Below are 55,328 nucleotides of genomic sequence, written 5' to 3'. Positions count from 1 at the left end.
ACACAGGGATCGGTAGGCAGCTCTATCGCGGCAATGAGTGTATTAGGTGTGTGTGTTGCGCTATTTAATGGCGGCTGTGGCGCTGCAATGGTCGAACTGTTCCCGACGGCGATTCGCTATGGCGGCATCGCGATGTCCTACAACCTGACTGTGGCGGTGTTTGGCGGTGTTACACCCCTGGCATCCGCCAGTCTGATTACCTTAACGGGAGATCCACTATCACCCGCCTGGTACGTGATGATCACCGCGCTAATTTCATTCATTGCAGTGTGGTTTGCCAAAGAAACTGCCGGAAAAGTGTTGGATTAACGGAAACTGGAGCCTTTATGCACATAACGAAAGTGGAGTGTTTCCCACTCAAAATCACTCCGGAACATGCTTACCTTGGCGGTAAGTCGGACGGGACCGGCCCGGATTATTACTATCGTCCAGAATACCGCTGCGTCTACTCACGCAAGATGGAAACCTGCCTGGTGAAAATTACCAGTAGCGAAGGGCATGTCGGGTGGGGAGAAGCGCTGGCGCCGGTGGTGCCTCAGGTGATCGCGGAACTGATTAAGCAGCTGTTTGCGCCATTATTGATCGGGGAATCTCCATTCTCTGGAGGCGTGCTCAACTCAAGGATGTATGACTCGATGCGCGATCGTGGACATACCGGAGGTTATCATATCGACGCTATTGCTGGTGTGGATATCGCGTTGTGGGATCTCAAGGGAAAAATTCTGGGTCTTCCGGTCCATCAACTGCTTGGCGGCGCCTTCCGCGATGTGATTCCTTGCTATGTCTCGGGTTTGCCTGAGCCCGACATTGAAAGCCGCTGCCGCCTCGCCAGGCAATGGCAGGATAAAGGCTTTAATGCCGTTAAGTTAGCCCTGGGCTACGGCGTGCGGGAAGATGTTGAAAATATTCGCGCCATTCGTGCAGTGCTCGGCAATGAGGCGCAAGTCTTCATTGATGCGCACTGGAATTACAGCGTGGCAGAGGCTACCGATTTAGCAGCGCAACTGCATGCGCTGGGCGTCGGCTTTCTTGAAGCACCACTGCTGCCAGAAGATATCGCCGGCCATCGCGAATTACGTGCCAAAAGCGCGGTGAGCATTGCGTTAGGTGAAACCGAGCGTACGCGTTATCAATTCAAAGCGGTGATTGAACAGCGCGCTGCAGACATCCTGCAACCCGACGTCGGCAGAACCGGCATTAGCGAGCTGATGCATATCGTATCGCTGGCCGAGACATGGAATTTACGCGTGGCACCGCATTTAAGCGTAGGTTTAGGACCTTGCATCGCCGCGTCAATCCATGTTGCCGCCGCCATACCCAACCTGTTTATGCTCGAATATCAGCCGCCAGTATTTAATATCGCGAATCAACTGCTTAAGCAGCCACTTATTTGTGAACGCGGTGAGTATCATCTGCCGCAGGGTGCAGGGTTAGGCATTGAAATCGATGAAGATCGCGTGCGCGACGTAGTGATGGAGGCAGCATGTTAAAAGGTAATGTACCGATTCTTGCCACGGCATTTGATGAGCAGGGCCAGCTGGATTTGGCATCCATTGAACGATTGGTGAAATTTCTGCTGCAACAAGGCATTGATGGCCTGGCCTTATTTGGCAATGCTTCCGAAGGCTACGCCTTAACGCAGGAAGAAAAGCAGGATCTGTTCTTTTGCGTCAAAAGGCTGGTGGGAGATTTACCGCTGGTGGCTGCAGCTGGCGGTGCTTCATCCGCTGTTGCCATTGAAGAGATCAACAGGGTGCATCACTGGGGGGCTCAGGTGGCAATGGTCAATCCGCCTTCGGTCGTTAAGCCCGGTCCGGAAGAGATCTATCACTTCTGGCGAGACATATGCCAGGCCTGCGAAATCGAAATCATGATTCAGGACGCGCCTCTGATGACGGGCGTTAACATTCCCGTATCGATGCTGGCGCGTTTGTGTCAGGACTTTCCTACTATCAGGTATATCAAAGTGGAACAACCGCCGACGACGCTGAAAATAACTGCGTTAAAACAGGAGGTTGGAGATGGCGTAGGCCTGTTCGGAGGCTTGAACGCGGGTTTCCTGTTTGAAGAGTTATGCCGTGGTGTAACGGGCACCATGCCTGCTTGCGAATTCCCTGACGTGATTAATGCCATCCTGGCTGCATGGCAGCAAGATCGTCAGGAAGCGCAGGCGTTGTTTTATCGCTATCTACCTTTCCTGCGCTATGGAGTTCAGCCGGGAATCGGGGTAGCCATACATAAAACAGTGCTGAATCAGGCAGGGATCTTTGCCAGTGACTATGTCCGTGAGCCGGCTAAAAGTCTGGATGATGACACGCGTCGGGAATTGAAAGAGATCACGGATTTCCTGCCTCTCGCCGTGTTGGGAGGACGTCCATGAACTATATAGCGGTGGATTGGGGTACCAGCAACTTTCGCGCACTTAGCGTGCGTGATGGCGTAGTGATCAAATCGGTACAAGACAGTTGCGGCGTCGGCAAGTGCCAGCGCTCAGCGTTGCCTGAGATTTTAAAGCAGCAGTTGCATCGGCTGGAAGATGCTTACGATGAACAAATACCCGTGCTGCTCTGCGGCATGATTGGCAGCAATATCGGTATTGCTGACGCCGGCTATCTCGATATGCCCCTTAGTTTTTCGCAACTACTAGGTAAAGGCATGGAATTGCCGGGTATCTTGCTAAATCCGCTGACCTTACGGCCCGGCATTTGCGATAAACGAGTCAATGAGATCTGCCGGGGTGAAGAGATGCAGCTGGCGGGTGCGCTTACGCTTTCTGATGCCGCCACATTCGCCGCCGTCGGCACCCACAGTAAATGGCTGAAGGTTGAGCGCTCGCAGCAGCAGGTCACAGGGATGCAGACCTTGATGACCGGCGAGCTTTATCATTTGTTACTCAATCACTCCGTGGTGGGTAAAGGCTTGCCGGAGCAGGTTGACTCACCTGCCGCTTTTCAGGCGGGGGTCGAAACGGCGCTATCAGTGGTGCATGAAAAAGTTGAACTCGTGACGGAACTATTTCGCTGCCGGGGCCGTTACATTCTTGGTGCTCTGTCACAGGAAGCGGCCGCTTCCTGGCTTTCCGGAATGCTCATTGGATACGAAGTTGCATGCGGGCATCCCGGTGGCGATAAAACGGTGTGCATTATTGGTAATGAAATCCTTTTGCCACGTTACCAGCTGGCATGTGAGATTTTGCATCGTCGTTATGAGCTTTTAGCTGCCGAAGACGCAATAATAGCCGGATTAAATGGGGTGTTTAGTTATGGCGGATAATCACCCAATCATCGCTATCCTCCGCGGGATTACGCCAGAAGACGCAGTGCCACAAATTGCCTGTTTAGTTGAGCATGGCATTAAACGTATAGAAATCACGACCAACTCACCCAGCTGGGAAAACAGTCTGCAACAAGTTCGCCAGCGCTTTGGGAATGATATCCAGCTTGGCGTGGGAATGGTCACTACAGCAGATCAGGTTCAGCGCAGTTTTGCCGCCGCTGCGGATTTTATTTTGACTCCTAATCTGAACCCGGCTGTGATTGCGCAGGCTAAACTGCATAGACTTGTAGTGTACGCGGGGGTGTTTTCGCCGAGTGAAATATTTACTGCAATCGATCTGGGAGTGGATGTGATGAAGGTTTTTCCGGCCTGTGCGCTGCCGGCAAATTACCCTCAACTGGTGAAAGGTCCACTCTCTCAGCCCGTCAGCTCTTCAGCCGTGGGTGGGGTAGGTGTGGAGAATTCAGCTGAATTCCTGCATTATTACGACAGTGTGGGGCTCGGTTCCGCGCTGTATAGAACTGGCCAGCGCGTGGACGTAACCGCAGAACGTTGCAAGTTACTGCTGCAGCATCGGCACTGATTCTCCGCTGATTTTTTTCGCTGCCGACGTCAGGTACAAACGTAAGCTTTCAATATCCATTTTTTCACTGCTGATATTCGACAGTGCGATCGCTGCCTGCATGCCGGGAATATTACATGCCAGGCGGTAATCGCCCGCACCAAAATCTTTGGCAAACACCTGATGCCGGCGTGACTCGTTAATATCATTTCTCAGCAGTAGATAATCGTGGATACCAATCTGGCTGATAATCTCTTCGTCGCTCATCGCTGATAGAAGCTTAATGCCGATCACCGAATCGTGGACCGGGTAGGACTCATAATTGCCCAAAGCCCGCGCAATACTTTTTCCGCCACGGGTATGAATCAAATAGACCACTTTATTTCCACTTAGCACTCCGATTACGAGGGAGATGGCGTGATTTCCGCTCTCTTCCAGTAAATCCATTACCGCATTGTAAAAGGCCGAATTGTGAATTGCGTGAGCCGATAAGCGGTGGATACCGATACCTAAACTGTATTTGCGGTTGGCATCACGCTGTACCATATCCAGCGTCAACAAGGTCTGTATCAATCGAGTAACCTTAGCTGAATCCAGCCCAAGCTCCCGTCCCATTTCACGAATTCCATGCGGACGAGTCGCAGTCGCAAGTAAGTTCAGGCAGCGGAAAGCATCGTATACTGTGCTGTTCATGGATGGCCTTATTGATGACTGTGGTTAGAAAAATAATAAATCCTATTGTTTTTGCGTGATATGAATTTAGAAAGAGATTGTGATGCACGTAAGAAGAACGCATCAAGAGGTATATCCAGGTTATCAACGCTGGTTCATCAACATTATATTCGGAATAACATCTGTTATTACTTCTCTCCGCCATGGCACACAGCGGACTTAAGAATTCCAGTATGAAAAAATGAGCCTCCCGCCCTATTCTTTTCATCATAAAATAGAAAAAAAGTAATTAGTGGTCAAAACTGGCAGAAGGAACCACCAACGCACAAGGGCGCATTTCAGAGCTTTATCCTACTGGTCAGGCAACTCAGAGGGGGATTTATCGTGTCATTTCAAAACCGGCGACTATTACAAAAAAAGCGGTGAGCCAACATTCTTCCCGGAAATTCCGGTGATATTCACCCTGGATAAAGCCGATCAGCACTATCATATTCCACTGCTGCTTAGCCAGTTTGGCTACTCAACTTATCGCGGTACTTAAGCACAACTCCCACCGTTTTTTGACGGAGTAATACTGCTGTCGACAATATTATTCCGTGAAGAAAGTTTTTCTGGCTGGTTAGGTTGCCGCCCTCCTCTGGCACCAAACACAGGCAGGTCTTAAGCCATCGCTGCCAATGCTCAGATTTTTTAGTGCGAAGATCAGCCGCGCATTCCTGTGTGCCCCTTTTGCCAGCGAACCTGACTGTATAGCTTTTTTCAAAGCCCATTATTTAGCGTCTCCCCGGGACATCATCCTTCCGAAGCCGGAGTACCCGTGAAAAATCAGAACAGCTAAAAAGTATTTATTAAGAAAACCAGTGAAGTACCAGAGATACTTGCGGGAAAATCGGTTTTTGGATGATTGCCATAATGATCCTCACGCTTCTATCGCGAAGGCGTAAACGTACACATGTGCTGTAAACAAGAGATGTCCATGTTCCTGGGCAACTCGTGCATTGTCTTTCTTAACGGCTGCAGCTGCAGATTCAGAGTTATACCAGTCTGACTTCTAAAACCATATCTTACTGAATTTAATCCCTAAATAAAGCTGTGAGCTGCGGCCGTCTGCCCCGCACACCTTTTGTTAAAGAAATATGACAAAAAGAAAACAGAGCTCCCAAAAACGGAAGTTAAGGCTGTTCTATGCTGCGGAAAATACAGGGCCAGAAACCTGACCTGGGAGAGGATTTTTCCGGACGATAAAAAAGGATGGCTGTATGAACAAAGAACAATTTGAACACGTTTTGAGCCAGTGGCCACATCTCCGCTTTTCTGAAATCACCACCGTAAAATACTTCGCTTCTCACGAACTTTATGCAATCGACAGGGTTAAATACTCCTGTCGCCTTTTTCTTTGCCGCGAATATGATGAGCGGAGCGCTCAGAAAACCGAAGAACAGCTGAGGCAGTGGCTGAAAGAGTTCAATTATAAGCAGGATGTGCGGCGAATCACCGGGGAAGAAAAGTCTAATCCTGGCTGACGATGAAAGATTGCTGCAATTTAAAAGTCTTCTTCGGCAGCGGAGACGCAATCACTCCACGCTAAGTCTGGGCAGCCCGCCTAAGGGCTGCTTTCGTCACCGGCGGTGATATGTCTGGCCATAAATCTGCTTCCGCGCAGGAGACCTGCCTGTTAGTCGATAAAAAACCGTGCATTATCCGATCGCTTAAAAGGCCGCAGGCGTAACGTAATTTCTCCGCTCGCGTAGGGTATCAAATCCATTCACCCAGCCTATGACTATAGTTTTGTGTTCATCACTGCAGCGATAAAACAGGCGAAACGGTTCCAGAAACTTTGCACGGAACCAGTGCTTGTAGGTATCGCCAGGTGTATCACCCTGCCGGAACTGTACATGTAGCGGATCTGCCGCGATACGTTCCTCAATAACGCGTTCAATAGCCCGCAGGAGCTTTGTCTCTTTTTTACGCTGGTATTCCTGAGGCTTGGCCGTTTTCAGATCCGCTACGGCTTGCGCAATTGAACCCATCTGCTCTAAAAAGCAGGAATGAAAATAGATCTTCCAGCCATTCAGCACTAAAACTTCCATGCTATCTCTCTTGCTGTTTAGTCATCAGTAAGCGGTTCGTCTAAGTCGACTTCCACTCCGGCAGTGAGAGCATTGATACCCGCCCAGAATGCTACTGGCACCTGGTGAATATTCTGCGGGTTGTTCTTCATGTCGTTTTCCAGAAAAGTCAGAAACTGCGATACGATTGGATCGTCCTGTTCTTCTTGCTTTCGTGACATGATGACTTTACCGCCTGAAAGCAGGGTGTATTCGATGTACTCCCCTGGCTTCAGATGCAAAGCATCGCGAATTGCTGCCGGAATCGTTGTCTGACTGCGTTCTGTGAGCCGAGACTCAGCACGCAGAGACACATCCGCTAAGTTAATTTGAGTCGCCATTGCATTACCTCTTTTTCTCCACTTCCCCTCTCAGGGGGGCGATTGGTCAGTTCGCCGGGAACGTTTCATAATTACCCAGAACTCCAGGGCTACAGAGTTGCCGGCTCGCCAGGCCGCTGGGGTTTTGCCTCATCAGGTTAAATCACATCGATGCTGTCAATGCGCTTGCTCGAGTGAGTAACAGGATTGTAATGCACCTGCATTGTGCAATGCAAATGCATTATAAATGAACTATATTCTACTGATTTAAAGGCCCGCATTTCAGCACGGCATGTACTGCCATCTCTGTTATCGGCAAAAGCCCGGGCGATCACAATCGTCTGGGAATTGCCCTGCAGATAGGGTGCGTGCGTTTTCTGGGCACCTTTCTCACCGGTATGAATCATATTCCTTCCGGCGTCCGGTATTTTATCGCCAGACAGCTCGCCATCCATGATATCACCGTGCTGCCAGAATACGGCAAGAGAGAAAATACCCGTCGTGAGCATGCCGCGCTGATACGTTATCCTTACAGCAGGAGGTGCCTATGTGCGGACGATTTGCGCAGTACAGCAGCCGTGATGAATATTTCGAATCGCTGGGCCTGAAACCTGACGAACTTACATTTGATCCTGACCCCATCGGCAGGTTTAACGTTGCGCCCGGCACGAAGGTGCTGTTGCTCAGCGAACGTGAGCATGCGCTGCATTTCGACCCGGTTTACTGGGGCTATGGCCCGGAATGGTGGGACAAACAGCCCCTCATAAACGCACGGGGCGAAACGGCCGCGAGCGGGCGCATGTTTAAGCCGCTGTGGAACCATGGTCGCGCCATCGTGCCAGCCAACGGCTGGTTCGAATGGAAGAAAGAAGACGGAAAAAAACAGCCGTTTTATATCTACCATCGTAAAGAGCAGCCACTCTTCTTTGCGGCGATTGGCAGACAACCTTTCGGACAGGATCACGGTAAAGAAGGGTTCGTTACCGTGACCTCATCGAGCAACAAGGGGATGGTCGATATTCACGATCGCCGGCCGTTGGTGATCACTGCGGACGCCGTTCGTGAATGGCTGAGTAATGACACTTCGCCGCAGCGGGCGGAAGAAATTGCACATGATGCAGCTGTCCCGGAGCAGGAATTTACATGGCATCCCGTAAGTAAGAAGGTTGGGAACATACATAACCAGGGCAAAGAGCTGGTTGAGCCCGATAAGTAGTAGGATTAATTTAGCTTTGCCTTGCGCACGTCAGAGGTACGGACTCACTCCATAAGCGGTTAAATTCTGCCTGGTATAGGCCGGCCGTTTCCGGCTCGCCCGTGATAACTAGCGCGTTTTCTGCATTTCTTTTTTCAGCAGAAAACGTGTAATTAAAGGATCCCGTTTCTACCGCGTTGCCATCCGCCACTATGAACTTATTGTGCATGATGCTGTACGTGCTATTGATGCGAACCTGAACACCCGAGCATGCCAGCTCGCTGACGAGCGACCAGCGGTCGCGGCTTTTCTTTTCATCCGCAACCAGCCTCACTGTTACCCCACGCGCCACGGCCGCCGACAGCTCCTGTGCCACCGGTCGGCTGGTGAAGTCATAGGCCGCCACGTCAGCACTGATACGCGCGGTGCGGGTGAACTGCAGAATAAGGCTCAGCGCCGTGCCGCCCGGCGAAAATCCGGCTATTACCGCCGCAGATGCATAAGGCATATAGCAGCACGTTAATAATGTCATCGCTACCAAAGTATATTTGAACAAAGTAAAATAGCCCTGTGGAATAATTCTGGATATTTTATCACCCGCTGATTGTTCAGTTAAACGGTTTCGTCTTTTTCTGCCGTATTAATGCTGAATAAAGCCTAAACTTTCATCTATTACGTCCGATAATAATACTGTATCAGGGAGGGTCTAATATGAATGAATTCCATGAAATTAATTTAATGACGTCTCGTGGCGATATTAACGGCGCATTTTCTCTCATCCGCAACTGGAGTGAAAACGCCGCCCGTAAAATCATGAAAAAGGCTGGCTATAGCGTGACGCCGCACACCGGTCGCGCATTCTGGACGTGGGTTCAGGAGACACTTACCCGTTCAGCCAGGGAGCGTTGCTGCGGATACAGGGTGCGAGCTGAACGTCAGGCACCGGTCCGCCGCTGGCGGCAGCAGGCTTCTGAAGATTATGCAGCCTATGCGCAGATGATGTCTCAGTCCTCTGATAACGAATACTCAGCGTCTTGCCTGCCAGGCAAAGTTGTGCAGACAATTTATTTAGATAAGCCCTCATCATGAACTGACCCCGGAATGTTGGACACTGGATCATCGGAGTGGGGTGCCCTCTCGCCCAACTTGGTATAGATTGGTCGGGGGGCTTTAACAGAACCTTATTGCTTTGAGCAGCCAAAATGCTTTACAGAGAATTATTCAAAATGGTTTTATTCAACCTTACTTCAAGGTCAGTATTTCTCTGGAGGCTGCAACATCGATTTTTACATTAAAGCTGGTTAACTCTGGTAGCGTGGCGTTTTCATGCAATATTATGGCCTCAGCGCTGGCATGGGGCTTGCTGTGAGTTGTATGGGCATCACTGATAAGCGTGATGTCATAACCCAAAGCAGCCGCAGCACGTATAGTGGTATCGATACAAAATTCTGAAGCATAACCACAAACCAGTAAATGATTCACTTTTAGGTCGTTAAGGCTAGCGTTTAGTTTTGTTTGTAGAAAAGCGTTAGCGGTGGTTTTACTGATAAAAATTGCCTTATCTGGGACGGAAAGTTCATCAAGAATTTTCCATCCTTCTTCGCCAACAGGAATAAACGATGCTTCATGTTGTACAAAAATAACCGGATAGTTACGTTCTATCGCGTGGCAAAGCAGCTCATTGATATTACTAATAATCTGCTGAATATTAAATGGCAAAGGTTCCTGATTACATAACGCTTTCTGCAAATCAATGATGATTAACGCCTGCATGATATAAAACCCTTTATCCCTAAAATTATATCATTACGTATCCAGTTTAATCATTCAATCAAAATCCCCATATTGACCACTGCTGTCCCACAGATCTCATCGTGATCAACAACTGAATGCGGCGACGCCCACTCCTCGCTCAGGCTGTGTGAAAACTGATGCGGGGAGAAACCGTTCATATGACATACGCTCCCTAGTCATGCTGCTTTCAGATGCAGTAACCTGAATTCAACAGGGCTGAGGCCGTTCAGCCGCAGGCTGATTCGCTCATGGTTGTAGTAGTGGATATAGGCGTCAATGGCCTCTCTCAGCGCAGGAATGCTGTTAAATTCTTCCAGATAGAAGCATTCGGATTTGAGCGTGCCGAAAAAACTTTCAGCCATTGCGTTATCAAGGCAGTTGCCCTTTCTCGACATGCTCTGTACCACGCCTGCTGCCCGGAGCCTGTCCTGATAGGCCGTCATCTGGTACTGCCAGCCCTGGTCAGTGTGCAGCACGGGTGCATCCCCCGGCGTCAGCCGCGTAAATGCTTTATCCAGCATCGTATCAACCAGCGCCATCACGGGCCTTTCAGACAGGCTGTATGCGATAACCTCGCTGTTGAAGGCGTCAATCACCGGGGAGAGGTATAGCTTTTCGCCGTTAACCGCGAACTCCGTCACTCACCCATTTTTTGTTGGCGCTGCTGGCCGTGAAGTCGCGTTGCAGGCGGTTAGGGGCGATTTTCCCCACCTGACCTTTCCATGAGCGGTATTTTCTGACGCGGATAACGGCGCGGAGCGACAGCTCGCCCATCAGGCGCTGAACCGTCTTGTGATTAATGGGGCAACCACCGCGCCGGAGCGCCAGCGTAATACGGCGATAACCGTACCGACCCTTATGGTGGTGATAAATATCAAAGATTCGTTCTTTCAGCGTCTGGTGCTTATCAGCTTTCCTGAGTGCGCTGAGATTATGGTAGAACGTGCTTCTCGCCATGCCAACCGCCCTCAGCAGGTCATTCAGCCCGTGCTCCCTGCGCAGTTCCTGAATAATAAGGACTTTCCGGCGCTGAAATTTACCGCCATCAAGCCCTTCGGCTCTTTTAAGCCAGGCGACTTCAGCGCGAAGGTAGCGCAGTTCGGCCTTAGCATCAGGAGAATTATCGCGCGGTGCTGACGGGGAGTTGATGTCCTTATGCATGGGTTCCGGCTTTTTCGGTCTTCCGCTTTTTATACCGGAGAGCGCCCCGGCCCCGGACGCCTGAAAGCGCTTAACCCACTGGTAAACGGTACTCTCACCGGAAAGGTTAAATTTAGCGGTGGCATCGCGGAGCGAAAGTTTATCATCGATGACGGCGCGGACAACCTTCAGCCGGAATTCTGGCGTGTAATCAGCAGTTTTCCAGGTCAGCCCGTCAATACCGTGCTGCTGCCATGCGGAAATCCAGCGGCGAACCGCTGTGCGACCTACGCCAAAACGGGTGGCTGTCTCACGATAGCCATCGCTGCTGTTGAGATAATGCGTGACGACGGCGAGCCGTAATTCGAGGGAAAACTTTGGATTGCTCACTGAGCTGCACCTTAATCAGTCGGGTGTCCAACTTTTGGGGTGCAGTTCAATCATGCATTGAGACTAATACTGAAATGAAAAAAGAGCAGCCTATACCAGGTAAGATGATAACAAGCAGCGAAGCCATTGTTTCGAAGCGTCTCAGCGCAGAGGGACTGGAAAGGATAAGTAAAGCAACTCTCAGACGTAACGTTAAGATTATGTGGTCTGTATTTCTCAGCCTTATATTGATGGTCAGCTTATCATCTGTTTCTTATCGGTCCATTGCCGCATTAATTGTCCCGGCTGTAACTCCTCCTGGTGTGTTCCTCCTTTGCTTAACGGGTTTCCGGACATGCAGATTAATAAATAAGTGGACTGATAAACCGTTTACTACGGATCCTGCAGATTCTGTACTGTACTGGCTATTCTGTCGTGCCGCCTACCGGCCCGGCCGGTACGTGGGTATAAAGCTTACTGTTGATATCAATAGCAGGCCAATGCACAAGTGGGTTGGCAAAATGGCTGAGTTTGTTTTAGATAAGCCCTGCACGCTGTCCCGACCGCTGATTTTACGCTCGCACCTGCTCTCAAACAGTCGGTTTCGGGAGCCGCTGACTGAACAGCTCACGGCTGCCGGCATGTGCTGCACTGTGCGGCGCGATCTGCCATTGCTGTTTCCCTGGCTGTTAACATGGCTGACGCCTGCCGTTATGGTGCTTGGGGGTAGGCTTCCGTCCATGTATACGCGCGAGTGGGAAATTATTGTCACCCCAGAATACCGGTTATCTGACAGCGCTGTTTCAGTAGTGAGCTGAGACAATTTGTTAGTCTGGCCGCGCCGTACCGGAACCTGAGCCGGCGCGGAGGTGCACTGTAGCCTGTAACGTCCGTGACCATTGCTGTTCGGACCTCATGCTGCCCGGAATCCGTCCGCGAGGAGGAGGTGCAGATGTTCATCCGCACTTCTGGCCACTTCCCGGCGCCAGCCCGATCGCTGCAGCAGTTTATCGAGCGCGGGCAGCTCGCCGGTGATGCGCGCGGGCAGGGGGATGCGCTGGCGGCCGTGCTCGTCAAAGCCGACGTCGAGCGCGTGGCGGTTCAGGTAAATCCCAGATACAGTAGGGCTCAGGCGCAGCTGCCGGCGGCCGCTCCATTCGCTCGCTGCCAGCACCATATAAATCCACCCGGTCAGCTTCACCGCGTGCAGGGCGTGCTGCAGCCGGAACAGGTCATTCTGCCCCTGCAGGTTGCCGTTGCCGGCGCGCCACAGGTAGTCGAGCTTGCCGGGCAGGTCGGCGCGCAGTCCCTTTTCCCGCCCTTCTTTCAGCAGCCAGCTGATATCGCTGGCAAGCTCCCGGGGAAAGCGGCGCTGCTTTTCAGCGTTGGCCAGCCAGCGGGTCAGAAACAGGTTATCCTGCGCGGGGGAGGTCGCGATCCCGTCGCGGCGGGCAGTGTGCAGCGCAATCAGCCCGCACCACGCCAGGTGACTGACGTTCAGATTGTCGTTATCCATAAGCGGTGTCCTTCATGCAGAACCAGGTAAAAAGTGGCCCTTAAATCCGGCATTTTATGACATCCGCCGCCCTCACAGAACCCTTAATCGCCGTCGCGATGCCCCTCCACGATGTCCTGTTCAGGATAGACTACCAGCGTCCCGATCGCGCCCTGCATGAGCGTTTTCATCTCCGGCGACCATACGTCCACTCTGGCCAGCTCTTTGCGGATGAATCCGGCAATACGCAGCCGCGTGGTTTCAAGATCGTCGCTGGCCATCGCCATGACCACGGCGCCGATCATGGTGTATACCTTCTCCGGGTCCCGGTGGTTCAGTTCAGTCTTCTGCACAGCACATACCTCTCAGACACAGCCGGACGGGCGAGCAGTGCGCAGCCTGTCCTGTGAATGCCGCGTGAGCGGCATGGAGGCGCCAGAAACCGTTCAGGACGGCCCTGATGCCAGCTGGCGCCGTCAACCCGGCGGAGCCGGTTACAGGGCCGATGATGGCAAAAGCCCAACCCTTCCCTGTCAGACGCCGTTTAAGCAGCGGCCTGTCACCAGCTAATCAGTCTGATGGTCGCAGACGAAAGAACGAAACAGCAGGGCTCTGAACCTGACGCGACTGAACTGTTTTAGTTACAGCATCCAATTATCAGCCACTGCAGTTCCGGCCCTTCGGGCCGGGCGGCGGCGGCTGGTCAGTGGGGGCAACCGGGTTTCAGATCCGGCGCAGGTCTGGCCTGGAGGGGCGCAGGTTATCAGGACTGCACGGTTTCTGATTATTGAAGGACTATGATTGTTGTAACTAATCTGACTTTCCGGGGCCCGCTTTAGCGGGAGCTACTTTAAAATTCTCAAGCGAAGGCCTTATTTATCCCCGCAGAATGCCGGCATGAACACCTTATTTATCTTTCTGAATATTTCTTTCTGACGTAAGTCAGGAATGTTTTGCGGGTAATTGAAGGGGCGTTTGCGGGTATATTCAACTTTCTGATTGCGGGTAAGTGTGGATAAAAAAATCTGCGATCACAGAACGGTGCGCACGGGGAAAATTTTCTGGGAAATGTGACGTGATGTCAGACAGATAAGCCGGCCTTTACGCGCAGCACAAACGCCTTTACCGCCAGTCAAGGCGGTTAAAGTCAGGGGGGAACGTCAGTGAACGACGTCGGGAGGGGCGGGCTCGTAGCCGAGACCGAGCTCCAGCTGGTTCAGGCACTGCCACACCAGGCGGTCAAAGCCCTCAGCGTCGGTATTCATCAGCTCATGATTAGGCAGGGTCCGGATAAGCCAGCTGGCCATGGCACCGCGGCGCTCATCGAGCGGAAGCTTGCCCAGCTTTTTACGGCGCTTCTCTCTGACCGCTTTTTCGCGTCGCTTCAGTAAGGTGGCCATACGCATGTTCTCATACCAGCGCTGGCGCGCGGCGCGCACCGAATCGTGAGTGCCCGGTTCAATGATGCCTTCCGCTTCCGCCTCAAGACGCTGATTACGCTGCACGTAAAGCTTGTCCATGTTGACGCCGCACAGTTGCCAGAAGCGATCGGTCAGTACGATATGACGCGGCATCCAGTACTCTTCTACCGGGTCCCACTCCAGGTCGGGGAGCTCAATCAGCCCGAAGCGCTCCAGTTCCGGCAGCAGTCGCGACAGCCGGCTCGGTTCAACCCGGGTGGCTGGAATGACGTCACCATTCCCGTCTTTCGGACTGAGTTCGGCGGCCAGACAGCCAACGTTCATCGTAACCACCCAGGTGGCCATGTCGGCGCGCTGGATCAGCAGCGGTATAAGAGCGTCGATAAGCGCGCGTCGCTCCGGCCGGAAGTCGCGATCGCGTCCGGCTGCATGACGCAGCCTGACAAAATAGGGATTGCGCGACAGGCGCTGGCGCAGGCGAAGCTGCCCGGTGGCCTTGTCCTTCAGTACAAGTCTGCGCATGGCATGACCGAACTCTCCCGGCAACGGGCGATAGCTCTGGGGTGCAAACCATTCCGGATTTGAGCACTTACAGGCGACGGAGTGATCGCCGCGATGGCGTCCATCGTTTTTGAGAGTCGGGCCGTTTAACCCGATTAAAATCTGGTCATTCACCCTGTCCCGAACTTATGGCGGACAGGGGTTGTCTTATGAACTGCATGCGTTATAATCCTTGACAGGCTAGCGCCTGCTTTTGGACCCCCTGACCTCTGCCGCCTTCCGCCAAGTTGATGACAGATTTCGGGGGGTTTTTGCATTCAGAGACCGGTGAAAGCCGAGCTCCGTACCCTGGACGTTTTTACGGATACGTCCCATCCGGTTTGTTCTTCCCCGCGCCGCGCATGTCCGGCCACAGGTTTTTCGCATATCCTCATCGTCGACCACCACAGTACTCGGATAAGGATCAAAAAAAGATCGCCGCCCGGCGAATTCTGAAAAGAATACTCATCTCAACCGCTTAAATCCAGCACAGATTGCGCGTGGCACGAATCGTATGGATAAAAAAAGTTCACCGATACCTTTTCCCGTGATCTCATTCACCTTTTCGGCTGACTTAATCCAAATCCGGCGTCTGGCGGGACACTCAAGCAGGTTTGAAGGGAAGACTGGCGGACAAAACGTTATTGCCGGTAGTGATGTTCGTTAATGGTCACTCTGTATAGCGACGGGCAGACCGGGCAGGCTGAGGCGTACCGCAGCAGCGCGAGGAACGAACAGCCTGAGCGTCATGGGCGTCAGAGGGGTAAAGGTTCTGGCGGGTTAGCCGATACCCGTGTTACTGCTGGCGACTCGCTCGCGGTAAATAATTCATGAATCTATTTTCCCGGCCCTGAGCCGGGATTTTTTTATCCGCCCGCGGCCCGGGCGATTGCCTGCTGCATCACCTGCTCGCTGACCACTCCCGGAAGCACCGTGGTGTTGTCTGCCGTGGCATTTTCGACGGGCATTATGATAATTCCCGGCGTCCCCGTCAGACCCAGCATTTCCGCGAGCGCATCGTTGTTTTCGATCAGATGATCGGATGTAACGTTATCATCGTCAGAAACGGCGGCGGCGCCCGACGTCGTGGCAACCGTTTCGATATCTTCTGCTGTGAGTTTGCCTTCGTTATGCCCCGTCCGGTAAATCCCGTTGTGATACGTCATATACGCATCTGCTCCCTGATGACGGTAAATACTCAGGCCCCGGTGTGAGGCCAGTGTCGACTCCGGATACCGGCTTTGCCGGTTAGCGCAGTCGGGCTCGACGACTGGCCGCCAGGGCAGGAGCCGAAGGGGGACATAAGAGGTTTGATACGCCTGGCACTGATTGCGCCCCCTGATAAATAGCGAGACAACCATTACGTGAGCAGTTTCAGCATCAGGAATACTGGCCAGAATATGAAACAGTGCCCGGGTGACTGACATCACAGGCGAAGGGAGATGACCGGTGCGCCAGCACCGGTAACGTCCTGCCCGCAGGGCTGCCCTCTTTGCCGGAGCGTAAAGGTCCTGCTCTGCCACATACCGCCTGCCGGTAACAAAAAAAGCCCCCTGCGGGGCTCCGTTCACTCATTGCGCTGGGCAACCTGATTCATACTCAGCAGCGCCTCGCCCCCGCCAGACTATACAGGTGCAGGATGAATAAAGGCCGCTATCGCCGCGATGACTTCCGGGTGCTCCTGCCAGGCTTCATCCACAATTGTCCTGCTCATATCCTTCACTTTACTGCGCAGCTGACGCGCGGTTTCATAGTTACACCAGTAGCTTTCAGCTCGCGCTTTTTTAAGCATTTCATCCTGTGCCGCCCGGATGCGGGCCTTTTCTTCCGGGCCAGTAATATCCGCATGCCAGCTGAGGTCGGCCGGGTCCCCTGTCAGAACCGTCTTGTTTTTTTCGTCGCTGATAACAATGCGGATTGGACGGAAGCTGATCGGTCCCGTATCGCGGCCAAAATTCTCATCAAAGTAGTCAACGCCCTCCTCGCGCGAATTCCACTCATCCTTAAGCCATGCCGCTTTGGCAAGTTCAAGCGCCTGCGCCACAGTCCAGGCTCGGCCCAGATGAATGCTACTGTCCGTCCAGTAAGTTTTATCCAGTGAAAATTCGTCCGGATAAACCTTTTCCCCCCACATCTCGACGCTAAAGGGTTTCATGGTTTCCTGAATTTGTGTCAGACACTGCGCCTTCCGGGATGCCGACGCAGCCTTGTATTCCTCCTGTGTTGGCAGCACTATGGGGTATAAGGTCGGATCCAGCTCGGTTATCAGCTCATCTGCTGCGCACACCAATTCATACACGGCCGGTGAGCTGATGGCACCCATTGCTGCCAGCATCTCGATCCTGTCCTGCGCAATCATCGGGACATCCTCGCGTAAATCCTCACCCCCGATGCCAAGCCGCTCTAACGCAAAGAAAGCCATCATCTCGCCTTCCAGGCGGGCAAGGTCGGCCAGCGCAGCAATCTTCCGCGTGAAATAGACGGATTCAGGCGTTTTTACCCATGTTTCGGAAGATTCAGAAGCGGCGGTGTTGACGTTCTGTGTGTTCATGCTGGTTCTCCTGTTGTCGGTTGCTGAAACCATGTTTCGGTGAGTTCATCGCGGCGAAGGGCAAAGGAGCAACGACGGGTGCACGAACGCACGAGCGTCACCGCAGGCCGCAGCGCAAGCGAGCCGCAGGCGAGTGCGAACGGGCGAGGAACGGCGAAGCAAACTCTTGCGGGCGGGCGTCCCGGCGGTGCTACGACCAGCCCTCCGCGAAGAACCGCCGGAACATGGGCTGCCGGTATGGAGGTGAGCAGGAACGCACCCCGGACGGCTTTGCCGGTCCGGGCCTCAGCGGCAACGTCTTACGTGGCCAGTGAACGCACCGGCGCAAGCCGGTTGCAGGGGTTGACCTCAGACATCAGACCCTAGCCGTCAGGCCCGAAACGCCACGGGCGGTTCGGCGGAGCTTACCGGCTTTGCCGGTTAGCGCAGTCGGGCTCGACGACCCGGCTTGCCGGGAAGCCGAAGGGGGCCATACCCTGGCAGTGGCAGAATCAGTCTGGATAACAGAAATGGCAGGGGCTCAGCCCCGACAGCCGGTGGGATAACTGATATCGTAAGGATGGATGCAGCAGGGGATGACCGGACAGGTGTAGGTAGAGGGCCGGTGCGTCAGCACCGGTTCTGACCTGCCCGCAGGGCTACCGGTCTTTTACTGCCCTCAGCCAGAAAGGGCGCTGGTGCCCTTCCCGGCACGTTAAACCAGGTTAACCGAAAAAAATCGTCGCCGCGTTCACACCGCACGCGCGTGCATATCGGGACAGGTTTTCGACGCTGGCCGATGTGATATTTTTTTCCATGCGGGACAGCGTGGAAGGTGCAATGCCCATTCTGGCAGCCACATCCGCGCTGTTCAGCCCGGCATGGCTGCGCCATTCAGCCAGCAGCTCCTGAAGACGCTCTTTCCGGGCCTCGGCCTCGTAGGCTGCCCTGAAATCTTCGCTCTGCATCAGTCTGGCTTTCATCTCTGCCAGGGTTTTATGCGCCATTGATCATGTCCTCCAGTCTGCGCCACGCCAGATCAATCTCTGCCGGTGGCGTTTTAGGTGTTTTCTTGATGAAGATACGCAACACGAAGATATTCTGACCGGTCTGATAGACCCATAATCCGCGTGCGATATCACCGCCCATCGTGCGTACTTCAAACAGGCCGTTACCGAGCGGCTTGCAGTGCGGCTCTCTCAGAGAACGGGGATTTTTTTCCAGCTTCTCCAGCAGGCGCAGCATTTTGGCGGCAATCTCTGCGGGTAAGGCTTCCAGTTCGTTACCGGCATCGTCGTGCAGTTTTACGTTAAACAATTTATCTCCTCCGTGAACGTAATAATAGCAATAATGCTAAGTTAGCACAAAGACCAACTTAGCATATATGCTAACAATAACTTACTGTAGCTGTTCCCGGCACTGTCCTGATGGTCTCAGGTATCGCTCTGATTCAGCGGGGCGCTGTCACCCCCGTTTCGTTATCATGCCCGGCACCAGACTGGTGCCGGGTCCCGCTTTTCTTCAGATAATAACCCGTCGATTCCAGGTTGCTTTCCAGTCGGAATAGCCGCCGCCTTCGCGCAGCGGCGACAGGTTTACCAGATTTTCTGCCAGCCCGTTAAGAATGAGGATGCGCTCAACGGCTTCAAACCAGCTTTCATTGTGACCAACCGGAAACCACAGGTTGTCATTTACGCCGCTCAGCAGTGGGTGATCGCAGAAGTGTACGCACCGCCCCTGCGGCGTCATACTGCCCGTTACGATGCCGGAGGCGCGGACCGTTTCGGTAAGCGCGCTGCGCGCCAGCCGTTTGACAATATCGTTCCAGCACCAGTCACCATCCGGCACCGGTAGCTCAGCGTGCCGCAGCGACTGGCCCCCGGCTCGTGCGGCAAGGCGAGCCACATCGGCCACGCACTGATCACCGGTTGCGCTGTCCGCTGCGCACACGTAATGCCCGTGGTGCCAGAAAGATTCAGCGCCGTTATCGAGGCGGATAAGACAGTATGCGCCCAGCACGCGGACGATGTCCTCCTGCGCAACGGGCGTCATGCCATCTGCACTGTCTCATTGCTGAGGTGGCTCATGGCTGACTCTCCATCTGCTGACGCACGGCGCGCATAAAGCATGGCCAGCTGCTGAACGTCATTTTCGGGACGCGTACGCCGCGACCACTGTTAAAGCCTTTTACAAACGCCTGTGCCTGTGCGACGATTTGCGGGTCAAAATTCATATAACTCTCCTGAGCTTTTTGGTTTTGATGTGGCCGCCAGGCGCTAACTGGCGACCGTGAAGATGGCAGGGGCAACCCTGCCTTTTTTACGCCTGCTGTTTGCCGGTGTCCGGCGACAGCCCGGCGCTGATGTCGTTAAGTCTCGCCGCCAGACTGCTGCTGGCGCGCCCCCAAACCACCTCTCCCCGGCTGCCAAACTGTGCGTGCACGATATGACTCGCCACGATCCACGCGCGAAACGACGACAGCGGCAGCGCGTTGCCCTGTACGGTGTCGGCCACCTGCTGCGCCATGTCGTGCAGCGTGAACCGTAAAAATTCGTGTTCTTCGCTGGCGCTGAGACGGTGCTTACCCAGCTCGGTCAGCGCCGCAAGACTCTCTGCAAGGCCCGGCGTCAGCCCGGGGATTTCTGTCTGAACGCCCGCCTGAGCGGCACCGGTATGCTGTTTTTTCATCCTGTCTTTCTCCCGTTGTCAGTATTCAGTGCTTTTTCGCCGCTGGTCTCAGTACACGTCCGCCAAATAGATCGCATGACCCGCCCCCCATGTTTTGGGAGATTCTGGCGTGGCGGTTTTGACGTTGACGTTGTGTGTGTTCATGGCATTTCTCCTGCTGAGGTGGTTTGTCATGTTTCGGTCGATCCAGTCGCGGCGAAGGGCAAAGGAGCAACGACGGGCGCACGAACGCACGAGCGTCACCGCAGGCCGCAGCGCAAGCGAGCCACAGGCGAGTGCGAACGGACGAGGAACGGCGAAGCGAACTCTTGCGGACGGGTGTCCCGGCGGTGCTACGACCAGCCCTCCGCGCCTGGACTGACCGGAACAGGGCCGCCGCGCACGAAAACGGCATGAACACACCCCGGACGGCTTTGCCGGTCCGGGCCTCAGCGGCCACGTCTTACGTGGCCAGTGAACGCGCGGGCGAAAGCCCGCTGCAGGGGTTGACCTCAGACATCAGACCCTAGCCGTCAGGCCCGAAACGCCCCGGGCGCTTCGGCGGAGCTTATCGGCTTTGCCGGTTAGCGCAGTCGGGCTCGACGCCCCGGCTTGCCGGGAGGCCGGAGGGGGCCATAGCGGAATTGATCTTGTTGCAGAAGATGAATCAGTAACGAAGGCACAAGCGTAAACGGCATGCGAAGACCAGCTGCCGGCAAGAACAAGGCAGTAACAGGATCCGTAGCACCTGAGACAGCAGATACAGGCAAAGGGAGATGGCTGGCGCGTCAGCGCCGGCTTATCCCTGCCCTGCACGCCACCAGTATGTTAATCGTGCGCAATTGAATACGCAGGGCCTTTACCGGCCCTGTCTTTAGAAAACGACTTTTTCATCCAGCTCAGAGAGATAATGCATTTCCGCCATGCTGACCAGGGCTGAAAATGTTACCTCGCCACCCGTAATGCCTTCCTGCTCACAAAGGTGCATGAGATTTGCAATCAGGTCCTGCACTGACGTAAATGCGTCTTCATTTTTACTATCCAGCCCGGTGCGCTTTGCAAAAACCCATAGCGCCTCCGCAGCCGTTATTGCCCGATCGGTGTTACCCCATATCAGTACAGGCCGTTCCGTGCCTTTTGCCATCTCAGCAATCGCCTCGATTGTTTCCATGCGCACCGGTTCGCGGGTATCGGTTAAGGCAGGGTTTACTGTGTAATTATCGATTGATAAAGTCTGTGCTGAAGACATGTTGATTTACTCTATGTTAATCAATGGTTCTGTGAAGCCCTGATTTCGTCGCGGAAGTCGGGAGCGGGGGCAGGCAGGGTTCATACCCTGCTTTTTTTTATGTGTTATGTGGAGCTGGCGTACTACTTTTAACTCTGCATCCGGTCAGCCCCGATTATTGATGTGCCCAAGTTGGGCCAGCGATGTTGTTTCATTGCCTGCAACAATGATGTGATCCAGAAGCCGCACTTCGACCAGCTGTAATGCATCTTTAATCCGTACCGTAATGGTGTTGTCTGCTTTAGATGGTTTTGGTGTGAATGATGGGTGGTTATGGCTCAGGATCACCGCAGCTGCATTAAGACGCATCGCCGCACGGACAATCTCTCGTGGATGGACTTCGACGCTATTCACGCTTCCAGCAAAAATCTCTTCGTAAGCAATCAGCTGATTTTGATTATTGAGAAACGCCACGGCAAAAACCTCTCTATCGCGACCGGCAAGTTTTGCCCTGAAGAACTCTCCTGATACCTCAGAGGATTCGAAGATGGTACCAGTGGGATAGCGAACATCAATAGCGCGCATTGCCTCAGCCAGGACCTGCGCTGCCGACGCCATCACAAAGTTCCCGTGCGCATCGCTACGTGAAGCTGACTGAAAAAGTGAACATTGCTTCCAGGCATTTCCGATGATGATTCTTGAGTTGACTGAGCCGAGGTGTTGACGTTTTGCTGTGACATGTTGCTACTCCAGTTGGGATGAAAATGATGATTCTTTGAGATTCCTCGCCGCGAAAAGCAGAACTGTCGTGCGGGCGGAAGAACGCAAGGGGAAACGACAAGGCCGCAGCCCGAAGGGACCGGGTGCAAGCGTTTAGCTTGCGACCCTGGCGTGATGACGCGCGTATGGCAGATTTCTGCGCGGCAGGGAAACTCAGAAGAGCATCAGGCATGACAGAGATGAACAGGTCACAGCCCCGGACGGCTCTACCGTACCGGGCCTCAGCGGCCACGTCTTACGTGGCCAGTGAACGCGCGGGCGAAAGCCCGCTGCAGGCGGAGTTATTTGGTCGTTGCCATCAGACCCTAGCCGTCAGGCCCGAAACGCCACGGGCGGTTCGGCGGAGCTTAACGGCTTTGCCGGTTAGCGCAGTCGGGCTCGACGACCCGGCTTGCCGGGAAGCCGAAGGGGGCCAGCAGGAGTTAAATGCAGTTGTGCCTGCCTTGTTTTCGGCCGGTGCAATGAGCAGTCGCAGCAGTTATGCACCTTTGCCGGTCTGCGCATCCCGCGCCACTCCCTGCATACCCGGATGCAGTGGCACACCGGAAACATCGGTGGACTCCCGGGCCTTATACAAATCACAGGCAGCCTGCATCGATAACCACAGGCGCGCAGCGATCCCCAGCCCCGCCTCAAGACGTACAGCCATTTCCGGACTGACAGACGCCTTGCCGTTCGCAACCTTGCTAAGCGCCGGTGCCGATACGCCCAGTTCTTTAGCCAGGACACGCAGGCCGATGTTGTTATCTTCCATATACTCGGTGATCAGACCGCCCGGATGCGGGGGATTGTACATAGCCATCAGTGATAGTCCTCCAGGTTGAGAATGTATGCGTCGCCGTCCGTGAATTCGAACGTAATACGCCAGTTTGCCCTGACAGTGATTGAAAACAGGTTTCTGCGGTCACCTTTCAGGGGGTGGAAACGGAACCCCGGATAGTTTCTGAATTCATCCGTTGAGATCGCTTCATCAATAACAAGCAACCGCATGCGGATACGTTCGGCATCCTGTGCCTGTACGCCACTGATATCGCCTTTTTCAAAGAGCTTTTGCAGCCCCTTATGCTTCCAGCTTTTAATCACGCCCTGCCTCCGTGTTTCGTTTCGAGAAACAGTATATCACATGTTTCTCATTGCGAAACACTCTTCGGATGTTATTTAATGCCCGATTCAGCCAGCTGAGGCATGGGCGGCATATAGCCGCCCGAGAGCCTCTTATCAGGCTTCTTTAACTGATACGCTGGATAAAATCCCGCATTGCTTTGACCCGGCGCTGAGCAGACAACCGCTCTTCAAAGTCGTTAAGGTAATAAACGGGTGTGTAACGAACCCGACTTAACTGCAATGTAAGCGTGTTGCCTGTGGTTACCTCGGCGGCAATACCCAGCAGAGAAAGCTGAATAAATGCCATATCCGCCGCAATTGGATCGATATCGATGCAACTGACAAACATCTGCATAGAAGGGTTAAGCCCTGACTCAAGCATACATTCGGCATAGGCGATAACAATTCCTCCCGCCCCACAGGTGGGTTCAGACAATGTAAAAAATCCCTCTCGTTCAATGGTCTCTTTCACGCCAGGCATCAGCATTCGCGCCATCATCGATTGCACGCAATACGGGGTAAAATACTGGCCGCGCCGATCGTCGCCCAGCTCCAGCTCCATAAAAATCGCCCCCAGAAAATCGTGAAATTCTGCCTCCAGTGCACAAACCATCAACTGGAACAGCTCGTGCATGTTTTGGATATCGGCAGCGCTGTAGCGATCGCAGATTTTGCGACACCGATCCATACTTTCAGGCGATCGTATCCGGGCGATATCCAGCTCGCTGGCGCATAGCGTAATGAAATCGCTGAACACATCCCAGCGGCGAAGGTGATTGCCCGTATCCCTGAACACGCGGATAAATTGTCGCCGCGAGGCGTCAAGACTCATCATCCGTGGAACAACGGCAGGCACCGGAGCCAAAGATACCGGAGCAGTAGACGGCAGGCGGTCTTTTGACTGATCAAAAAATTCGGCAAAGCTCAACTGTGACATGAATTTATCCTTTTAATTGCCGCCCCTCCGGGGCGGCACGTTTCACATCACGCGAGGCCATGGCCAGCGTAGACCTTCGTCATAAACTGCTGCCAGTGCTCCAGCTTCAGGGCTGGAACGCGGGCGCGTTTTCCATTACGAAGGGCATTTACAAAAGATTCCGCCTGTGACACGATCACCGGGTCGAATTTCATGGTTAGATCTCCATTAAGTTTGATGGTAGCCAGGGTGACGTTGCGAGCGTTTACCTGGCGGGAATGAAGCAGGCTTATGCCTGCTTTTTTCATTTCTGCTTCTGAGCAAGTTCCTCCTTAACGTGCGTCATAATCTGCGCATGGTTCAGATGGCTGTAATCGCGCAGCCGGTAATAACATCCCCCTATGCGTGCAAAAATTTCCGTCACGCGCCCGCAGTACATCTCATCGAGCATGAAACTCTCATATTCTCCGTTTTCACTTGTTGCCCAGCAGCGTGGGTACATCAGCCCAAGCGCATCGTGGTAGCGGTGTACATCAATTTCCTTCGGTGCACTGACTGCCGCCTGCTCACGACGCAACCAGTAGTTGTGATCGTCTTCAGCACTCACGGGGAAGCCGCTAAAAACCCCCTCCGTTGCAGAGTAAAAAGCCGGGTTTACCCATGTTTCGGAAGATTCAGAAGCGGCGGTGTTGACGTTCTGTGTGTTCATGCTGGTTCTCCTGTTGTCGGTTGCTGAAACCATGTTTCGGTGAGTTCATCGCGGCGAAGGGCAAAGGAGCAACGACGGGTGCACGAACGCACGAGCGTCACCGCAGGCCGCAGCACAAGCGAGCCGCAGGCGAGTGCGAACGGGCGGGGAACGGCGAAGCGAACTCTTGCGGGCGGGCGTCCCGGCGGTGCTACGACCAGCCCTCCGCGAAGAACCGCCGGAACATGGGCTGCCGGTATGGAGATGAGCAGGAACGCACCCCGGACGGCTTTGCCGGTCCGGGCCTCAGCGGCCACGTCCTGCGTGGCCAGTGTACGCGCGGGCGAAAGCCCGCTGCAGGGGTTGATTTGGCCATTGCCATCAGACCCTAGCCGCCAGGCCCGAAACGCCAAGGGCGGTTCGGCGGAGCTTACCGGCTTTGCCGGTTAGCGCAGTCGGGCTCGACGCCCCGGCTTGCCGGGAAGCCGGAGGGGGCCATATCGTTACGCTGGTCTGCTTCTTTTAAAACCTGGAGATAAAGGATTTCTGGTTGTCTGCCGATAACAGCTGACGTCAACTTTAGGGAGATAACAGACATGCCGTCATTTTTTAACAATTCACTGTCCCTGGCTGTTCTTACTTCAGCCTTAATCCTTTCAGGATGCTCAAACCTGTTGCCGCGACAGCACAAAGATTACACCGGTTCAGATGCTGCTACCCTGGTCATTCAACAGGAGGAAGTAGCCGGAATTGTTACCCTTCTTTATTATGAAAATAAAGGAGAATGCTACGACAGAATTGAGATCTACACAGTCAGGCCCAATATGTTTGACTCGAGCAGAAGAATTTTCACCCTCAAGATTCAGCCCGGTAAACTTTTAGCCGTTCAACAGATCTATAACACCAAAAAACAATTTTACCCTTTAGGCCCCTTTTCCACTGTCCAGGTCATAAAGAAGCTGCCTTTTATACCTCAGTCAGGAAAACGTTATTATTTTGCTGTTGATCGCGGCGTACACGAAATCCCGAATGATTATGTGATTACCAGTAATACCGATCCACAGAAAGTCATCAGCGAATTTCCCCAGCCTGCCCAGCCCAGCTGGGATAGCACCAGAATCTGTCGGCATACCTGGGGAAATGAGTAGAACTTTGCGTACCACAGTCGCTTTCCCGCAGTATCAGAAGTATTCCTGAGAGCGACTGTGACCTTTTTTACGCCCCTCGTTTAATCCCTGCGCCACATTGGACGTTCAGATGTTTCTGTCCATTACTCACACCTTTATCCCCCGTTTCTGTGGATAACCAACATCCTTTGTCTCCTGCAGCTGACCATCGCACCATATGATGTTCTGATTCATCATTGTGTCCTTTCTGCCGCCCCGCAGGGCGGCACTCCTTATCAGGCCGCGTGCGCGGGCCCATCAGTGTCAGGTGTGATATCTGCCAGCACAGTCGTTTTTTGCTCAGGGGCTTTCATCCAGTCAGGTACCCATCGGGTATTCTGGAAATGAGCCTCAGCGAGATCAGCAGCATCTCCCTTCTTCATTTTTTCAGCATCAGAAGCAGCGCCAGTCAGGCCAGCATCTTTAAGCACCGCAACTATCTGCGCGTGCTTCATGTCTGCGAAGAAGTTTTTACGAGTCGGATGCCACCAGTCACGCAGATGGAAACCAATAGCGGTTTCCAGCGTATTCAGCTTGCTGGTTGAAGTGCGCTGGCATTCGCGAGTTTGAACACCGTTCACAGAGCAGGCGGTGCAGTAGGCCATCAGTGACATCAACACGCCGCCCTCAAGGGCGAAGAACGTGGTGAAGTCCTGCTCCCACCCTTCCGGAAGTAGCGCCTCGAGGCGAGCTCTCTCCTGCATTAGCGCAATAAATGCCGCGCCATCTTTTCCTGTCGGCGCATCAGCAGTAAGTGATGAATGAGATACGGTTATGTTTATGCTGAATGGATGCTGAATCCCCCAACTACGAGAGAAGACTTGTGAACACAGACGCCAGACCATGAGCGCCACGGCTTTTTCAGGCTGCTGCATCAGCGCTGCCTGTACGGCAAGTGTCCGCTCTGAGGACATTTTTGTTAGCTGAGGCAGGCTCACGCCTTCAGCTACGTCCGGATCGCGATGACCGAAGATGCTGCCAGACATTTCAGTTTCTGGGGTTTCAGTCAGGTCAGCTTTACGGCGTACGCCGCGCTGAATGGTAATTTCGCCATAATGGAGACTGACCACTACACTCGCATTAATTTTCATTTCATCAGTCCATGCCCGGGCTCCTGCGGCCTGTTCAATTGCATTAATTTCAGCTTCAACGGCATCCAGCTCTGGGCCCGGCTCATTAATTTCGTTGTATTTATCCTGCAGCTCATCGAGTCGTGCAGATTCTTCTTTGGTGTAGACTGATTCAGGTTCGTCAGCAATAACGTAAAACTTACCATCTTCACCGTAATGACTGACCTCTAATAAACGCCCCATACTCCACGCCCAGCCTTCGCGCTGTTCAATTTCACGCGCGGCATTACTGAGATTTTCCAGAGCAAGGCGCTCAGTCAGTGCACGTTCAGCCGTACCCTCGCCTTCCTGCTGACTGAAAAGATCTTCACGCACCACGCCGCCTGCCACTTCATAATCCTCACGACCAACGAACTCAAAAAGCGGGCTGGTAAGGCTGATTTCCGTATCAATGATGCGCGTTTTGAGTGCGTGAGCGGGAGCATGTGACCAGCTGGCACATACACTCTCAAATACCTCAACCTGGCGAACCTGATCGTCTTCAAGGCAAAGAGCCTGACATTGCTCAACATTAAGCTTGTCTTCTGCCAGCAGTGTAAGCAGTGAGGGTGCCAGATTGGTCAGCTTAAGCATGCGCTGAACATGGCGGGCACTGAAACCAAGTTCTGCACCGATTTGTGATGCGGTATTACCCTGGGCTGCCAGCTTACTGAAACCGTGGATCTGTTCAGCAGGATGCATTGCCACGCGCTGCTCGTTTTCCGCCACCGTGGCAATCAGCGCCAGTTCCTCAGAAACACGCTTAACTGCAACGGGATGGTCCTCGCTAAGGCGCTGCTCACTGCACAGCAGCTGCATCGCGGTCAGGCGGCGACCGCCAGCTGCTACGCCGGATTTCCCGTCAGGAAGAGTATGTACCACCAGGTTGTGCAGCAGACCGATGGCTTCAATGGTGTTGGCCAGCCCACGAACGCTTTCAACCGGATATGGGAGCGAACGTGCGTTAAGCGGAGATTTAACAAGATCGGACAGCGGAACAAATTCCATTCCTGCTGCATCGAGAGCGAGTTTTAGTGCGGCTTTCTCCGCTGCGCTGGTTTTCTTAACGGTGGCTTTCTTATCGTTCACTGTTTTAACATCGGCTGCTGACATTGCTGATATCCCTTATTTATTGATGACTGCCTGCCCTGCGAAGTTAGCGCTCATACAGGGCACCTGATTACTGCCCTTGCCTTTTAGCCCATCACCCGTTGAGTTACGGGAGCCGCGGTGTTGACGTTTTTGCGGAACCTGCCTGACTGTTCCCTTGGTATGACCTTCACCCGTTTGAGAACCTTCGCCGCGAGGGCGTAAACGAGCATGGCCCGGTGCAGATGTCCGGGGGTGAGCGGGAAAAATTTTCCGGTCTAATGGAGCCTGCGGAATGGCCGGGAAATATTTGCTGCGAAAGGCCTGCCGTCCCATGGACAGCAAAGCGGGTTGTGCTTGTATCAGCCCCGGCGAGAGGTACTTAAACGGTGAAATGGATCCGGGAATAATTCGGCAGGGGTCGTCGCAATGGCGGGAAGCGCGGCAGCGCGAAACGGCATTGCGCCTTACATCCCGGCGATCGCAGTTGGTGTTATAGCCGGGATGGTGAGAGCGCCGGACACGGCGCGACCGCGGCGCAGCCGGAACGGCTGCTGCAAGCGGGAGGTGCGTCATGAGGATGTCATCATATGGCTTATGAAGACATTACTAAGATCGCGGTGTGTTAATGAACGGGGTGTAGGTCATGAATGTGATGAGATTGATGGTCAAACACCACTCAAACTCCCATATTCGCTTCTCGCTCAAAGCTGCCAGTCAGTCCCTTTGATTTATTGAAGATGTTTCAGTTTCCGTTCTGCATTCCTGGTCAGAAACGCAGTTTGTCCAGGGATGCACAGAATTAACTGTATTGGTTCTGATTTTCCTGAAAGTGGTTCGGTTTGGTTAGGTCAGGGCTGTATCTCGGCAGACGTTCCTGAAAAGTGGTTCACTGGACAGAATATGCGGTCTATTCAGGACGTGACTGTATCAACGCACTGAGTCTCTGAGGCATAGATGGTGCGTGACTTTTTCTACGCCAGTTAAAGCAACAAAACCAGCTCGTTCATAGAAAGTGAATGCCGATGGAGGCGCGTTTGTGTTGATAAAATCAAGTCAGTGGCCAGAATCCTTAAGTATCTCACTGAGCAGGACACTACCAACCTGCCTTTTTCTCCATCCTGAGTCTACATAGAGATGTCGCAGACGTCCGATGCCAGTTTTTAGCGTAAATGGGTCGATGTTGAGTCCACAAACGCCAACTATTAATCCATCTACAGAAGCCCCAATTAGTTTTTCTCCGGGTTTATCAAAGCGGTTCTGTCCGCTAAGCCAGTTATCTTCCAGTCGGCGTAACATGTTAAATCCTTCAGCCATGCTCTGCGATCTTAACTCTGCAAATCCTAGGTTGTCCGGGGTGACGTTTGTTAGTGGGATGTCCATGATTCTTCCAGTGATTTCAATCTGCATAGTCTGGACAGAATGACGATTGTGTCCAGTATGACAATGGCACTCTCATACATCTAATGCCATCAATGTCCGCTCTGTGCAAGAAGCGGACGTTGCAAACAATAGGAGCTGTCTTCAGGTCTGACTTAAGGTTTTCGCTCATGATTTTGGTCCTCCAAGAATCAGGGGCGATTAATATTTTATTTTTTTAGCGTGTATGAGACCATGTAGATATGCTATTTAGAAATGCAAGTTAAGGAAAAATTTTTGCGTAATAATTTTTCTAACAATCTACTTTATTTTTTCAAAACAAAGTGGATTAAATATGTTGTTCCTAGCGCGGTAGTTACAGTTGCGATTGCAACTGGCATTAACGCTATACATGATAGCTGGAGCATGATATCTAATGTATTCCGTCCTGAACCGCTAAAAGTTATCAACGCTCGCCTTCAACCTTTCAGAATATCGCCTTTAGTGAGACATTCCGTTGATGATGCTTTTCTTATTCTAACTGTCAGGAACTATGGCAAGGAGCCGCTTATGTTAATTAGCGCCGATGCAGACATAGTGGGCGGTATGTATTCAGGGAAAGGTAAAGCTGGTTCACAAGGGAAATGTGTATTCGGTGCAGATGCTAACGTGAATACTCCACTGGCTATTAGACCTGGCGATACCGTAGAAATTGAGATAGGCGGTGCAATCCGGCTTGAAAATTTGCACAACCTTATGGATCTCCTTCCTGTAAGTCAGATACATTTATTCTTAGACGATCCTATTGGGATACATGAAACATTTTATGTTGACTACCTTAATAAGATTTTTGAAAACTATTATGGCGCCCACACTGAAGTTGTTGCCAACCTTTTTACTGGCGAAAACAGTGATAAACATACCTTCAACTTTAAACTATCACAGGGAAAGGATCTTTTTTCAAAAGATGGGCATCTGCATCATGACTGGTTAATCGCTAGGTGGCTAGGCCCGCCATTAAAAATGTCTACTCAGAAAAAAGATGATTGTACCTAGTCCCTCTACCGGTTCGCTAATCATCAATACTGATCCTGTTCTGCATACCTAACACTCTGACGGCGATTTATTATAATATGTTCATTAAACCAAAGCATGAGTACTAAAATGCACAATTTGTTAAATATCACCTGTTCCCAGTAGATATACACGGTATGGTTAGCAAGATCCATGGCGACTCAATTACGAATGTCCGCTTATTGCTCATAGCGGACCTTACCGCTTCGTGCCATTAGGAGACATTCATTTAGAAAACTCACAGGTACTGTTGAGGGGCAAATAAAGCCCCCCTTCATTATTTGCCTGTTCAGAAAATTCAGTTTCCTCTTAATGCACCGCCATCCACATATATAGCGTCTGAGCTGTAATCAACGCCGCATCCTCAGACATAAGAACTGCGATAGTTGCCGCAATCTCATCCGGCTAACCAAATCGTTTCATTGGCACGCCATTGAGACATCGCTGCTCCCCCGCAGTTTCCTCCGGATTATTGGCGCGAAAAAGCTCTGTTACTGTGGGTTCCGGTGCAACCGCATAATAGAATTTTGCGCGGGTAGGGGCTGACCACAGGCGATATGATTAGTGATCGGCGGCAAGGGGCGGCCCGAAGGCTGCCCCTACGAGAACGCTACGATAACTTCGATAAAGAGGCTTTTAAGCGCTGGCACGCCTCTCTCAGCAGACCATCCTCCACCGCATAAGCAATACGCAGATAACCCGGTGTGCCAAACGCTGAACCGTGCAGTAGCGCCACCTGGGCATCCTGCAACAGCCAGCTGGCGACGGCTTTATCATTGGCCAACACTTCACCTTGAGGCGTGCTGCGGCCAATCAGCGCGGTGCAGTTGGCAAAGATATAAAATGCCCCTTGCGGTGCGCTAGCGCTCAAGCCATTGCTGGCGGCGATAGTCTCCAGTACCTGCTGGCGACGGCGATCGAGCACCGCAATCCACTCCGCCAAAAATGTTGCGGGCTGCTGCAACGCCACCACCGCTGCCGCCTGCGAAATGCTGCTCGGGTTTGAGGTGCTCTGCGATTGTAAGATTTGCATGGCATTGATCAGCCATGCCGGACCCGCCGCGTAACCCAGTCGCCAGCCGGTCATGGCGTGACTTTTGGAGACGCCGTTGATAGTCAAGGTGCGGTCGGCAAGCTGCGGTGCCACCTGCGCGAAGGTGCTGAACGGTGTGTTGTCATAACGCAGCGGTTCGTAGATATCATCCGCCATAATCAGCACCTGAGGATGTCCGGACAGCACATTGGCCAGCGCTTGTAACTCCTGTGCGCTGTAGACGGCCCCGGTAGGATTGCCGGGCGAGTTGAGGATCACCCAACGAGTGGCGGGCGTCAGTGCTGCAGCTAAGTCTTGAGGTTGCAACTTCCAGCCCTGCTGCTCATGGCACGGCACAATTACCGGCTCCCCTTCAGCCAGCGTCACCATATCGGGATAGGAAACCCAGTACGGCGCGGGGATGATCACTTCCTGTCCGGCATCCAGCGTGGCGAGCAGCGCGTTGAAAATCAACTGCTTGGCTCCGCTGCCCGCAATGATCTCCTGCGGGTTAAAACTGAGCTGATTATCACGCGCAAACTTATTGGAAATCGCCTGTTTCAGTTCGCTGGTACCTGAGACTGCGGTGTATTTGGTTTGCTGCTGCACGATGGCGGCAATCCCGGCGTAGCTGATATTGGCGGGCGTGGCAAAATCCAGTTCCCCTTCTCCCAGGTTAATCACTGCATTGCCTGCCGCTTCCAGGGCGCGCACCTGGTCGGAAATGGTGGCGGTGGGCGACGGGCGGACACGCTGCATACGTCGGGCCAGTTGCTGACTGTTCATAAATCCTCTTTTGTATATATTGTTTCAACTAATACAAGTAACCACCCAACAACAACAGGAAATTTACTGTGTCACTTCTCTTCATTCTTGATGATGCCCACAACCCGGCGCAGTTCGGTGTCGCCGCCAGCCTGTTGGCGAATCAACAGTCGCTGCCGTTATGGAGCCTACGCCCCAACTTCAGTGACGAGTATCCCGACAGCCATCAGCACGTGGCGGCGGCGGGCTACTGCGTCACCAGCGGCCTGTTCCTCAGCGATACACTGCAACATGAAGTCACTGATGTCAGTCAGCTGCCTTTGCAAGACGCGGTGATCGTGCTGGCAGCCGCCGATGCATCACGTATCGCCAACCTCAAAGGAGATCGCCGCTTTAGTCGCGATCTGCCTTTGTTTCGGGAGACCGCAGCCACGGGTGAGCGCACGCTGCGCATCGGTCTGATGGGGCGCGAGCGCGATCAGCGCGACAGCTACCCGGCGAACCTGATGTCACTGCAAGCGGGGGCGCGGCAGCTAGGGGTCGCGCTGGATGTCTGCTTACTGCCTCCTGCTGAACTCTGCGCAGATCTGCATGAGCTGGACGGTCTGCACGGCGTGGTGCTGCCAGGCGGTTCGTCGATGGCTGCGGTGCTCGGGCAAATCGCGGTGGCCAAAGCCACGCTGCAGCGTGACATCCCAACACTCGGATTGTGTCTTGGCATGCAGAGCATGTGTACGGCAGTGGTGCAACAAGCCACTGGCTATGAAAACGCCATGCTCGCCGAGGTGGCACCTGACGCGCCGCTGCACAGCTTTGTGCGCTTTGACGATCTGCGCCACCGCTGCGGCCTGTTTGCCTATCCGGCTGCCGCACCTTATGACCGCATGCCTTATAACCATCGCTACTGCTTTAATCCGCGCCTACTGCCGCAACTGCAAGCGGGCGGCATTGACGTAACGGTGCAAACCGACGCTATCGTCGAAGCGATTCGCAGCGCCTCGCATCCCTTCTGGCTGGGGGTGCAGGGTCATCCCGAACTGATGTCACGTCCTGATGCCCCACACCCGTTGTTCACCGCCTTCCTGCAAGCGGTGATTAACGTGACAGCATAACGCCGGTGCGGCTGTCGCTGGCCAGCTTGTGCATCACGCTGGTCAGCGCCGCCAGTGCCGATTCTGAGATCGGTTTCAACGGGGCGCGCACCGTGCCGCCGTTAAAGCCTCGCAGCGCCATCGCCGCCTTCACCAGCTGGGGTTGACCGTGCTGACGCGCCAGGGTGCGGTAATCAAACCACAGCTGATGCAGGTCACGCGCTGTAGCCGCATCACCCTTTTCCAGCGCCCGGAAGGTGGCCAATACCAGCTCTGGCAGCGCTCCGCTGTTGGTGGTGCTGATGCCGTCGAATCCGGCCATCATCGGCCCGAGGAAAGCGAGGTCCGAAGCGCAGAACAGACGCAGCTTGCCGCGCAGGCGGTTAGCAATCTGGTCAATCGCCGTGGGGTTCAAATCACCCTGTTTGATACCGACCACGCCAGGAATATCGGCCAGACGCTCCAGCAACGCAGGCGACAGTGTGATACCGATGCCCGGCGCGTTGTAAACCAGAATCCCGGTACGCGACAACGGTGCCACCTCCTGGAAATAGCTGAAAATTTGCTCGTCAGTGATTTCACTGACAAACGGCGCGGTGACCATCGGCAGACCACCCAACTCTCCTGCCATTTCAGTCAGTTCACGCGCTTCACGCGGGTCCGACGCCGCGCTACACAGCATCACCGCCACGCGGTCCTGTACGCATTCCATCACGTTGGCAAAGAGTTCACGGCGTTCCGCCAGTGACATCACCGGGAATTCTCCGTAGGTGCCACCAATCAACAGGCCGTCATAACCCAGGCCAATGACGCGCTCAATGTTTTCACGCAGCGCAGGAAAATCGATCCCGCCCGCGGGGGTAAAGGGCGTGACGGTGATGTTGAAAATGCCACGCAGGCGTTCACGACATTCGATAATATCTTTCATAACAGTTCCTTACAGCAGAGTTAATGGACGCGCCAGCGAGCCGAGCTGACGGTAGCCGGATTCAGTCACCACCACGGTTTCGCTCACGCCCACGGTGAATTCACCGTAGATGCGCAGCGCCGGGGGAATATGAAAGGTCATCCCTGGCTGGAGTTCAGTGGTGACGCCGCTGTACAGGCTGAGAAGGCCGCCTTCGCCCCAGTCCGGCGCGAACGAGACGCCGATCGAGTAGCCGGTACGCTTTTTGAAGTTGTCGGTAAAGCCCGCGCGATCGATCACTTTCTGACAGGCGATGTGCGGATCGGCACAGGTCGCGCCCGGACGAATCGCATCCAGTGCCGCCTGCAGGGCTTCCTGGCACACTTTCTCCATCTCCAGCGCGATAGCCGGTGGGCGGCCAATCCACGCCGAGCGCATCAGCGCCGCATGGTAGCGATCGTGCGCTGCGGCCATTTCGAGGAACACCGGATCGTTATCTTTGATCACCCTACGACGCCAGGTGCCGTGCGGCACGCCGCTGCGCGGGCCACTGGAGACCAGCGGCTCCATCCCGACATACTCAGAACCGGCGGCAATCGCCGCGCCCATCATCGCCGAGACCAGGGCGTTCTCATCCGCCCCCGCGCGTACCGCCGCCATTCCGGCCTCCATACCCGCATCAACATAGCGTGCCGCCGTGGCAATTTTTTCCACCTCCGCCGCCGACTTGATGGCGCGCAGCGGTTCGATCACTCCCGCGGTATCCGCGATGGTGCCGAGCTTGCTTTGCAGCGCCTCATACACCGCAATCGGCAGGAACCAGCCGCGTTTATCCAGCCCGATTCGTTTATTGAGCCAGCCGCGCTGTTGCAACACGGCGAACAGGAAGTCCACCGGGTTATCGCCATCCTGATAAATGGCCGCGTCGGAGATAAAGGTGTTGGCGATAAAGTTGAAATATTCGAGCTGGCGGATCACAAACACCGGCTCCCCTTCTACCGGCAGCAGCAGCGCCTGGAAGGTGTAATAACCGGGGGTTTGCTGGCCGGTTAACCAGAAAATATTTTCTGGCCCGGTGACAATCATCACGTCCACACCGGCCGCGTTTAAGCGTTCGCGCGTGCGCTGGATGCGGCTGGCGTACTCTTCTGCAGCAAAAGCAGATTCGCTGCCCTGAATCACATTATTGAGCTGTTGCATCACTAAAACTCCTTGAGGAAAGTGGCGCGGGTGGCATCGAACTGCACGCCCAGGCCGTAAGAATCCGTTACTTGCACGCTGCCGTGTTGATAGTGCAAACCGCTGACGGGATCATCTGTCAGGCCATCGGCGCCATAGAGTTCGGCATACTCCGGTTGCAGCACGCGACACAGTTGCAGTGCCGCCGCCGTCGCCGCGTGGCCTTCGTTCATCTGGCCGATCATGAAGGGCACGCCAGCGGCCTGCAGATGACGCGCAGCCGCCAGCGTCGGTGCAATACCACCCAGTTTGACCAGCTTGAGGTGGCCCCACAGCGCCCCGTCCGCCGCAATTAAGCGGTCAATCGCCGCCGCACTGTTGAGGCTCTCATCCAGCATGATTGGCACACCGAAGGTAGAGAGCTGGCCGAGTTGCGCGTCATCGCTCACCGCCAGCGGCTGCTCGACGTAGCTTAAATCGAGTTCACGCAGCGTCGGGAAAGCGCGCTGTGCCTGCTCCAGCGTCCACTGGCCGTTAACGTCTATCGCCAGGGAAATATCGGCTCCAAACTCGGCGCGCAGCCGTTGCAGCCGCGCCAGATCGGTGGCGATATCCGCCACGCCGGTGCGCAGTTTTAATTGGATAAAGCCACGCTCTACGTAGCCTTGCGCCTGTTGCAGCATCTGGGCTTCACTGCCCCAGAACAGGGTTTGATTGGTGGCGAACGATGCAGCACAAGGTGCGGCTCCCAGCCACTGCGCCAAAGATTGCTTTGCCCTTTTCGCCAGCAGATCGTGTAGCGCCATATCCAGCAGCATGCGCGTCGGTGCCAGCAGACCGGCATCGGCGGCAGTTCGGTTTAATAAGGTTTGGGCGTCATCGTTGCTGCTCCACTCTGATAGCGCGCGGGTGACATCCTGTAACACCTGCTTCGCGCTGTAGCCGTGCAGGTAACTGATGTTCAGACGCACTTCGCCAATGGCGTCGTCCAGTTGAAGCCACAGCGTATCCAGCGCGTTTATGGCACCGGAGGCGGCAGTGTGCAGGGTGACGCCCGCATAGTGCAGTTCGCCGCGCCACAGGGTGATCTTCACAGCGCAGACTCCAGCGGCAGCATTGCCAGCGCCACGTCGAGGTAAATAGATGCCGCAGCAATAAACTCTTCTACCGGCACAAACTCATCAGGCTTGTGCGCCACCGCCAAGCTGCCAGGGCCAATCACCACGCCTTTGGCACCCAGCGCACGGAAGTGCACCAAATCGCAGCCGCCCTGGAAGCCAAACGGCCCCGCTTCTGGCTGACCATGACGACGGCAGGCCGCCAGGCTGTGCTGCACAATCGCTTCGTTGCTGTCGGTTTCCGTTGCGCCGCCGGTGGTGGCCTGCCAGGCAACAATCTCCGCTTCAATCCCAGCCGATACGTTGGCGTGCTCGAGCAACTTTTGTAGTTCCGCTTTCACCGCTTCTTCGCTTTCACCGGGCACCATGCGGCGATCGAGCAGTAGTTCGCAGCTGTCTGGCACCACGTTGTCAGCGTGACCACCGTGGATACGCGTCACCGTCAGGCTGGCGTTGCCCACCATCGCGTGGCAGCGGCATCGCACCTGCTGCTGATGCGCTTCTTCAATCAGCCCCAACAGTTTGGCCGACTGGTAGATGGCGTTAACGCCGAGTTCGGGAGTACCCGAGTGCGCCGTCACTCCTTTAACTTTGACGCGCGGGCGCAGGCTGCCTTTGTGCGCTGAGAAGGTGGCGTTGGAGGTCGGTTCACCAATCACCGCGAAATCAATCGCTGGCGGGGCGTCTTTGACGTAGAACTTCGCGCCCTCACTCGCGACCTCTTCATCTGCGGTGAACACGCCCATTAGCGTGCCAGACCAGTGCTGACGGTTGGCGGCCAGCAGTCGCAGCGCTTCCACCATCGCCACCAGCGGCCCTTTAGCATCACACGCGCCGCGTCCGTAGAGCTTGCCGTCGCGCTCGGTCAGAGTGAAGGCATCGCTGCTCCAGCTGCTGCCAGCCGGGACAGTGTCGAGATGGGTGTTGAAGGCAAAACAAGGACCGGCACCGTTTTTCAACAACGCAATGACGTTGGTGCGCCCCGGCGCGTATTCGCTGAATGACAAATCGAAACCCACAGCACGCAACCAGCCCGCCACGCATTCGGCGGCTTCACGCTCCTGGCCGGGTGGGTTTTCCGTATTGATTGCCACCAGCGCGGCTAAATCGCGCTTCATGCGCACGCTGTCTACCTGATAAAGGCTCATATTCACTCCGCAATTAATGAAGGATCTGGTCGAGGAAGCGCCTGGCGCGTTCGCTGACCTGACCGGTAAAGAAATCATCGGCGCTGGCGCGCGCCAGAATCTCGCCCTCTTCCATAAACAAAATCTGGTTGGCTGCGCGGCGCGCGAAGCCCATTTCGTGCGTCACCACCATGCTGGTCATGCCTTCGGCGCTGAGTTCCGCCATCACGTCCAGCACTTCGCGGATCATCTCGGGATCGAGCGCCGAAGTGGGTTCGTCATACAGCATCAGTTCCGGTTTCATCGCCAGCGCACGAGCAATCGCCACGCGCTGCTGCTGGCCGCCGGATAGTTCATCGGGGAAGTGATCGGCCCGTTCGTGGATGTGCACTTTTGCCAGCAGCGCTTCGGCCTGCTTGCGTGCCTCAATGCGGTTGATGCCCAGCACCGTCATCGGCGCCAGCATGATGTTTTCCGCGGCGGTGAGATGCGAGAACAGCTCGTAGTTCTGGAACACCATGCCAATGCGCTGCCGTAACTGATGCGGCGGCACTTCACCGCGCGTGATGTTCTGGCGGGTAAAGAACACATCGCCGCTATCGGCAGGTGACAGCATGTTGACGCAGCGCAGCAGGGTCGATTTGCCCGATCCCGAGGGGCCAATCAGCACCACGGTTTCACCGCGCTGCACGCTGAGCGAACAGTTTTTGAGTACCTGTTGTTTGCCGAAGGTTTTGTCGATACCAATCATCTCCAGCAAGGGTTTAGTCTGATGGCTCATGACACACCTCCAACGGTTTTGCCGGTTTTCGCCGGCGTGGTTTTGCGTGCCAGGGCTTTTTGCTGCTTGCTGCGGCGCTGTTTAGGATCAAGCACGCGCTCTAACCATGACTGGAAAATCATGAACAGGCTGGTGAGGAGCAGGTAGTAAATCCCGGCGGCGCACAGCGCTTCAAAGTAGCGGAAGCTCGCGCTGGCGGTCTGGTTGGCCACCAGCAAGAGTTCCTGCACGGCAATTACCGACACCAGCGCGCTCGACTTCAGCATACTGATCATCTGGTTGCCCATCGGCGGCAGCACGATGCGCGCCGCCTGCGGCAACACTATCTTGCGCATGATCTGCGCATTGGTCATGCCCAGTGCCATCCCCGCCGTCCGCTGGCCGCTTTTAACCGCCTGCAGCCCTGAACGCAGGATCTCCGCCATGTAGGCGCCCTCATTCAGTGAGAGCGCCAGCACAGCACAGGTAAACGCGGAGAAACGCAGGCCGAAACCTGGCAGCACGTTGTAGACAAAGATGATCTGGAACAGCACTGGCGTGCCACGAAACAGCCACAGATAGAAAAATGCCAGCGCCTTGCCCGCCCGGAACGGTGCTTCCTGCAACAACGCCAGCACCAGCCCCAGCACCACGCCACACAACAGTGAACACAGGGTAATTAACAGCGTCATCCACGCACCTTTGATGAACTCAGGTGAGAGGAAGTACTGCCACATTAAATCGATCGACATAGCTTTCTCCGGTCAACGGGTTAGAAAATGGCAACGGAGTCCGGGAAGTTCCATTTCTCAATCAGTTGCTTATAGGTGCCGTCTTTCACCAGTTTTTGCAGCCCTTTCTCCAGCTGCGCTTTGGTCTCGGTATCGCCTTTACGCACCGCGAAAGCGATGTGGGTGTCCGCTTCGAACTCTTCGCCTGCTGCTTCAAATACGCCTGGCTTTTCGCTAAACAGCGCGACCGTGCCCGGCGTAGACAGGAACTCCGCATCAGCGCGACCCTGCGCCACGGCCACCGCAGAATCGGTGGCGGCCGGGAATGTCATCACATTAATGGCGGGCTTCTTAGCATCGACACAGTGTTTGTTGTCCACGCGCGCCTGGCTCTCCTCAATACCGCCCAGTGTCACCGCGATGTTTTTGCCGCACAGAGACAGGTCACGTCCGGTGATCCCCGCCGGGTTGCCCTTGCGTACCACCACTCGGCTGCCGATTTTCAGGTACGGCACAAAATCCACCTGCTCGGCACGGGTTGGGTTGACGTACATCGCGGAGTTGATGATGTCGAGGCGCTTGCCCTGAAGCGCCGGGATCAACCCTTTAAACTCCATCGGCAGCGGCGCGGGTTGCAGTTCCAGCGACTTGCTGAGCGCAGTAATCAGATCGATATCGAAACCGGTGAGCTTGCCGTCTTTGACGAACTCGAACGGCATAAAGGTGGCGGCGGTGCCATAGGTGAGTTTACCGGGGGCCACATCACCGATAGCCGCCTGGCTGGCGAAAGGCATCACCGCCAGCGTCGACATCCATCCCAACAGGCGTAGTGTTTTAATAGAAGTGCTGAACATAAATTTCTCCTGGCTAACGTTTAAAATTGGTTTTTGTGAGTCACAAAGTACAATTATAAATACAACAAAACGTCTCTTCCTGGTGCATCATGCACAGTCTCTGTGCAGTGTTTGCTTTATATCGCGGCAACCTGACCGGTATGTTATTGTATGTCTTGTTCACAATAATACACTTCAGGAAACCCATTTCTATGCAGCCTGACGCTTCTGCCAGCGGTCGCCGTATCGCACGACAACTGCTTGACCTAATATACGAAGCAAGATTCGATCCAGGTCATCATTTACGTGAGCAATATCTGGCCGATGCCCTAGGCGTTTCCCGCACGCCTGTGCGTGCCGGACTGAAAGAGTTAACCCGTCTCGGCGCGGTGGAAGCCCGGCCCAATCAGGGTTTCTACCTGCTCAAGAGCGTTGAGGAGCTGCAGCAGCTGGCGATTGAACCACCACAGAGCAGTGACCAGACGCTGTATGAATTACTGGTACGCGATCATATCGCTGGCCTGTTGCCGGAATCCTTTACCCAGACCGAGATCAGCCTGCGATATGAGGTGGATCGCGGCGTGCTAACGCGCGCGTTGGTGAAGCTGTCAGAGGATGGACTTATTGCCCGCAACGCCGGGCATGGCTGGCGATTTCAGCAGACGCTGAACAGCGATGTCGCGCTGCGCAACAGTTATGGTTTCCGCCTGATGATTGAACCCGCCGCTCTGCTCAGCCCGCAGCTGCGCGTGGATCGCGCCTTGCTGAAACGCCTGCGCGCGCAGCACCTGCGTTTAATCACCCATGCGGATATCACCCAGGTGCCCGCCCGCGAGATCTTTGAAACCGATGCCTCGTTCCATGAGCTACTGGCCGAAGCCAGCGGTAACCTGTTCGTGCTCCAGGCTATCCAGCAGCAAAACCGCCTGCGTCGCCTGCTGGAGTTCGGCAGCTATCATAATAAGCGCCGGGTAAATGAGTGGTGTGAAGAGCATGTTGCCATTCTTGATGCACTGCGCGATAACAAAGCGCAGCAGGCGGCGGATTTGATGCGTGCGCATTTGCAATGTGCCTACGACCTGGTGCAAATTCGCAAAGCAGGTGCATAGTCGGCACCGATTTTGCACATTCAGACTCTGAAAATACAATTCAGGAGAACATGATGGATTTGCAAATTAGTGGTCGAGTAGCATTGGTGTGTGGTGCTGGCAGTGGTTTAGGACAGGCAATGGCGCTGTCACTGGCACAGGAGGGAGTCAAAGTCGCGATAACCGGTCGCAATCAGGAAAAGCTGCTCGCCACTGTGGCGATGATTCAGTCCGCAGGTGGTAAAGCGCATGCCTGGCCGTTGGATTTAGCGCAGCCCGACACCTTCGAGGCAGTCTTAGCGGATATCACCAAGCATTGGGGTGACGTGGATATTCTGGTGAATAACTCGGGCGGCCCTCCCCCGGCCACGGCAGCGGGCACCGACAGTACGGTCTGGCAACAACATTTCTCATTGATGGTGGCATCGTTGATGCAGTTAACCGACAAAGTATTGCCGGGCATGCGTGAACGCGGCTGGGGCCGCATCATCACCTCAACGTCCTCTGGCGTGATTGCGCCGATTGCCAATCTGGCCTTGTCCAACGCGCTACGCATGAGCCTGCTAGGTTGGTCCAAAACGCTGGCCAACGAAGTGGCGGCGCAAGGCGTCACAGTGAATGTGCTGGTGCCGGGACGTATTGCCACCGATCGCGTTAGCCAGTTGGATGCCATCAAAGCTAAACGCGAAAACAGTACCACCGATGCCATTGCGGAGAAGAGTCGTCAGGGTATTCCGGCTGGACGCTATGGCCTTCCGCATGAGTACGGCGCTGCTGCCGCCTTCCTCGCCAGCCAGCAGGCCAGTTATATCACGGGCAGCATAATGCGGGTTGATGGTGGGATGATCGACGCGGTTTAAGATCATAACGCGCGTATAGAGAGTCATTAAAGCAGGAAAAAATAGGCAAACCGCCTGCCAGTTAATCATTCTACGATCGCCATAAATGGTGGCCCTATGATGATCGTGCTCGATTTTCGTAGTGCGCGCATTTATGGACATCGGCTTGAAGATTCAATCTTTACTTAACTGGCCCTCATTAACACAAAGGTTAATGGGGGCCAGTTAAGCATTTTTTCCGAAAAAAATTAATACATTGCGATGTTAGCAATGTCCGCAGACTGCTTATAGCGGACACGTATCTGAGTATCTGTCCGTTCTGTGCCAAAAGCGGACGTTGCTGACAACAATCTCTGGCCACTATTTTGGGGACAGGTTCGGGGGTGGTAATTGAAAAAAAGCGCCCCCAGAGGAGCGCCAACCGACTCTACATTGCCACTCTGAGGTGGCTAACTTTTCTTTTTGACCCGACGAGACTGACGATACTGGTCGACAACAACGGCCAGTACGATGATTATGCCTTTGATGATGTCCTGATAGTACGCATCCACGCGCAGGAAGGTAAATCCGGACATCATTACGCCTAAAATCAGGGCGCCAATAACTGTGCCAAGAATACGTCCACGACCACCCGAAAGAGATACCCCACCAATAACAGCAGCGGCAATCGCATCCAGCTCGTACATCATGCCCATACCAGCCTGTGCAGTTTTGATGCGTGCAATCGCCACCATCGCTGCCAGCCCGGCCAGAAGACCTGCAATGACGTAAATTTTAATCAGGTGACGTTCGATGTTAATCCCTGACGCGCGTGCGGCCGGCAGGTTGGCGCCTATGGCATAGGTAAATTTGCCAAAGCGGGTATAGCGCATGATGAGATGGAACAGCAGCGCGACAACAATGAAAATGACCACCGGTGCCCATCGTCCCATTCCGTTACCCAGCCAGGCAAAGCCCTCAGTGAAGCCTGAGACCGGGCTGCCTTCTGTATACCAGTTTGCGACACCGCGAGCTGCAACCATCATGCCCAACGTGGCAATGAACGGCGGTATTTTAGTGAGGCTGATAAGCAGGCCGTTTACCAGTCCTGCAGCGGCACCAATAATCAACCCCACGCCCAGCGGAACAAAAAACGGAAGGTCTGTCATGCCGGGATAAAACACCCTGGGCCAGAGAGAACTTTGGGCGAAAGTTGCGGCTATCATCGCGCTGACGGCAACAACCGATCCGGAGGAAAGGTCAATACCGCCGGTGATGATCACCAGCGTTACACCTACGGCGATGATGCCAATGACGGCAACCTGTAAAATAATAATCTGCAAACGGTGCAGATTGAACAGGAAGCTCTGGCCGACAACAATCCATCCTGCAATTTCAAAAAGCGCGGCGATACCCAGAAAAACCAGAAAAATACTGACTTCGGTTGGCAGGCGCTTTTTCCGCCTTGCCGGAGCAGGCTGAATGTTATCTGTGGATGACATGGTCATAATTTCCTCACTTGCCGTTAATGAGCCGCCAGACTCATGATGGATGTCTGATCGGCTGTTGCTGCGTCAACGATGCCGGTTACCCTGCCCTCATGCATGACAAGGATGCGATCGCTCATGCCGAGCACTTCCGGGAGTTCTGATGAAATCAGAATGATGGCTACGCCCTGTCGTGCCAGCTCAACAATCAGCCGGTGAATCTCGGACTTAGCGCCAACATCTATACCTCTGGTGGGTTCATCAAGGATAAGGATGCGGGGCTTAGTCAGCAGCCAGCGACATATCAGTACCTTCTGCTGATTTCCACCTGAAAGATTCTCAATGCACTCGTGCATATTGGGCGTTTTAACGCGCAACTTCTGGCAGATATCATTACAGTCCGCCTCAAGCCTGGCTTCATCAACAATGCCGCTATGGCAGTAGTTTTCATGTATTGCCGCGATCTGCATGTTTTCCTGGATATCCAGCGCCAGAAAACAGCCAGTCTCCTTACGATCTTCAGTGAGCATTGCCATGCCGTGCCTGATCGCCTTGTAAGCTGACGACATCACCATTTTCTTGCCGGACAGCGCAATTGTGCCTGCGGTTGCTGGCGTGACGCCAAACAGGGTCTCTGCCACATTGGAACGTCCTGAGCCCACCAACCCTGCGAATCCCAGAATTTCACCGGCGCGCAAATCGAACGAGACGTCCTGGAATACGCCATCAAGCGTGAGGCCTTCGACGCTCAGCGCCACGTCCCCCATCGGCACGTCTTCTTTGGGAAACAGCTGTGTGATTTCGCGCCCCACCATCATTTTGATGATTTCTTCACGCGTCACGCTGCTCGCGTCATGCGTGCCGACGTACTTACCGTCGCGAAAGACGGTAAATTCATCCGCAATTTCATACAGCTCGTTCATTTTGTGCGTGATGTAAACAATGCCAATACCACTGTCGCGCAGGTCACGGATGATATTAAACAGGTGCGCCACTTCGGTTTCAGTTATGGAGGATGTGGACTCATCCATGATCAACACGTCTGCATCTAAAGAAACGGCTTTGGCAATTTCAACCATTTGCCGACTCGCCATGGAGAGCTCACTGATAAGGGACTCCGGATCAAGGTCCAGTTTCAACCGCGAGAGCAATGCATCTGTCTGCTCGTGCATCGCATCATGATCGATAAGCCCAAACCTATTGCGCGGTTCACGGCGTATCCAGATGTTTTCCGCCACCGTCATAGAGTTCATCAGTAACAACTCTTGATGGATCATTGCGATACCCGCCTGCTGTGCAGCAAGCGGGCTTGTCAGAACAATCTCTTCTCCACGCAAACGGATACAGCCACTATCGGGCTGATACATGCCAGAAATAATCTTCATCAGCGTAGATTTTCCCGCGCCGTTTTCGCCCATCAGGGCATGAACGGAACCGGGTTTGATTTTCAGTGAAACATCATCAAGCGCAACAACGCCGGGAAAGGCTTTGCGCACCTGTTCAACCTCCAGCACATAGTTCCAGTCCGGTGTTGGAACTGGTGCGCCCTTAGGGCGCACGGGTGATATCAGGGTAGTCATAAGCGCCTCCCGGTTATTTCATAAACTGGTTCATATTCGCCGGCGTTACCAGCTGATAAGGGATTAGTACGCGCTTTGGCACCTTTTCACCTTTCACCAGTTTCATCGCGGTCACCATTGCCTCACGCCCCTGTGCCGTGGCGTCCTGGAAGACGGTGACGTCAAGATCGCCCGCTTTCATAGCGTTCAGTGCGTCCACTGTGGCATCAATACCGGCGACCACCACCGTCTTCATATCCCGGTTGGAGGCGTGAAGAGCCTGAATGGCACCCAGCGCCATCTCATCGTTGTTCGCCACAACGGCATCAAACTTAAGGTTGGTTGAGAGCCAGTTCGTCATCAGGTTGTTGCCGCCGGTACGCGTCCATTTCGCAACCTGCTTGTCCACGACTTTGATGCCATCGCAGGGCGCTTTTTTGAATACGTCCTCAACGGCCTGGGTGCGGAGTACGGCGGACTGCTGTGCCAGGTCGCCCTGCATGATCAGTACATTGCCTTTGCCGTTCAGCAGGCGGCAGACTTCTTTGCCCTGAAGCGTACCGCCTTCGATTTCGCTGGAACCCACGAACGCCTGATTATCAGGGAGCATCGCGATATTGGCCGGCTCACGGTTCACGTAAACCAGCGGGATATCGGCTTCTTTTGCTTCATCAGTAATAGATTGCACCGCGGTACTGTCGACAGGATTAACGATAATTGCCTGCAGGCTGGAAGCGGCGAAGTTCTGGATCTGGTTGAGCTGGGTGCCCACCTCATTTTTGCCGTCTTCCATCTGAACGGCCGCACCTTCTTTTTTGGCTTCATCGGCAATGGCACTTCGCAGAATCGTCAGCCAGTTGTCATCAAAGGCAGACATCGCTACGCCAATCTGAGGTGTGGCAGCGAAGAGCGAGCCTGAGAGGGGCAACATGCACAGCAGGGTAATCAGTTTTTTTGTAGGGTTACGCATGATGTTCTCTTCTTTCGTGAGTTTATTATTGGGCCACCAGGGTGGCCCTGTTTTTACGTCAAAGAATCAGCCGATATCAGGCAGCGTATAATCTGAAGCAGCATCCGCCAGACAGCGTTTTAGCAGCGAAACTGATTTCAGCACGCCTTCGTCGCGCGCCATGATGGCGTCCTCATGTTCAATACTCAGCACATCGTCATAGCCCACCTGACGCAGGTGATAACAGAACTGTTTCCACCACTGCTCATCCTGACCGTATCCCAGCGTGACGTAGTTCCACGCCCGTTCCCGGTTTTTACTGCCGTGAAGATTTTCTAACCGCGTGGTCAGCGCCGTCTGCCGGTGATTAACCCAGGTATCCTTGGCGTGAACGTGATAGATCGCGTCACCCAGCTCATGGATACAGGCGAGCGGGTCGGCTCCCATCCAGATCAGATGACTCGGATCGAAGTTCACTCCGACGGTTTCACCCACTGCTTCGCGTAGACGCCAGAAACTCGGCACGTTGTAAACCAGCTGCCCGCCGTGAAACTCAATGCAGAGGCGGCTGACACCGTGACGGTTAGCCAGTTTGACCCGCTCTTTCCACCACGGGATCGCCACTTCATTCCACTGATAGTCGAGGATCTGCCCGCAGAAAGGCGGCCACGCCACGGTTATCCAGTTAGGCCACTGATCGCCGGGGCCGCCCGGCAGCCCCGACATCATCACCACTCTGTCGATACCGAGTAATCCCGCCAGCTCCAGCGTGGCATCGGCGCAGGCTTCATGCTCTTTACCGCTGGCGCCCGGATGAAGAGGGTTACCGCTGGCATTCAGGGCTGAAATGCTCAGCCCGTGATCGCTCACCTTCGCCAGAAAATTCCGGCGCGCATCTGCACTGGACAGCAATGCCCTGAGGTCAAGATGAGGCGCTGAAGACCAGTTTCCGCAGCAGAATTCGACATGGCTCAGTCCGAGTTCTGCCGCAGCGCGCAACATGTCGTCCTGGCTGAGATGACCCAGGCTGTCCGTCACCATGCCGACTTTCATAGCTGCACCGCTGCGCCGGTTTTCAGCGACTCAAGCGCGGCGTCGGCCAGGCGCAGCGCCTGCAGACCGTCCTCACCCGAGGGCTGGATAGCTGATTTGGTTTTCAGATGTTCAACCAGTCCTGCCAGCTCCAGACGGTAGGCATCGCCGTAGCGCTGCAGGAAGAAGTGCATAGGCTTCTGCGCCACCACGCCTTCTGCCACCGATTTGATAAGGCTGCTCTCGGGATGGTTGGCCACAGAGAGCATGCCTTTACTGCCGTGCACCTCAATGCGCTGGTCATAGCCATAGCTTGCGCGACGGCTGTTAGTGATCACTGCCATTTTTCCACTGGCGCAGGTCAGGGTGATCACCGCCGTGTCCACGTCACCGAGTGCTTTAATCTGTGGGTCAATCAGCGCAGCGGCGCTGGCAAACACGGTGACCGGCTCTTCCTGTAGCAGCCAGCGCGCCATGTCAAAATCGTGGATGGTCATGTCGCGGAACAGACCGCCGGATGTTTTGACATATTCCGGCGATGGCGCACCCGGATCGCGGGAGCTGATGGTCACCAGCTCAAGTTCACCTATCTCGCCCCCCGCCAGCGCCTGCTGAAGTCCGGCCATGCTGGGATCAAAGCGGCGGTTGAAGCCCACCATCAGTGGTACACCCGCTTCACGCACGGTGGCAAGGCAGCGCTCCACACGCTCAAGGCTTAAATCGACCGGTTTTTCGCAGAAAATGGCTTTACCCGCGCGGGCGGCGGCTTCGATCAGGTCGGCATGCGTGTCTGTCGCGCTGCAGATTGCGACGAGATTAACGCTGCTGTCCTTAAGAGCATCCTCAAGCGTACTGGCCTGTGCGCCATACTTTTCAGCGAGCGCTTCTGCTGCTGGCTGATAGACGTCAACCACGCGAACCAGCTTACAATCCGGGTGAGCTGCAATGTTGCCGGCATGGATCTGTCCAATACGTCCGGCACCAAAAAGGGCTACGTTAAACATGAGGAACTCCTTTATTTGAGCGTGTTGATGGCTACCGGACGACGATCGCGGGCAGCGTGTTGAATGGCTTCCAGCACCAGCGCGACCGCAAGGCCATCGGCAAAGCTGCCTTTGCTGTAAGGTTGATTCTGCGCAACAGCCTGCATGAATTCGGCAATCATGAAGCCAAACCCCTCGGCGTAACCAATCGCGACGCCGTCGTGTGGTACCGGGATCATGTCGCTGAGATAAGGGAATGAAGGATTGTTTGCCTGAGTAATGAAAGCGCCCTTTTCCACCGAGGCGCGCGCAATACTGAATTCGCCCGGACGTTCAGAATTGAACAGCACCGTTCCTTTGCTTCCCGTGAGCGTGAATGAAAGGGTATTCCCCATTCCTACCGTCACGCGACTGGCAGAAAACAGGCCCTGGCAGCCGCTGTCAAAGCGCATGACGCAGGAGCTAATGTCATCGGTATCAACTTCCTCTGTCTTATCGCTGAGGGTAACGTGGCTGTGTCCGGCGTTCGCGGTCAGCGGCAGATAACGCTGTTTGATAAAGGTGTCGGTTGTCGCGCCCACAATTTCGGTGATCTCACCGCAGAGGAAGCGGGCAATATCGATCGCATGCGCGCCAATATCGTGCAGCGCACCACCGCCTGCCCGACTCTCCGTGTAGCGCCAGCTATGTGGCAGCAGCGGATCGGCGGCGTAACCGCACTGATACTGAACCAGCAGGTGAGTAGGTGTGCCGATTTCTCCCCGCTCAATCAGTTCCTTAATCATAGAAATGGCGGGAATGCGGCGATAGTTAAAGACACTGCCGTTGATGCCTTTGCTTGACGCTGCCAGATCGGTCAGCTCTTTAGCCTGCGCGGCCGTTAGCGCCAGCGGTTTTTCACACAGCACGTGCTTACCGGCGCGCAACGCAGCGGCGGCGACTTCTGCATGCAGGATGTTGGGCAGCGCGACGCTGACGACATCAATTTCAGGGTTATCCAGCACAGCCTGCCAGTTGCTGGCCACATGAGCAAATCCCCACACCCGCGCGAGTTCCTGAGCGGCGTCTTCACGCGCATCGCATACGGTATGAAGCACGAACTGGCAGTCTGGTCCGCTCAGGCGTGCCTGATGGGCACGGTAGCCTGAAGCATGCGCAGCACCGATCATGCCGGCGCCGATAATGGCAATGTTCAGCGTTTTCATTTCGCCACCTCCTGCCACTGACCTGACTCCGCGGAAGCAAACAGCGCATCCATCACGCGCATCTGACAAATAGCATCTTCCACGCCAAACTCGGGGACGATTTCGCCGCGCACAGCACGGGAGAAGTTGGTGGCCTCACACTGATACTGTTCAACCACCGGCAGTACGCGCGGCTGCGGTGCGGCATCATCAAGGCCTGCATGAGAGTCAATCCACAGCGTGGCTGGGGAGCCTTTTCCGGGAACGTAAGGGGCAGAGAGATCCAGAAGGGATTTTTCACATACCACCTGAACGCGCTGCGATGCGGCCATTTTGAGGCCAACCGTCAGCGTAGCCTGCTGCCCCTGACCAAAATCCAGAATGGCATGCGTGGTTTCATCGGTGCCGTTGTCCGCTGAGCGGGCCATTGAGCAGAAGACGCGCTCTGGCTCGCGACCCAGCAGATAGCGGGCGGTCATCACGGTGTAGCAACCAAGATCAAATAGCGCACCGCCACCTTTCTTCGAGTCGAAGCGGAAATCGCCTGGATTATCCAGCATGAAAGAGAGCAGGATCTGGACGGTCTGCAGTTTGCCGTGTTCTCCGCTGCGCAGGTGCTGACGAAGAGTGTCGAACTGCGGATGATGACGAACCATGAAGGCTTCAGCGACCAGCTGAGACTGAGGAATATCGCGCAGGCGAAGCGCTTCGTTAGCGTTGAGCGCGATGGGCTTTTCGCACAAAACATGCTTTCCATGCGCCGCTGCCATCATCACCATATCAATATGCTGATCGTTTGGCAGGGGCACATAGACCGCTTCAATTTCAGGATCGCCCAGTAGCTCTTCATAGCTGCCGTAAGCTTTCTCGATGCCAAATTGCGTAGCCTTCTCCCTGGCTTTTTCTGGAGAACGGGACGCGATGGCTTTCACCTCACAATATTCACTCGCTAACATCGCCGGAATTAATTTGGCGCACGCGATGTTAGCGGTACTGATAATCCCCCAGCGAACCGGATTGTTCACTTTCTTAACGCTTTGGTTTGACATCATTTACCTCTCAGACTGAGTGCCATTAAATTTTTCGCCGTACTGCGAAAGTAAAATAAATGTGACGTTATAGATCGCTCTCAGCAGATTTTTAGTCAATCAACTAGAAATAAATGATGTCAAAATGATGATATTCATCACACATAAAATTGATGTTAAATACATCTTTTTGATAATAAGTCAATAATTACATATATTTATAGAATTTTGATTTTCCTAAATTAAAGGATATTATGAATCATGTTGATTTAATGATGGGTTTAACATCAATGATGAACGATAAGCTTTACCGACGTGGACCTACGGTTGCTGAGATAGCGGAGCTCGCCGGGTTGGGGACGGCTACGGTAGACCGGGTAATAAACGACAGACCAGGCGTGAGGGAAAAAACGCGAAGCCGGGTGATGGCTGCAATTAAAGAGCTGCAAGAAAGCCAGGAATTACACTCCGATCTTCCGATCCAGCGTATTGCGTTTATCTGCGAGGCGGGTTCAAGCTTTATTACGATTATTGAAAGAGAAGTTAAAAAGTTTATCAGTGAGCATAAAGAGTATCGGTTTACTTTTGACAGCATTCCCAATATTCAGGTTAATGCAGAGCGCTTCAGCGCGCTGATTCATAGCCGCTCGAAAGAATGTGACGGAATTATTCTTGTCTCCCGTGATGAGGCTAAGGTCAATCGCGCCGTGCGGGGAGCAGTAGATCGCGGCGTTCCGGTTATCTGCCTGACCACCGATTTACCAAACTCACGGCGCACAGCGTATGTGGGAGTAGATCAGGTCAGCACGGGCGCGACTGCAGCCTGGCTGATGGGAAAAATGCTGCCGAAAAAGTCAGGCAAAATCCTCCTGCTCTTCAGCGCCAATTATCGCACTCAGGAAGAGCGCGAGATTGGTTTCCGCCGGGTGCTCCGTACTGAATACCCCCACTTACATATCCTTGAACGCGTTAACTTCAATGATGAAGCGGAAGGGGCATACATGAGCGTGAGAAAATTTCTGCTGGAGCATGAACCTATGGCAGGTATTTACAATATGGCTGGAGGCAACCGCGGTGTGGCCAAAGCATTAACAGAATTTGGGGTGTCTGATCGAGTGCTTTTTGTGGGGCATGAACTTAGCAGTTTTACCCGCACTCTGCTGGACACGGGGGAAATGGACATTGTCCTCGGTCACGATGTTCAGCAGGAAATTCAGCACTGCATTACTATTCTGAAAAAAATCAGAGCCGGGCATAGCTGCAACGACATTAAAACGGCGCTGCAGATTTATAACAAAAATTCGTGGTTCGACTGACGAATGATTTATTTACTGAATTCAGAAGCGGGAATAGCGGGTATAGATTAGCGAAGGGTAATACGTCCGTTCACTCTTGATGCCCCGGCAAAGTTTTTCAATCGCTTCAATACAGCCGCTGACCTCACGATCCATGTCGTGTGCAAAAACAATGTCCATACCGCCCTGTTCGAGCAATTTCTGTGTGTGCTCGGTCAGTTCATGTCCTATGAAAATAGTTTTTCCGGTCATGCCCGCTTCCTGCAAAGCGCGCGCAATTCCCCGGTTACCGCCGGCAAGATTGTATATGCCCGCTACATCAGGGTTCTGAGCCAGCACTTCACGAATGATTTTGTAAGTACCATCAGATTCATCATTGGAATTGATTTTTTCAATCACGGTAAGGTGCGGGAACTCACCGCGCATGACACGCCGGAAGCCCATTTCGCGCTCTTCCTGAGTGCGGTAGGTAGAGCTGGCCACAAAGACCACTTTGGCGCTTTTCTGCTTAATCATGCGCCCCATGAACAACGCGGCGTTGGCACCTACGCTGACTTCGTCTACACCTACATAGGCAGACGAATGCGGCATATCTGAGGTAAGGCAAACGATCGGATATCCTCTGCTGGCAGCTTCGCGCACCTCGCTGTTAATCAGCATATCTTCACGGGAAACAATCACGACTCCGTCAGCGTCCGCAATGCGGGATTTAAGCGTCTGACAGAAAGTCTGCTGATCGCGTTCACAGTTTAGGACGCTGTCGATGATGAAACTGATATGCGGAAAACTGGCCTTAATACGCTCAACAGATGCGCGAATGATTTCAATCAAACTACTGCCCGCATCAAGAACAAAGGCAATTTTGCGGGAAGTCTGTGGCTGAAGCTCTGGCCAACCCTGACGGAGCGCATTTTCCACACGTAGACGCGTGCTCTCTTTAACACCCGGACGATTATTTAAAACCCGGTCAACCGTGGCCGTACTCAACCCTGAAATTCGTGCAATATCCTGAACAGTAAGTTTTTTCCGCACGTTAGAATCAACCATCTGAGCATCCAATCGAAATAAAGGGTAGCCATGATAGTGCAAAGCTATTAAAAAAATAACTGCTGATGCCCGGTTTACGCTAAAGCAGTTTTAGCGCCAGGAAAGAGCGCAACAATAGTTATATGTTAAGCGTGGAATGCCTAACAGTTAAAGGGATGCGAGAGCACTACCCGTCCATAGGGATGGATGCCGAGGTTGTGGTCCTCCACCATTTACCGCCTGCGACGTAAGTTCGTAGCCGAACTCTTATGTCATAAGAGAGCGTCCGGGCAACTGTGCCCGAAACCTGACAGAGGGACAAATGATGTCTGAAAAGGATGAGTTCGCCGAAGCAAACGCTATCTGCAATGAGATCGGCGGCGCGGTACTCGAGGTTCTGGCTCATAAACGTGAATTTGCCGTTCAATCGCTTATCGACATCATGCATGAAGCACAGCATGACGGGCACAGCTACGGCAAGGAGCGCGAGAAAGGCATGGAGCTGGCGATTAGTATACTGCAAAAGTTTACATAAAGAATTGTCCGGTGGCCGATTCGTCGCCGAGATATCATGTCTAATGTGGCGTAACATCCCTATTGCCAGAATTTCAATGTCCGCTACTCGCTCAAAGCAGACGTTCCAGGTAGGGTATTTTTTCGTTTTCAAAGCTGGTCTCACATAGTACTAATCGATGAAAGCAATAAACTTCGATTTCCCACCCCATGCGTTCATAACGCTCGCCACAGCCTGGCTGAGGCGTACCACAGCGCAGCGAGGAACGAACAGCCTGGACGAGGAAGCGTAACATCCTCAATGGCGGCACATTCTGCTTACGCCCAGGGTAACTGAAACTACGATCAAAAAATGTATGAAGTTCAGACAGCTCAGTCATCTTACCCATTAAAGTCAGTAGTCCACCCTTGCGCTCCGAAACGCGCTAATTAATACTGTATACATAGACAGTATTTTTCAGAGTGATTTTTATGAACTTACAACTTCCTAACTGGTTTGCACACAGCCAGGCTACCGGAGTACCACACTATGAAGCTAATTTCTAAGGCTGATGGCCTGATTATGCTCATGCCTCCGGAGGTCACTCCCCATGTGAGAATCCCGTTTTATGCGTATAAATGTGCCGCCGGGTTCCCTTCCCCGGCTCAGGATTACGTTGAGTCCGAGCTTGATCTTAATGAGCTCTGTATCCGCCGGCGCGCCTCAACTTTCTTCGTCCGAGCCAGCGGCAGCAGCATGCAGGAGCTGGGCCTCTTTGATGGCGACGTCATGGTAGTCGATCGCGCTGAGGAAGCCGTACATGGTGACATCGTCATTGCTGAAGTTGGTGGAGAATTTACCGTCAAACGTCTGCAGCTGCATCCCCGACTGGCTCTGCTGCCAATGAATCCGGCTTATTCGGTAATTTACCCGGATGAGCTGCAGCTGCTCGGCGTAGTTACCTGGTTTTTCAACAGCACGCGTGCGCGCCCACGTTCTGGCCATAACAGGCCTGACGGTTGGAGTAGGCATGGGGCCAACCAAGACGCTGGCGAAGAGCGCGCAGTGGGCGAGCAAGGAGTGGAAGCAGTTTCGCGGCGTTCTGGCTCTGACACCCGGCAATCCGAAGCGCACCGCGACGCTCTTACAGAACCAGCCGGTTGAGGAAATCTGGGGTGTGAGCCGCCGCATCGCTAAAAAGCTGAACATCATGGGCATAGAAAATGCCCTGCAGCAGTCGCGCGCGCACCCTGCCCTCATCCGTAAAAACTTCAGCGTGGTGCTGGAGCGCACCGTGCGCGAGCTCAACGGCGAGTCCTGTATTCCGCTTGAGGAGTTTGCGCCGGTGAAGCAGCAGATCGTCTGCTCGCGGTCGTTCGGCGAGCGCATCACGTCAAAGTTGGCCATGCAGCAGGCGCTCTGCCAGTACGCGACGCGCGCGTCCGAAAAGCTGCGGGATGAACGCCAGTTCTGCCGCCGCGTAGGCATCTTTATACGCACCTCCCCGCACACCCCTGGCGAAGTTTTTTACGGCAACAGCGCCGGTGAAAACCTCAAGGTACCGACGCAGGACACACGCGATATCATCGAGGTGGCTATGCGCTCGCTCGATCGCATCTGGCTTGAGGGTCGCCGCTACATGAAGGCCGGTATAATGCTCGACAATTTTACCCCGAACGGCGTCAGCCAGCTGAACCTGTTTGACGAGGATGGCCCCCGTCCCAACAGCGCGAAGCTGATGAAGGTTCTGGATGGCATCAAACAGTCCGGGCTTGGTAACCTGTGGTTTGCAGGTCAGGGCGTGAGTACGGAATGGAAAATGAAGCGGGAAATTCTCTCGCCGGCGTGGACCACGCGCTGGAGTGATATCCCCGTGGCGCGCGTGTTGTAATCCTGTCTGAAAGAATTAAGGTGATGTGATGCAGGCCTGCCTTTTGAACGGTCAGGAATGCAGACGCCAGAATTCATCCAGGATATGCACAGGCCTGCCCGGCTTTTTACCGCAGAAATATCGCCCACGCGGCTGTTTGTTGCCGCGTGGAAGCTGATGAAGCCAGTCGTCAAAAGCCGGACGGCGCCGGCGGGCTGTGCCCTTAAACATGCTGGCTGACTGATTAAAAGTCGTGGAGACCATGCCGTACCCGCGCAGCTGATTCAGTAATTCCTGCATTTCCATTGTTACATCTCCGTTACGCTGTAACCCCTAAAGGGATTTGTTCTTCTTCCAGCTATCATTGGCC

At 54.1% G+C, this 55,328-nt stretch carries 61 protein-coding genes and 4 pseudogenes (2 of these 65 cut by a window edge); 21 read left to right on the top strand and 44 right to left on the bottom strand.

Going from position 1 to position 55,328, the window contains the following annotated elements; genetic code table 11:
• The 5 genes in view from CRO19_RS24610 to CRO19_RS24590 are tightly spaced (at most 17 nt apart) and all read left to right on the top strand, a layout consistent with a single transcriptional unit that may run on beyond the window.
• On the top strand, positions 1-309 hold the end of the coding sequence (locus tag CRO19_RS24610) for an MFS transporter (protein WP_176519258.1). Its footprint begins 1,014 nt before the window's first position; only the last 309 of its 1,323 coding nucleotides appear in the window; its start codon lies off the left edge, out of view; its stop codon occupies positions 307-309.
• Positions 310-326: 17 nt separating this feature from the next.
• Positions 327-1,490: a mandelate racemase/muconate lactonizing enzyme family protein gene (locus CRO19_RS24605; RefSeq protein ID WP_097098451.1), complete on the top strand. Its 1,164-nt coding sequence runs from the start codon at positions 327-329 to the stop codon at positions 1,488-1,490.
• On the top strand, positions 1,484-2,380 hold the full coding sequence (locus CRO19_RS24600) for a dihydrodipicolinate synthase family protein (RefSeq protein WP_097098450.1): 897 nt from the start codon (positions 1,484-1,486) through the stop codon (positions 2,378-2,380). Before CRO19_RS24605 ends, CRO19_RS24600 begins: the two co-directional genes overlap by 7 nt.
• On the top strand, positions 2,377-3,273 hold the full coding sequence (locus CRO19_RS24595) for a 2-dehydro-3-deoxygalactonokinase (protein ID WP_097098449.1): 897 nt from the start codon (positions 2,377-2,379) through the stop codon (positions 3,271-3,273). Before CRO19_RS24600 ends, CRO19_RS24595 begins: the two co-directional genes overlap by 4 nt.
• Positions 3,263-3,859 carry a beta/alpha barrel domain-containing protein gene (locus tag CRO19_RS24590; RefSeq protein ID WP_097098448.1) on the top strand — a complete coding sequence of 199 codons (597 nt, stop codon included), beginning with the start codon at positions 3,263-3,265 and terminating at the stop codon, positions 3,857-3,859. Before CRO19_RS24595 ends, CRO19_RS24590 begins: the two co-directional genes overlap by 11 nt.
• Here the strand turns inward: CRO19_RS24590 and CRO19_RS24585 are convergent.
• Positions 3,836-4,531, bottom strand: coding sequence for a helix-turn-helix domain-containing protein (locus CRO19_RS24585; RefSeq protein ID WP_097098447.1), 696 nt, complete (start codon positions 4,529-4,531; stop codon positions 3,836-3,838). The two genes, CRO19_RS24590 and CRO19_RS24585, sit on opposite strands and share 24 nt — an antisense overlap.
• Positions 4,532-4,802: 271 nt before the next feature.
• On the opposite strand from CRO19_RS24585, the gene CRO19_RS24580 reads away from it, so the two are divergent.
• Both CRO19_RS24580 and CRO19_RS24570 read left to right on the top strand, forming a co-directional pair.
• The gene (locus CRO19_RS24580; protein WP_370659836.1) at positions 4,803-5,051 is read left to right on the top strand and encodes a hydroxyisourate hydrolase; all 249 of its coding nucleotides are present in this window, start codon (positions 4,803-4,805) and stop codon (positions 5,049-5,051) included.
• A 718-nt stretch (positions 5,052-5,769) separates the two neighbouring features.
• Positions 5,770-6,033 (top strand): hypothetical protein, encoded by a 264-nt coding sequence (locus CRO19_RS24570; protein ID WP_097098445.1) that lies wholly within the window; start codon positions 5,770-5,772, stop codon positions 6,031-6,033.
• Between the two features lie 186 nt (positions 6,034-6,219).
• On the opposite strand, the gene CRO19_RS24565 is transcribed toward CRO19_RS24570, so the two are convergent.
• The 3 genes from CRO19_RS24565 to CRO19_RS26390 all read right to left on the bottom strand — a co-directional run bounded on the left by CRO19_RS24565 (position 6,220) and on the right by CRO19_RS26390 (position 7,345).
• Positions 6,220-6,600 (bottom strand): type II toxin-antitoxin system YhaV family toxin, encoded by a 381-nt coding sequence (locus CRO19_RS24565; protein WP_097098444.1) that lies wholly within the window; start codon positions 6,598-6,600, stop codon positions 6,220-6,222.
• A gap of 17 nt (positions 6,601-6,617) precedes the next feature.
• A complete protein-coding gene (locus CRO19_RS24560; RefSeq protein WP_097098443.1) occupies positions 6,618-6,959 on the bottom strand; it encodes a type II toxin-antitoxin system PrlF family antitoxin in 342 nt (113 codons plus the stop codon).
• A gap of 137 nt (positions 6,960-7,096) precedes the next feature.
• A complete protein-coding gene (locus CRO19_RS26390) occupies positions 7,097-7,345 on the bottom strand; it encodes a hypothetical protein (protein ID WP_320204568.1) in 249 nt (82 codons plus the stop codon).
• On the opposite strand from CRO19_RS26390, the gene CRO19_RS24555 reads away from it, so the two are divergent.
• The gene (locus tag CRO19_RS24555; RefSeq protein ID WP_505543745.1) at positions 7,241-7,546 is read left to right on the top strand and encodes a DUF4158 domain-containing protein; all 306 of its coding nucleotides are present in this window, start codon (positions 7,241-7,243) and stop codon (positions 7,544-7,546) included. The two genes, CRO19_RS26390 and CRO19_RS24555, sit on opposite strands and share 105 nt — an antisense overlap.
• Positions 7,486-8,154, top strand: coding sequence for an SOS response-associated peptidase family protein (locus tag CRO19_RS24550; RefSeq protein ID WP_097098442.1), 669 nt, complete (start codon positions 7,486-7,488; stop codon positions 8,152-8,154). The genes CRO19_RS24555 and CRO19_RS24550 overlap by 61 nt, the downstream gene beginning before the upstream one ends.
• A gap of 10 nt (positions 8,155-8,164) precedes the next feature.
• Here the strand turns inward: CRO19_RS24550 and CRO19_RS24545 are convergent, their stop codons facing one another.
• Positions 8,165-8,689: a phospholipase D family nuclease gene (locus CRO19_RS24545; RefSeq protein ID WP_370659835.1), complete on the bottom strand. Its 525-nt coding sequence runs from the start codon at positions 8,687-8,689 to the stop codon at positions 8,165-8,167.
• Positions 8,690-8,844: 155 nt separating this feature from the next.
• Here CRO19_RS24545 and CRO19_RS24540 point away from each other — a divergent pair, with 155 nt between their 5' ends.
• Positions 8,845-9,222 (top strand): hypothetical protein, encoded by a 378-nt coding sequence (locus tag CRO19_RS24540; protein ID WP_097098440.1) that lies wholly within the window; start codon positions 8,845-8,847, stop codon positions 9,220-9,222.
• Between the two features lie 153 nt (positions 9,223-9,375).
• Here the strand turns inward: CRO19_RS24540 and CRO19_RS24535 are convergent, their stop codons facing one another.
• Positions 9,376-9,906, bottom strand: coding sequence for a cysteine hydrolase family protein (locus CRO19_RS24535; RefSeq protein ID WP_097098439.1), 531 nt, complete (start codon positions 9,904-9,906; stop codon positions 9,376-9,378).
• Positions 9,907-10,103: 197 nt separating this feature from the next.
• Positions 10,104-11,457, bottom strand: a pseudogene (locus CRO19_RS24530) (IS3 family transposase).
• Positions 11,458-11,957: 500 nt separating this feature from the next.
• Between CRO19_RS24530 and CRO19_RS26000 the strand changes: the two are divergent.
• A complete protein-coding gene (locus CRO19_RS26000) occupies positions 11,958-12,254 on the top strand; it encodes a hypothetical protein (RefSeq protein WP_141400291.1) in 297 nt (98 codons plus the stop codon).
• A gap of 95 nt (positions 12,255-12,349) precedes the next feature.
• Here the strand turns inward: CRO19_RS26000 and CRO19_RS24520 are convergent, their stop codons facing one another.
• Positions 12,350-12,952 carry a DUF2913 family protein gene (locus CRO19_RS24520; RefSeq protein WP_097098437.1) on the bottom strand — a complete coding sequence of 201 codons (603 nt, stop codon included), beginning with the start codon at positions 12,950-12,952 and terminating at the stop codon, positions 12,350-12,352.
• Positions 12,953-13,035: 83 nt separating this feature from the next.
• On the bottom strand, positions 13,036-13,284 hold the full coding sequence (locus tag CRO19_RS24515) for a DUF2767 family protein (RefSeq protein ID WP_141400290.1): 249 nt from the start codon (positions 13,282-13,284) through the stop codon (positions 13,036-13,038).
• Between the two features lie 37 nt (positions 13,285-13,321).
• Here CRO19_RS24515 and CRO19_RS25995 point away from each other — a divergent pair, with 37 nt between their 5' ends.
• A complete protein-coding gene (locus CRO19_RS25995) occupies positions 13,322-13,501 on the top strand; it encodes a hypothetical protein (RefSeq protein WP_141400289.1) in 180 nt (59 codons plus the stop codon).
• Between the two features lie 590 nt (positions 13,502-14,091).
• Here CRO19_RS25995 and repA read toward each other — a convergent pair.
• The 15 genes from repA to CRO19_RS24440 all read right to left on the bottom strand — a co-directional run bounded on the left by repA (position 14,092) and on the right by CRO19_RS24440 (position 24,724).
• Entirely contained in the window at positions 14,092-15,027 is a 936-nt protein-coding gene (gene repA, locus CRO19_RS24510; protein ID WP_097098435.1) for a plasmid replication initiator RepA, read from the bottom strand.
• A gap of 731 nt (positions 15,028-15,758) precedes the next feature.
• Positions 15,759-16,058, bottom strand: a complete 300-nt coding sequence (locus CRO19_RS24505) for a thioredoxin domain-containing protein (RefSeq protein WP_320204559.1) — start codon at positions 16,056-16,058, stop codon at positions 15,759-15,761.
• A gap of 458 nt (positions 16,059-16,516) precedes the next feature.
• A complete protein-coding gene (locus CRO19_RS24500; RefSeq protein WP_097098434.1) occupies positions 16,517-17,443 on the bottom strand; it encodes a hypothetical protein in 927 nt (308 codons plus the stop codon).
• A gap of 704 nt (positions 17,444-18,147) precedes the next feature.
• Positions 18,148-18,429 carry a helix-turn-helix domain-containing protein gene (locus tag CRO19_RS24495; protein WP_097098433.1) on the bottom strand — a complete coding sequence of 94 codons (282 nt, stop codon included), beginning with the start codon at positions 18,427-18,429 and terminating at the stop codon, positions 18,148-18,150.
• Positions 18,419-18,739, bottom strand: coding sequence for a type II toxin-antitoxin system RelE/ParE family toxin (locus tag CRO19_RS24490; RefSeq protein WP_097098432.1), 321 nt, complete (start codon positions 18,737-18,739; stop codon positions 18,419-18,421). Before CRO19_RS24490 ends, CRO19_RS24495 begins: the two co-directional genes overlap by 11 nt.
• Before the next feature lie 204 nt (positions 18,740-18,943).
• Positions 18,944-19,474 carry a hypothetical protein gene (locus CRO19_RS24485; protein WP_097098431.1) on the bottom strand — a complete coding sequence of 177 codons (531 nt, stop codon included), beginning with the start codon at positions 19,472-19,474 and terminating at the stop codon, positions 18,944-18,946.
• A 31-nt stretch (positions 19,475-19,505) separates the two neighbouring features.
• Positions 19,506-19,655, bottom strand: coding sequence for a succinate dehydrogenase flavoprotein subunit (locus tag CRO19_RS24480; RefSeq protein WP_097098430.1), 150 nt, complete (start codon positions 19,653-19,655; stop codon positions 19,506-19,508).
• Positions 19,656-19,741: 86 nt separating this feature from the next.
• Positions 19,742-20,110 (bottom strand): hypothetical protein, encoded by a 369-nt coding sequence (locus CRO19_RS24475; RefSeq protein WP_097098429.1) that lies wholly within the window; start codon positions 20,108-20,110, stop codon positions 19,742-19,744.
• Between the two features lie 853 nt (positions 20,111-20,963).
• Positions 20,964-21,338, bottom strand: a complete 375-nt coding sequence (locus tag CRO19_RS24470) for a hypothetical protein (RefSeq protein ID WP_097098428.1) — start codon at positions 21,336-21,338, stop codon at positions 20,964-20,966.
• A gap of 144 nt (positions 21,339-21,482) precedes the next feature.
• Positions 21,483-21,935: a RadC family protein gene (gene radC, locus CRO19_RS24465; protein ID WP_097098427.1), complete on the bottom strand. Its 453-nt coding sequence runs from the start codon at positions 21,933-21,935 to the stop codon at positions 21,483-21,485.
• Positions 21,936-22,575: 640 nt separating this feature from the next.
• A complete protein-coding gene (locus CRO19_RS24460; RefSeq protein ID WP_097098426.1) occupies positions 22,576-22,899 on the bottom strand; it encodes a HigA family addiction module antitoxin in 324 nt (107 codons plus the stop codon).
• Entirely contained in the window at positions 22,899-23,180 is a 282-nt protein-coding gene (locus CRO19_RS24455; RefSeq protein ID WP_097098425.1) for a type II toxin-antitoxin system RelE/ParE family toxin, read from the bottom strand. Before CRO19_RS24455 ends, CRO19_RS24460 begins: the two co-directional genes overlap by 1 nt.
• Positions 23,181-23,325: 145 nt before the next feature.
• Complete coding sequence (locus tag CRO19_RS24450) at positions 23,326-24,138, bottom strand: N-6 DNA methylase (protein WP_097098424.1); 813 nt, start codon at positions 24,136-24,138, stop codon at positions 23,326-23,328.
• A gap of 47 nt (positions 24,139-24,185) precedes the next feature.
• Positions 24,186-24,332, bottom strand: a complete 147-nt coding sequence (locus tag CRO19_RS24445) for a succinate dehydrogenase flavoprotein subunit (protein ID WP_097098511.1) — start codon at positions 24,330-24,332, stop codon at positions 24,186-24,188.
• Positions 24,333-24,421: 89 nt separating this feature from the next.
• Positions 24,422-24,724: a hypothetical protein gene (locus tag CRO19_RS24440; RefSeq protein ID WP_097098510.1), complete on the bottom strand. Its 303-nt coding sequence runs from the start codon at positions 24,722-24,724 to the stop codon at positions 24,422-24,424.
• 677 nt (positions 24,725-25,401) lie between these two features.
• Here CRO19_RS24440 and CRO19_RS24435 point away from each other — a divergent pair.
• Entirely contained in the window at positions 25,402-25,953 is a 552-nt protein-coding gene (locus tag CRO19_RS24435) for a hypothetical protein (RefSeq protein WP_141400288.1), read from the top strand.
• Positions 25,954-26,207: 254 nt separating this feature from the next.
• Here the strand turns inward: CRO19_RS24435 and CRO19_RS24430 are convergent, their stop codons facing one another.
• Together CRO19_RS24430 and CRO19_RS24420 are read right to left on the bottom strand one after the other, a co-directional pair.
• Complete coding sequence (locus CRO19_RS24430) at positions 26,208-28,193, bottom strand: ParB/RepB/Spo0J family partition protein (protein WP_097098422.1); 1,986 nt, start codon at positions 28,191-28,193, stop codon at positions 26,208-26,210.
• Between the two features lie 906 nt (positions 28,194-29,099).
• Positions 29,100-29,552: pseudogene (locus CRO19_RS24420) on the bottom strand (GNAT family N-acetyltransferase).
• A 273-nt stretch (positions 29,553-29,825) separates the two neighbouring features.
• Here CRO19_RS24420 and CRO19_RS24415 point away from each other — a divergent pair.
• The gene (locus tag CRO19_RS24415) at positions 29,826-30,584 is read left to right on the top strand and encodes a hypothetical protein (protein WP_320204558.1); all 759 of its coding nucleotides are present in this window, start codon (positions 29,826-29,828) and stop codon (positions 30,582-30,584) included.
• Positions 30,585-31,212: 628 nt separating this feature from the next.
• Here CRO19_RS24415 and CRO19_RS24405 read toward each other — a convergent pair.
• Positions 31,213-32,421: a pyridoxal phosphate-dependent aminotransferase gene (locus CRO19_RS24405; RefSeq protein ID WP_097098420.1), complete on the bottom strand. Its 1,209-nt coding sequence runs from the start codon at positions 32,419-32,421 to the stop codon at positions 31,213-31,215.
• Between the two features lie 68 nt (positions 32,422-32,489).
• On the opposite strand from CRO19_RS24405, the gene CRO19_RS24400 reads away from it, so the two are divergent.
• Positions 32,490-33,512 carry a glutamine amidotransferase-related protein gene (locus tag CRO19_RS24400; protein WP_097098419.1) on the top strand — a complete coding sequence of 341 codons (1,023 nt, stop codon included), beginning with the start codon at positions 32,490-32,492 and terminating at the stop codon, positions 33,510-33,512.
• Here the strand turns inward: CRO19_RS24400 and CRO19_RS24395 are convergent.
• Genes CRO19_RS24395 through CRO19_RS24365 form a run of 7 tightly spaced genes read right to left on the bottom strand, consistent with a single transcriptional unit; the run spans position 33,496 to position 40,125 of the window.
• On the bottom strand, positions 33,496-34,419 hold the full coding sequence (locus CRO19_RS24395; RefSeq protein ID WP_097098418.1) for a dihydrodipicolinate synthase family protein: 924 nt from the start codon (positions 34,417-34,419) through the stop codon (positions 33,496-33,498). The genes CRO19_RS24400 and CRO19_RS24395 overlap by 17 nt on opposite strands.
• Before the next feature lie 9 nt (positions 34,420-34,428).
• Positions 34,429-35,598 carry a M24 family metallopeptidase gene (locus CRO19_RS24390; RefSeq protein ID WP_097098417.1) on the bottom strand — a complete coding sequence of 390 codons (1,170 nt, stop codon included), beginning with the start codon at positions 35,596-35,598 and terminating at the stop codon, positions 34,429-34,431.
• Between the two features lie 2 nt (positions 35,599-35,600).
• The gene (locus CRO19_RS24385) at positions 35,601-36,671 is read right to left on the bottom strand and encodes a mandelate racemase/muconate lactonizing enzyme family protein (RefSeq protein WP_097098416.1); all 1,071 of its coding nucleotides are present in this window, start codon (positions 36,669-36,671) and stop codon (positions 35,601-35,603) included.
• Positions 36,668-37,843 (bottom strand): M20 family metallopeptidase, encoded by a 1,176-nt coding sequence (locus CRO19_RS24380; protein WP_097098415.1) that lies wholly within the window; start codon positions 37,841-37,843, stop codon positions 36,668-36,670. The genes CRO19_RS24385 and CRO19_RS24380 overlap by 4 nt, the downstream gene beginning before the upstream one ends.
• A 13-nt stretch (positions 37,844-37,856) precedes the next feature.
• On the bottom strand, positions 37,857-38,603 hold the full coding sequence (locus tag CRO19_RS24375; protein ID WP_097098414.1) for an amino acid ABC transporter ATP-binding protein: 747 nt from the start codon (positions 38,601-38,603) through the stop codon (positions 37,857-37,859).
• Positions 38,600-39,334, bottom strand: coding sequence for an amino acid ABC transporter permease (locus tag CRO19_RS24370; RefSeq protein ID WP_097098413.1), 735 nt, complete (start codon positions 39,332-39,334; stop codon positions 38,600-38,602). The genes CRO19_RS24375 and CRO19_RS24370 overlap by 4 nt, the downstream gene beginning before the upstream one ends.
• Positions 39,335-39,354: 20 nt before the next feature.
• Positions 39,355-40,125, bottom strand: a complete 771-nt coding sequence (locus CRO19_RS24365) for an ABC transporter substrate-binding protein (protein WP_320204567.1) — start codon at positions 40,123-40,125, stop codon at positions 39,355-39,357.
• 233 nt (positions 40,126-40,358) lie between these two features.
• On the opposite strand from CRO19_RS24365, the gene CRO19_RS24360 reads away from it, so the two are divergent.
• Together CRO19_RS24360 and CRO19_RS24355 are read left to right on the top strand one after the other, a co-directional pair.
• Entirely contained in the window at positions 40,359-41,255 is an 897-nt protein-coding gene (locus CRO19_RS24360) for a GntR family transcriptional regulator (RefSeq protein WP_097098411.1), read from the top strand.
• Positions 41,256-41,308: 53 nt separating this feature from the next.
• Positions 41,309-42,094 carry an SDR family oxidoreductase gene (locus CRO19_RS24355; RefSeq protein ID WP_097098410.1) on the top strand — a complete coding sequence of 262 codons (786 nt, stop codon included), beginning with the start codon at positions 41,309-41,311 and terminating at the stop codon, positions 42,092-42,094.
• A gap of 428 nt (positions 42,095-42,522) precedes the next feature.
• On the opposite strand, the gene CRO19_RS24350 is transcribed toward CRO19_RS24355, so the two are convergent.
• From CRO19_RS24350 to CRO19_RS24320, 7 genes are all read right to left on the bottom strand, one after another.
• Positions 42,523-43,560 carry an ABC transporter permease gene (locus tag CRO19_RS24350; protein ID WP_097098409.1) on the bottom strand — a complete coding sequence of 346 codons (1,038 nt, stop codon included), beginning with the start codon at positions 43,558-43,560 and terminating at the stop codon, positions 42,523-42,525.
• A 17-nt stretch (positions 43,561-43,577) separates the two neighbouring features.
• Positions 43,578-45,119 (bottom strand): sugar ABC transporter ATP-binding protein, encoded by a 1,542-nt coding sequence (locus CRO19_RS24345; RefSeq protein ID WP_097098408.1) that lies wholly within the window; start codon positions 45,117-45,119, stop codon positions 43,578-43,580.
• 13 nt (positions 45,120-45,132) lie between these two features.
• Positions 45,133-46,068, bottom strand: a complete 936-nt coding sequence (locus CRO19_RS24340; RefSeq protein WP_097098407.1) for a sugar ABC transporter substrate-binding protein — start codon at positions 46,066-46,068, stop codon at positions 45,133-45,135.
• A gap of 66 nt (positions 46,069-46,134) precedes the next feature.
• Entirely contained in the window at positions 46,135-47,100 is a 966-nt protein-coding gene (locus tag CRO19_RS24335; RefSeq protein WP_097098406.1) for a sugar phosphate isomerase/epimerase family protein, read from the bottom strand.
• Positions 47,097-48,083, bottom strand: a complete 987-nt coding sequence (gene iolG, locus CRO19_RS24330; RefSeq protein WP_097098405.1) for an inositol 2-dehydrogenase — start codon at positions 48,081-48,083, stop codon at positions 47,097-47,099. Before iolG ends, CRO19_RS24335 begins: the two co-directional genes overlap by 4 nt.
• A gap of 11 nt (positions 48,084-48,094) precedes the next feature.
• Positions 48,095-49,267 (bottom strand): Gfo/Idh/MocA family protein, encoded by a 1,173-nt coding sequence (locus CRO19_RS24325; protein ID WP_097098404.1) that lies wholly within the window; start codon positions 49,265-49,267, stop codon positions 48,095-48,097.
• Positions 49,264-50,298, bottom strand: a complete 1,035-nt coding sequence (locus CRO19_RS24320) for a Gfo/Idh/MocA family protein (RefSeq protein ID WP_097098403.1) — start codon at positions 50,296-50,298, stop codon at positions 49,264-49,266. Before CRO19_RS24320 ends, CRO19_RS24325 begins: the two co-directional genes overlap by 4 nt.
• A 230-nt stretch (positions 50,299-50,528) precedes the next feature.
• Here CRO19_RS24320 and CRO19_RS24315 point away from each other — a divergent pair, with 230 nt between their 5' ends.
• Positions 50,529-51,590: a LacI family DNA-binding transcriptional regulator gene (locus CRO19_RS24315; protein ID WP_320204557.1), complete on the top strand. Its 1,062-nt coding sequence runs from the start codon at positions 50,529-50,531 to the stop codon at positions 51,588-51,590.
• 21 nt (positions 51,591-51,611) lie between these two features.
• Here CRO19_RS24315 and CRO19_RS24310 read toward each other — a convergent pair whose 3' ends face one another.
• Positions 51,612-52,616 carry a LacI family DNA-binding transcriptional regulator gene (locus CRO19_RS24310; RefSeq protein WP_097098402.1) on the bottom strand — a complete coding sequence of 335 codons (1,005 nt, stop codon included), beginning with the start codon at positions 52,614-52,616 and terminating at the stop codon, positions 51,612-51,614.
• 301 nt (positions 52,617-52,917) lie between these two features.
• Between CRO19_RS24310 and CRO19_RS24305 the strand changes: the two genes are divergently transcribed.
• From CRO19_RS24305 to umuC, 3 genes and pseudogenes are all read left to right on the top strand, one after another.
• Entirely contained in the window at positions 52,918-53,130 is a 213-nt protein-coding gene (locus CRO19_RS24305) for a hypothetical protein (protein ID WP_141400287.1), read from the top strand.
• A gap of 540 nt (positions 53,131-53,670) precedes the next feature.
• Positions 53,671-54,078: pseudogene (gene umuD, locus CRO19_RS24300) on the top strand (translesion error-prone DNA polymerase V autoproteolytic subunit); the annotation flags it as partial.
• Positions 54,068-54,979 (top strand): annotated as a pseudogene (gene umuC, locus CRO19_RS26385) (translesion error-prone DNA polymerase V subunit UmuC); the annotation flags it as partial. The pseudogenes umuD and umuC, both read left to right, overlap by 11 nt.
• A gap of 51 nt (positions 54,980-55,030) precedes the next feature.
• On the opposite strand, the gene CRO19_RS24290 reads toward umuC, so the two are convergent.
• The gene (locus CRO19_RS24290) at positions 55,031-55,264 is read right to left on the bottom strand and encodes a hypothetical protein (protein ID WP_320204556.1); all 234 of its coding nucleotides are present in this window, start codon (positions 55,262-55,264) and stop codon (positions 55,031-55,033) included.
• 27 nt (positions 55,265-55,291) lie between these two features.
• Positions 55,292-55,328: the 3' portion of a hypothetical protein gene (locus CRO19_RS24285; protein WP_097098400.1), read on the bottom strand. The gene runs 203 nt beyond the window's last position; only the last 37 of its 240 coding nucleotides appear in the window; its start codon lies beyond the right edge, outside the window; it ends in the stop codon at positions 55,292-55,294.

The sequence above is a fragment of the Candidatus Pantoea floridensis genome, assembly GCF_900215435.1.
Lineage (GTDB): Bacteria > Pseudomonadota > Gammaproteobacteria > Enterobacterales > Enterobacteriaceae > Pantoea > Pantoea floridensis.
Note: the sequence above shows the minus strand (reverse complement) of the source record. Positions and strands in the feature narration are given on the sequence as shown.

What these genes read in the sequence shown, in the direction of transcription:
- CRO19_RS24605 (WP_097098451.1), top strand. Translation starts at nt 327, where the DNA reads ATGCACATAACGAAAGTGGAGTGTTTCCCACTCAAAATCACTCCGGAA.
- CRO19_RS24600 (WP_097098450.1), top strand. Translation starts at nt 1,484, where the DNA reads ATGTTAAAAGGTAATGTACCGATTCTTGCCACGGCATTTGATGAGCAG.
- CRO19_RS24595 (WP_097098449.1), top strand. Translation starts at nt 2,377, where the DNA reads ATGAACTATATAGCGGTGGATTGGGGTACCAGCAACTTTCGCGCACTT.
- CRO19_RS24590 (WP_097098448.1), top strand. Translation starts at nt 3,263, where the DNA reads ATGGCGGATAATCACCCAATCATCGCTATCCTCCGCGGGATTACGCCA.
- CRO19_RS24585 (WP_097098447.1), bottom strand. Translation starts at nt 4,531, where the DNA reads ATGAACAGCACAGTATACGATGCTTTCCGCTGCCTGAACTTACTTGCG.
- CRO19_RS24570 (WP_097098445.1), top strand. Translation starts at nt 5,770, where the DNA reads ATGAACAAAGAACAATTTGAACACGTTTTGAGCCAGTGGCCACATCTC.
- CRO19_RS24565 (WP_097098444.1), bottom strand. Translation starts at nt 6,600, where the DNA reads ATGGAAGTTTTAGTGCTGAATGGCTGGAAGATCTATTTTCATTCCTGC.
- CRO19_RS24560 (WP_097098443.1), bottom strand. Translation starts at nt 6,959, where the DNA reads ATGGCGACTCAAATTAACTTAGCGGATGTGTCTCTGCGTGCTGAGTCT.
- CRO19_RS26390 (WP_320204568.1), bottom strand. Translation starts at nt 7,345, where the DNA reads ATGATTCATACCGGTGAGAAAGGTGCCCAGAAAACGCACGCACCCTAT.
- CRO19_RS24550 (WP_097098442.1), top strand. Translation starts at nt 7,486, where the DNA reads ATGTGCGGACGATTTGCGCAGTACAGCAGCCGTGATGAATATTTCGAA.
- CRO19_RS24540 (WP_097098440.1), top strand. Translation starts at nt 8,845, where the DNA reads ATGAATGAATTCCATGAAATTAATTTAATGACGTCTCGTGGCGATATT.
- CRO19_RS24535 (WP_097098439.1), bottom strand. Translation starts at nt 9,906, where the DNA reads ATGCAGGCGTTAATCATCATTGATTTGCAGAAAGCGTTATGTAATCAG.
- CRO19_RS26000 (WP_141400291.1), top strand. Translation starts at nt 11,958, where the DNA reads ATGGCTGAGTTTGTTTTAGATAAGCCCTGCACGCTGTCCCGACCGCTG.
- CRO19_RS24520 (WP_097098437.1), bottom strand. Translation starts at nt 12,952, where the DNA reads ATGGATAACGACAATCTGAACGTCAGTCACCTGGCGTGGTGCGGGCTG.
- CRO19_RS24505 (WP_320204559.1), bottom strand. Translation starts at nt 16,058, where the DNA reads ATGACGTATCACAACGGGATTTACCGGACGGGGCATAACGAAGGCAAA.
- CRO19_RS24500 (WP_097098434.1), bottom strand. Translation starts at nt 17,443, where the DNA reads ATGAACACACAGAACGTCAACACCGCCGCTTCTGAATCTTCCGAAACA.
- CRO19_RS24495 (WP_097098433.1), bottom strand. Translation starts at nt 18,429, where the DNA reads ATGGCGCATAAAACCCTGGCAGAGATGAAAGCCAGACTGATGCAGAGC.
- CRO19_RS24485 (WP_097098431.1), bottom strand. Translation starts at nt 19,474, where the DNA reads ATGACGCCCGTTGCGCAGGAGGACATCGTCCGCGTGCTGGGCGCATAC.
- CRO19_RS24480 (WP_097098430.1), bottom strand. Translation starts at nt 19,655, where the DNA reads ATGAATTTTGACCCGCAAATCGTCGCACAGGCACAGGCGTTTGTAAAA.
- CRO19_RS24475 (WP_097098429.1), bottom strand. Translation starts at nt 20,110, where the DNA reads ATGAAAAAACAGCATACCGGTGCCGCTCAGGCGGGCGTTCAGACAGAA.
- CRO19_RS24470 (WP_097098428.1), bottom strand. Translation starts at nt 21,338, where the DNA reads ATGTCTTCAGCACAGACTTTATCAATCGATAATTACACAGTAAACCCT.
- radC (WP_097098427.1), bottom strand. Translation starts at nt 21,935, where the DNA reads ATGGCGTCGGCAGCGCAGGTCCTGGCTGAGGCAATGCGCGCTATTGAT.
- CRO19_RS24460 (WP_097098426.1), bottom strand. Translation starts at nt 22,899, where the DNA reads ATGGCTATGTACAATCCCCCGCATCCGGGCGGTCTGATCACCGAGTAT.
- CRO19_RS24450 (WP_097098424.1), bottom strand. Translation starts at nt 24,138, where the DNA reads ATGTCACAGTTGAGCTTTGCCGAATTTTTTGATCAGTCAAAAGACCGC.
- CRO19_RS24445 (WP_097098511.1), bottom strand. Translation starts at nt 24,332, where the DNA reads ATGAAATTCGACCCGGTGATCGTGTCACAGGCGGAATCTTTTGTAAAT.
- CRO19_RS24435 (WP_141400288.1), top strand. Translation starts at nt 25,402, where the DNA reads ATGCCGTCATTTTTTAACAATTCACTGTCCCTGGCTGTTCTTACTTCA.
- CRO19_RS24430 (WP_097098422.1), bottom strand. Translation starts at nt 28,193, where the DNA reads ATGTCAGCAGCCGATGTTAAAACAGTGAACGATAAGAAAGCCACCGTT.
- CRO19_RS24405 (WP_097098420.1), bottom strand. Translation starts at nt 32,421, where the DNA reads ATGAACAGTCAGCAACTGGCCCGACGTATGCAGCGTGTCCGCCCGTCG.
- CRO19_RS24395 (WP_097098418.1), bottom strand. Translation starts at nt 34,419, where the DNA reads ATGAAAGATATTATCGAATGTCGTGAACGCCTGCGTGGCATTTTCAAC.
- CRO19_RS24390 (WP_097098417.1), bottom strand. Translation starts at nt 35,598, where the DNA reads ATGCAACAGCTCAATAATGTGATTCAGGGCAGCGAATCTGCTTTTGCT.
- CRO19_RS24380 (WP_097098415.1), bottom strand. Translation starts at nt 37,843, where the DNA reads ATGAGCCTTTATCAGGTAGACAGCGTGCGCATGAAGCGCGATTTAGCC.
- CRO19_RS24375 (WP_097098414.1), bottom strand. Translation starts at nt 38,603, where the DNA reads ATGAGCCATCAGACTAAACCCTTGCTGGAGATGATTGGTATCGACAAA.
- CRO19_RS24370 (WP_097098413.1), bottom strand. Translation starts at nt 39,334, where the DNA reads ATGTCGATCGATTTAATGTGGCAGTACTTCCTCTCACCTGAGTTCATC.
- CRO19_RS24365 (WP_320204567.1), bottom strand. Translation starts at nt 40,125, where the DNA reads ATGTCGACGCTGGCGGTGATGCCTTTCGCCAGCCAGGCGGCTATCGGT.
- CRO19_RS24360 (WP_097098411.1), top strand. Translation starts at nt 40,359, where the DNA reads ATGCAGCCTGACGCTTCTGCCAGCGGTCGCCGTATCGCACGACAACTG.
- CRO19_RS24355 (WP_097098410.1), top strand. Translation starts at nt 41,309, where the DNA reads ATGGATTTGCAAATTAGTGGTCGAGTAGCATTGGTGTGTGGTGCTGGC.
- CRO19_RS24350 (WP_097098409.1), bottom strand. Translation starts at nt 43,560, where the DNA reads ATGACCATGTCATCCACAGATAACATTCAGCCTGCTCCGGCAAGGCGG.
- CRO19_RS24345 (WP_097098408.1), bottom strand. Translation starts at nt 45,119, where the DNA reads ATGACTACCCTGATATCACCCGTGCGCCCTAAGGGCGCACCAGTTCCA.
- CRO19_RS24340 (WP_097098407.1), bottom strand. Translation starts at nt 46,068, where the DNA reads ATGCGTAACCCTACAAAAAAACTGATTACCCTGCTGTGCATGTTGCCC.
- CRO19_RS24335 (WP_097098406.1), bottom strand. Translation starts at nt 47,100, where the DNA reads ATGAAAGTCGGCATGGTGACGGACAGCCTGGGTCATCTCAGCCAGGAC.
- iolG (WP_097098405.1), bottom strand. Translation starts at nt 48,083, where the DNA reads ATGTTTAACGTAGCCCTTTTTGGTGCCGGACGTATTGGACAGATCCAT.
- CRO19_RS24325 (WP_097098404.1), bottom strand. Translation starts at nt 49,267, where the DNA reads ATGAAAACGCTGAACATTGCCATTATCGGCGCCGGCATGATCGGTGCT.
- CRO19_RS24320 (WP_097098403.1), bottom strand. Translation starts at nt 50,298, where the DNA reads ATGATGTCAAACCAAAGCGTTAAGAAAGTGAACAATCCGGTTCGCTGG.
- CRO19_RS24315 (WP_320204557.1), top strand. Translation starts at nt 50,529, where the DNA reads ATGAATCATGTTGATTTAATGATGGGTTTAACATCAATGATGAACGAT.
- CRO19_RS24310 (WP_097098402.1), bottom strand. Translation starts at nt 52,616, where the DNA reads ATGGTTGATTCTAACGTGCGGAAAAAACTTACTGTTCAGGATATTGCA.
- CRO19_RS24305 (WP_141400287.1), top strand. Translation starts at nt 52,918, where the DNA reads ATGATGTCTGAAAAGGATGAGTTCGCCGAAGCAAACGCTATCTGCAAT.
- CRO19_RS24290 (WP_320204556.1), bottom strand. Translation starts at nt 55,264, where the DNA reads ATGGAAATGCAGGAATTACTGAATCAGCTGCGCGGGTACGGCATGGTC.